Consider the following 56,467-nt stretch of genomic DNA (forward strand, 5'->3'; position numbering starts at 1 on the left):
TTCGGCGGCGGCCGCCGTGATGGGTTCGAGTTCGAGTGGCAGCTCCCAGACCAATTCCGGGGTTGCGACCGGGGCTTGTTCAAGGATGATTTCAGGCGATGCAGCGGGCTCGCTGGCAACCGGCTCGCCTGGTTCCGGTGCCTTGACGCCCGACACCTCCAGCAACGCCAGTCGCTGCTCGACTGCATGCAGCGCAACCTGCGCCTGATCGAGCAAACGCCGCTGCTCCGCCGATTGAGTGCTCAAGCGGCCAATGCGAATGGCCTGGCCGATACCCAGCCCGAGCAACGCGCCCAACAACGCGTCGCTGAACGACTCGTCAAGTATCCAGCCCAGCAGCAGCCCAATCAGCATGAACATCCATTGCATGGTCGATATCCCTAAGCGCAGTGGCCAATCCGAGAAGATTAGCGCAGCCCGTACAGCAAAGATCGCAGCCTTCGGCAGCTCCTGCAAAGGCCACGTTCACCACCATGTTAGGTGAACACTGACCGTAGGAACTGCCGAAGGCTGCGATCTTTTCCGGCGCGCCAGTATATCGATCCGAGCGAAGACTTACTCCAATGCCTTCCAGATATCCGTGGCGTACTCGCGAATGGTTCGGTCGGACGAGAACCAGCCCATCCGTGCGGTGTTCAATACCGCCGAACGCCACCACTCTTTCGAGTCATGCCAATGAGCTTCGACCCGCATCTGAGCGTTCCAGTAAGAGTCGAAATCGGCGCAGACCAGGAAGCGGTCGTAGTCCACCAGCGAATCGATCAGCGAGGTGTAACGGGACGGATCGTCCGGTGAGAACACCCCGCTGCGAATCGCTTGCAGCACGTCGTTGAGTCGATGGGAGGCGGCAATGTCCGGCGCTGCGTTAAATTCATGGTTACGCTTGCGCGCTTCCACTTGCTGGGCGCTGAGACCAAAAATGAACATGTGCTCGGCACCGATGCGCTCGCACATTTCCACGTTGGCCCCGTCCAGGGTGCCGATGGTCAGCGCGCCGTTGAGGCCGAACTTCATGTTGCTGGTGCCCGAGGCTTCGAAGCCGGCGGTGGAAATCTGCTCCGACAAGTCCGCCGCCGGAATGATGCTTTCGGCCAGGCTCACGTTGTAGTTGGGCAGGAACACCACTTTGAGCAAACCGCGCACCGTCGGGTCGTTGTTGACCACCCGTGCAATGTCGTTAGTCAGTTTGATGATCAGCTTGGCCTGGTGATAACTGGCCGCCGCCTTGCCGGCGAAGATTTTCACTCGCGGCACCCAGTCGATTTCCGGTTCGGCACGAATCGCCTGATACAGCGCGACGGTGTGCATCAAGTTGAGCAACTGACGTTTGTATTCGTGGATCCGCTTGACCTGCACATCGAACATCGCCGCCGGATTGACCGCGATCCCCAGCCGCTCATGAATCAGATACGCCAGGGCTTTCTTGCTGTGCAGCCGCTGTTCGGCGAATTGCTTGCGAAATGCAGTCTTCTCGGCAAACGGCTCCAGAGCGAGCAAGCGCTCTTCGGGGTTATCCAGCAGGCTCTGTCCGAGGGAGTCGACCAGCATGGAGGTGAGTTCGGGGTTGGCCTGATAGAGCCAGCGGCGGAAGGTAATGCCGTTGGTTTTGTTGTTGATCCGGTCCGGGTAAAGCTTGTGCAGTTCGGAGAACACCGTGCTGCGCATCAGCTGCGTGTGCAGGCCGGATACGCCGTTGACGCTGTGGGAACCGAGGAACGCCAGGTTACCCATGCGCACGCGGCGACCGTTGTCTTCCTCGATCAGTGAAATCGCACGCAACACGTCGAAGTCGTGGATGCCCTTGGCTCGTAACGAGTCGATGTGCTGGGCGTTGATCAAATAAATGATCTGCATGTGCCGTGGCAGCATCCGTTCCATCAAACCGACCGGCCAGGTTTCCAGTGCTTCCGGCAACAGCGTGTGGTTGGTGTATGACAGCGTGTCGACCGTGATCTGCCACGCCGCATCCCACGCCACGTCATAGACATCGACCAACTGACGCATCAGTTCGGCCACGGCGATCGAGGGGTGAGTGTCGTTGAGTTGAATGGCGGCGTGATCGCCCAGGGTCAGCACCGAGGTGTGCATGTTGCGATGGCGGCGCAACAAATCCTGCAAGGACGCGGCGACGAAGAAATACTCCTGACGCAGGCGCAATTCCTGGCCGGCTTCGTTGCTGTCAGCCGGATAGAGCACACGGGAGATACTTTCTGCCCAGGCTACTTCCGCCACCGCGCCCAAGTGGTCGCCCGCGTTGAAGCGCTCCAGATGCAATTCTTCCATGGCCCGGGCGCGCCACAGCCGCAGGGTGTTGACACTCGCGCCGCGCCAACCGACCACCGGGGTGTCGTAGGCGATGGCCCGCACGGTTTCCGCAGGGGACCAGACTTGCCTGGACTTGCCGGCCTCATCGGTCACGGTTTCGACGCTGCCGCCGAAACCGATCGGGTAGGCAACCTCTGGCCGTTCGAACTCCCACGGATTGCCGAAATCCAGCCAGTGTTCGGTCTGCTCCTGCTGCCAGCCGTCGACGATGGCCTGGCGGAACAAACCGTGTTCATAACGAATGCCGTAGCCATGGCCGGCGATGCCCAGGGTCGACATGCTTTCCATGAAGCACGCTGCCAGACGCCCGAGGCCACCGTTGCCCAGTGCGGCATCGGGCTCCAGCAGACGAATGCGTTCGATGTCGACGCCCAGTTCGGTCATGGCCTCGCGAGCGACATCGAGCAGGCCAAGGTTGCTCAGGCTGTCGTAGAGCAAGCGGCCGATAAGGAATTCCAGGGAGAGGTAATAAACCCGTTTCTGGCCTTTGCGGTAGATCTGCCGGGTGTGATCCATCCAGTGCTCGACCATGTGATCACGCGCCGCCAGGGCAATGGCTTCGAACCAGTCATGGTCGAAGGCGTGATCCGGGTCTTTACCCACCGCGTAAGTGAGCTTGGTCAAGACGGCGTCGCGGAATGCGGCCACCTCTGCTTCGCGAACAAGTGGTTCTTGAGTCATCGATAAGACCTCGAGCGAGCGTGGAATTGTCTGAGCCTAGTCGGTCTGACAGACCGTAGAGACTCTGGTTCGGCAGTTTTTCCTGTTAGTGCGATATAGATCGGCATTAGGTTATCGCGTGACTGAAACGATGCAGGGGTCGTGCCGGACACAGGATTATTTTGCGACACGCAAAAAAATCTGGCGAAAGGTTGTTCAAAAATCCACCAGTCCCGGTATGATCGCGCGCCCTGATGCACACGCTGGTAACAACCGATGATGAAGCCCAACCTGATCGCCGCCGCGGAAATCGATCGCCTCGATACCTGGGCCAAGTACTCTGCCCCAATGTGCGGCTCGTGCATGTCCAGCTGCTGCACGCTGCCGGTCGAAGTCAAGATCAAGGATCTGATCCGTATCGGCATCGTCGACGAATTCGAACTGGGCGATCCACCCAAGAACATCGCCAAGCGCTTGCAGAAGGAAGGGATTGTCGAGCGCTACAACCAGAAGTCCGAGATCTTCACCCTCCAGCGCATGAGCAACAACGATTGCCTGTACCTGGATCGTAAAAGCCGTTTGTGCACTATTTATGATAAGCGCCCGGACACCTGCCGCAACCACCCGAAGATCGGACCGCGGCCGGGATATTGCGCGTACAAGCCCAAAGAAGTGGTGCGCGAGAACAATTCGCGGACGCTGGACAAGTTCTGACCCAGGATTTCACCGCCTGACAAGACCTCATCGCGAGCAGGCTCGCGATGGCGGCGGCACAAACACCCCATAAACCCCAGACAAACAAAAACGCCCCCGGCCTTTCGACCGGGGGCGTTTTCATTCAGCCTGAGTTAACTCAGTTCTTGGCTTTCTTGGCAGCGCGGGTACGCTCGCCTTCGTCCAGGATCTTCTTACGCAGGCGGATCGACTTAGGTGTCACTTCGCACAATTCATCGTCCTGGATGAATTCCAGGGCCTGTTCCAGGGTGAAGCGAACAGGTGGAACCAGGGCGATGGTTTCGTCTTTACCCGAAGCACGCATGTTGTCGAGCTTCTTGCCTTTGGTTGGATTGACGCCCATGTCGTTGTCACGGCTGTTCAGACCAACGATCTGACCGTTGTAGATCTCTTGACCGTGCTCAACGAACAGCTTGCCACGCGCCTGCAGGGTTTCCAGGGAGTAGGTCAGTGCCTTGCCGGTCTCTACCGATACCAGAACACCGTTCTGACGGCCGGACATGTCGCCGGACTTCATGGTGTCGTAGCGATCGAAGATCGAGGTCAGGATGCCAGCACCGTTGGTCAGGGTCAGGAACTGGTTACGGAAACCGATCAGACCGCGAGCAGGGATGTTGTATTCCAGACGAACACGGCCTTTGCCATCCGGCACCATGTTGGTCAGGTCGCCTTTACGCAGGCCCATCTCTTCCATGACCTTGCCCTGGGATTCTTCAGGGGTGTCGATGGTTACGTTTTCGAACGGTTCCTGCTTCACACCGTCAACTTGACGGATGATCACTTCCGGACGACCAACGCCCATTTCGAAGCCTTCGCGACGCATGGTTTCGATCAGTACCGAGAGGTGCAGCTCACCACGGCCGGAAACCTTGAACTTGTCAGCCGAGTCGCCTTCTTCAACGCGCAGTGCAACGTTGTACAGCAGCTCTTTGTCCAGACGTTCCTTGATGTTACGGGAAGTCACGAACTTGCCTTCTTTACCGCAGAAAGGCGAGTCGTTTACCTGGAAGGTCATGGAAACGGTTGGCTCGTCGACGGTCAACGGCTTCATCGCTTCGACGGTGTCCGGGTGGCACAGGGTGTCGGAGATGAACAGCGACTCCATACCGCTGATGCACACGATGTCGCCTGCGGCAGCTTCTTCAACGTCGATACGGTGCAGACCGTGGTGACCCATCAGCTTCAGGATACGACCGTTACGCTTCTTGCCGTCGGCACCGATAGCCACGACCGGAGTGTTCGGCTTGACGCGACCACGAGCGATACGGCCAACACCGATAACACCCAGGAAGCTGTTGTAGTCCAGAGCGGAGATCTGCATCTGGAACGGACCGTCACGGTCAACAGCCGGCGCAGGTACGTTGTCGACGATCGACTGGTACAGCGGGGTCATGTCTTCAGCCATGTCGGTGTGGTCCAGACCGGCAATACCGTTCAGGGCCGAGGCGTAGACGACTTTGAAGTCCAGCTGTTCTTCGGTAGCGCCCAGGTTGTCGAACAGGTCGAAGATCTGGTCCAGAACCCAGTCCGGACGCGCGCCTGGACGGTCAATCTTGTTGATGCACACGATTGGACGCAGGCCGGCTTCGAACGCCTTCTTGGTCACGAAACGGGTTTGCGGCATAGGGCCGTCTTGAGCGTCAACCAGCAGCAGAACGGAGTCGACCATCGACATTACGCGTTCTACTTCGCCGCCGAAGTCGGCGTGGCCCGGGGTGTCCACGATGTTGATGTGGTAGCCGTTCCAGTTGATGGCGGTGTTTTTCGCCAGAATGGTAATACCGCGCTCTTTCTCCTGGTCGTTGGAGTCCATCACGCGCTCGTCGTTGAGCTCGTTGCGCTCCAGAGTGCCGGATTGACGCAGGAGTTTGTCTACCAGGGTGGTTTTACCATGGTCAACGTGGGCAATGATGGCGATGTTGCGTAGATTTTCGATCACTTGTGTATCTCGATCAGAGGATTCGGTGTGCTGACAAGTCTTGGCAGCGATTGACAGTAGTGTCCGGCATGGCCGTTACAGCTTGACGGCGGTGTCGGGGGGCCGGTGACGCAGGCCACAGGCAAACAGCCCCGGGCACTTAGCTCGGTCGATAAACGCGCACATTGGCATGCCCCTCACTGAGCAAATGGTGGGCATGCAGGCGACTCATCACGCCTTTGTCGCAATACAGCAGGTACTGGCGAGTAGGGTCCAGTTCCTTGAAACGAGCGTTCAGTGCATAAAACGGCATCGTTTGTACCTCAATGCCAGAAAGCTCCAGCGGGTCGTCTTCGGCGGCATCCGGGTGACGGATGTCGATGATGATCTGACCGGCCAGCGCTTCGCTGACTTCTTCAATCTGCAAGTCCTGGCCCAATTCGTCGATCACCCGATCGATCGGCACCAGTTTGGCGTTTTCGAGCGCACGCTCGAGCACCGCCATGTCGAATTCTTTCTCTTCGTGCTCAACGCGGTGGCGCTTGGCCGCGGTTTTCGGATTGACCGAGATGACCCCGCAGTACTCCGGCATGTGCCGGGCGAAATCGGCGGTGCCGATCTCGTTGGCCGTGTCGATGATGTCCTGCTTGTGGCTGGCGATCAGCGGGCGCAGCACCAGTTTATCGGTCACACAGTCGATCACCGACAGGTTCGGCAGGGTCTGGCTCGATACCTGGGAGATCGCTTCGCCGGTGACCAGCGCATCGATGTGCAGCCGGTCAGCGATGCTGGACGCGGCGCGTAACATCATACGCTTCAATACGACGCCCATATGACTGTTATCAACTTTGCCGAGAATCTCGCCCAGCACTTCCTCGAACGGCACACTGACAAATAACACGCGTTGGGAGCTGCCGTACTTCTTCCAGATGAAATGCGCGACTTCCATGACGCCCAATTCGTGGGCACGCCCGCCCAGGTTAAAGAAGCAGAAGTGGCTCATCAGGCCGCGGCGCATGATCTGGTAGGCCGCCACGGTCGAGTCGAAGCCGCCGGACATCAGCACCAGCGTCTGTTCCAGGGCACCGAGCGGATAACCACCGATGCCGTTGTGCTGGCTGTGGATCACGAACAACCGTTGGTCGCGAACTTCGATACGGACTTCGATTTCGGGCTTTTTCAGATCGATCCCGGCGGCACCGCACTGGCGGCGCAACTGGCTGCCGACATATTTCTCGATGTCTATCGAGCTGAATGGGTGCTTGCCGGCGCGCTTGCAGCGCACCGAGAAAATCTTCCCGGCCAGCGCATCGCCGTAGTGCTGCTTGCACTTCTCGACGATGTCGTCGAAGTCGCCCAGCGGGTATTCGTCGATCTGCAGAAAGTGCGCGATGCCCGGCGTGCAGGTCAGGCGTTCGCCCATCTCTTTCAGGACCTTGGGGTCACTGACGCGGGTTTCCAGCTCGAGATTGTCCCACACACCGTTCACCACCACGGCCGGATCCAGATCGCGGAGCACGGTGCGGATGTTTTTGGCCAATTGGCGGATGAAACGCATCCGTACCGGGCGGCTCTTGATGGTGATCTCGGGGAAGACTTTTACGATTAGTTTCATGAAAACAGCGCGCGCAGGGCCAGCCGAAAAAGGGGGGCGCGGATTATAGCGGAAATTGCTCAAGGTTTAACCAGTTAATGTGCAGAAGGTTTTGCGCGCACCAAAACAGGTCATTTATGGAATTCGACGCTACATTACAGGGCGTGATTTTGCGCTTTACGGTGCGTTGCCCCTCAATAAGCGTGATATTGGGGCAAAAAACCCATGGTGGGGCACTGGCATGCAATTTGCTCCCTTGTGAGGCAGGTTGCCTTGGCAGAGTATTCGCGCCGGCATCACCCACATTTAAGGGCATCCACTACTAGCCCGAAGCCACCCGGAGGACACTATGTCGAAGTCGGTTCAACTCATCAAAGATCATGACGTCAAGTGGATTGATCTGCGCTTCACGGACACCAAAGGCACTCAGCACCACGTGACCATGCCGGCTCGCGATGCGCTGGATGAAGACTTCTTCGAAGTCGGCAAAATGTTCGACGGCTCCTCCATCTCTGGCTGGAAAGGCATCGAAGCTTCCGACATGATCCTGATGCCGGACGATTCCACCGCCGTACTGGACCCGTTCACCGAAGACCCTACCCTGATCCTGGTTTGCGACATCATCGAACCTTCGAGCATGCAAGGCTATGACCGCGACCCACGCGCGATCGCCAAGCGTGCCGAAGAACACCTGAAAGCCACCGGCATTGGCGACACCGTATTCGCCGGTCCAGAGCCAGAGTTCTTCATCTTCGACCAAGTGAAGTTCAAGTCCGACATTTCCGGTTCGATGTTCAAAATCTACTCCGAACAAGGTTCGTGGATGTCCGACCAGGACATCGAAGGCGGTAACAAGGGCCACCGTCCAGGCGTCAAAGGCGGCTACTTCCCGGTTCCACCGTTCGACCACGACCACGAAATCCGTACCTCCATGTGCAACGCACTGGAAGAAATGGGCCTGACCGTCGAAGTTCACCACCACGAAGTGGCAACTGCCGGCCAGAACGAAATCGGCGTCAAGTTCAACACTCTGGTGAAGAAAGCCGACGAAACCCAAACCCTGAAGTACGTCGTGCACAACGTTGCCGATGCCTACGGCCGCACCGCGACCTTCATGCCTAAGCCTCTGTACGGCGACAACGGCTCGGGTATGCACGTGCACATGTCCATCTGGAAAGATGGCAAGAACACCTTCGCAGGTGAAGGCTATGCCGGCCTGTCCGATACTGCCCTGTACTTCATCGGCGGCATCATCAAGCACGGTAAGGCACTGAACGGCTTCACCAACCCGGCGACCAACTCCTACAAGCGTCTGGTTCCAGGCTTCGAAGCTCCAGTAATGCTGGCCTACTCGGCCCGTAACCGCTCCGCTTCGATCCGCATTCCTTACGTGTCGAGCCCGAAAGCCCGCCGTATCGAAGCTCGCTTCCCGGATCCGGCTGCCAACCCGTACCTGGCCTTCGCTGCACTGCTGATGGCCGGTCTGGACGGTATCCAGAACAAGATCCACCCAGGCGACGCAGCCGACAAAAACCTGTACGACCTGCCGCCTGAAGAGGCGAAAGAGATCCCACAAGTTTGCGGCAGCCTGAAAGAAGCCCTGGAAGAGCTGGACAAAGGTCGTGCGTTCCTGACCAAAGGCGGCGTTTTCAGCGACGACTTCATCGACGCTTACATCGCTCTGAAAAGCGAAGAAGAAATCAAGGTACGTACCTTCGTACACCCACTGGAATATGAGCTGTACTACAGCTGCTGATCCGGTAGCGCTGCGTCACGCGGCGTGACAAAAGAGAGGCCTCCTTCGGGAGGCCTTTTTTATGGGCGAACGTCTGTCATCGGATGCCCGGTTGCGTGCATCATGCCCTTCATCCGATAAAGCCGAGATCTCCCATGCGCCTACGCCCATGCCTTGCCTTGCTCACTGCCTTGCTGGCCAACAACGCCTTTGCCAGCCCGGCACCTGCCGCCCTCGCCCCGTTGCTTGGCACCATCGAGGAGCGCCTGGCCATTGCCGATCAAGTCGCGTTGAGCAAATGGGACAGCGGCAAACCCGTCGAGGATCGTCAGCGCGAGCGTGAGGTGATTGCTGGCGCCGTTGCCCTGGCACCCGCTTATAAATTGAGCAACGAATCCGTCGAACAGTTCTTCTCGGCGCAGATCGAGGCCAACAAACTGGTGCAATACGCGCATTTGTCTGACTGGCATGCACAAGGCAAGGCTCCCGACGACCCTCGCCCGGACCTCGTCGGGCAGATTCGCCCACAACTTGATCGGTTACAAAAACGCCTGCTGCAACAACTGGCCGATTTCAGCCCTTATCGCAACGACCCACAGTGCCCGTCCTGGCTGGCCAAGGCCAATAAAACCGGCGCCCAAGCGTCACTGCGCGAGCTCGCCAAGGTACGCGCCAGCGCTGAGCTGTGCAGCGCCAGTCGCTGAGCCGGCCTGCCGACATGCGCTGATGTGCTCTATGCTCAGCGCTTAGTCGCCACGAACGGAACAGGGTCGGACACTTGCCCGACGGCCAATGGAAGCCTGCAATGCGCTCATTGTTGTTATGCCTGCTCGTACTGATCGCCCTGCCCGCCGCCGCGCAGATCTACAAGTACACCGACGCCAACGGCAACACCGCCTACAGCAATCAACCGCCCGATGGTGTTAAAGCCCTGCCGGTCGAATTACCACCGCTCAACAGCGTCGAGCGTCAGTCGCCAAGCGAGCCGGTAACGCCTGCGCAAGCCAGTAGCCGTGACCAGCCCCACAGCGCGTATCAGGTGCTGGAGCTGACCGGCCTGCCCACCGAAGAAGCCTTGCGCGCCAACAACGGCACGTTCACCGTCAGCGTATTGATCAATCCACGCCTGCAAGGCTCTCATCGATTGAGGCTGCTACTGGACGGTCAATCCTACGGCCAGCCGAGTAACGTGCCGATTCTGCAACTGGTGAACATCGACCGTGGCGAGCACAACCTCGCGGTTCAGGTGATCGACGGGCAAAACGTCGTGCAACAGAGCCCCACGGTGACCTTCACTGTGCAACGGGTGCATAAGCCTTGAGGGCCTGGTTGTGGATCGCGTGCCTGGTCTGCCTGCCGGCTATGGCAGAAGTTTTTACCTACGTCGATGCCCAGGGCAATCGGGTCTTCACCGATCAACCGGGCACTCGCAACGCCAAGCGTGTGCCACTGGCGACAAGTAATCGAATGTCGGCCAACCCGAGCGGCACCCCCGTGACGGCAGCGAAAGAAACCAAAGCCAAACCACTGTTTCATTACGACATGCTCCGGGTGCTGGTGCCGGAACCGGATGCCACGATCCGTAGCAGTGCCGGTGAATTGATCGTCAGTGTTACCAGCGAACCCGGCCTGCAACAGGGTCATCGTTACCGTTTGCTGCTGGACGGCCAGCCCACCGCCGAGCCCGGCCCCAGCCCGGTGTTCGCCCTGAGTAACATCGACCGCGGCAGCCACAACCTGTCGGTGGAAATCCTCGACGAACAGGGCCGCACCGTCGAACGCACGGCCAATCAGCCGTTCCACATGCTGCGCATTTCCCTGGCCCAGAAGCGCCAGGTCAAACCGTGCACCCTCACCGACTACGGCCAACGGCCGGAATGCCCGCTCAAAGACAAGCCTGAAGAAGAAAGAAGTTCCTTCCTGCGCTTCTTCTAACTTCGTTCAGGCTGGCGCACTATATTGGTGCATTCATCTGCACCGCACTCACATTTCAACCCATTTTGGTTCGAAAGTACCCGTAAAAGCTGGCAGAACGCCACGCAAACGAGCGTAAAACGCCCGTTTCAGGCTCTAAACGCTTCTTTTCGGAGCCTTGGTTTGGTTTTTGCATTTTCCTCGCATCAGCGCTTGTTTCCTTTCGCGCGCCCTGCTCCAAAAGAGGTCCTGATGACCATTAGCGACGCACTGCACCGCTTGCTACTCGACAACCTGACCACCGCCACCATTCTGCTCGACGCCGAACTGCGCCTCGAGTACATGAACCCGGCGGCGGAGATGCTCCTGGCCATCAGCGGCCAGCGCAGCCATGGGCAGTTCATCAGTGAGTTGTTCACCGAATCCACCGAGGCGCTGAACTCCCTGCGCCAGGCGGTCGAGCAGGCGCACCCGTTCACCAAGCGCGAAGCGATGCTCACCGCCCTCACCGGCCAGAGCCTGACTGTCGACTACGCCGTGACACCGATCCTGAGCAATGGCGACACAATGCTGCTGCTGGAGGTTCACCCTCGCGACCGCTTGCTGCGGATCACCAAGGAAGAGGCGCAGCTGTCGAAGCAGGAAACCAGCAAGATGCTGGTGCGTGGCCTCGCCCACGAGATCAAGAATCCGCTGGGCGGGATTCGCGGCGCGGCGCAGTTGCTCGCCCGTGAGTTGCCGGAAGAAAGCCTGCGCGATTACACCAACGTCATCATTGAAGAGGCCGATCGCCTGCGCAATCTGGTGGATCGCATGCTCGGCTCCAACAAGCTGCCGTCGCTGGCCATGTGCAACGTCCACGAAGTGCTGGAGCGTGTGTGTCAGTTGGTGGAGGCCGAAAGTCAGGGCTGCATCACTTTGGTGCGCGACTACGACCCAAGCATTCCGGATGTCTTGATTGATCGCGAACAGATGATTCAAGCCGTGCTGAACATCGTCCGCAACGCGATGCAGGCCATCAGCAGCCAGAACGAGCTGCGCCTTGGCCGCATCAGCTTGCGTACCCGCGCCATGCGCCAGTTCACCATCGGCCACGTGCGCCATCGCCTGGTGACCAAGATCGAAATCATCGACAACGGCCCGGGGATCCCCGCCGAGCTGCAGGAAACCATCTTCTTCCCCATGGTCAGCGGCCGCCCGGACGGTACCGGGCTGGGCCTGGCCATTACCCAGAACATCATCAGCCAGCACCAGGGCCTGATCGAATGTGACAGCCATCCAGGCCACACCACGTTCTCGATCTTTCTGCCACTGGAACAAGGAGCCACATCGACATGAGCCGTAGTGAAACCGTGTGGATCGTCGATGACGACCGTTCAATCCGTTGGGTCCTGGAAAAAGCCTTGCAACAGGAAGGCATGACCACGCAAAGCTTCGACAGCGCCGATGGCGTGATGAGCCGCCTGGCGCGCCAGCAGCCGGATGTGATCATCTCCGACATTCGCATGCCGGGTGCCAGTGGCCTGGACCTTCTGGCGCGGATTCGCGAACAACACCCACGGCTGCCAGTCATCATCATGACTGCCCACTCCGACCTGGATAGCGCTGTCGCGTCCTATCAGGGTGGCGCGTTCGAATACCTGCCCAAGCCGTTCGACGTCGACGAAGCCGTTTCCCTGGTCAAGCGCGCCAATCAGCACGCTCAGGAACAACAAGGCCTGGAAGTCGTCCCGACGCTGACCCGCACCCCGGAAATCATCGGCGAAGCGCCGGCGATGCAGGAAGTGTTTCGCGCCATCGGGCGCTTGAGCCACTCTAACATCACAGTGCTGATCAACGGTGAATCCGGTACCGGTAAAGAATTGGTGGCCCACGCCCTGCACCGTCACAGCCCACGGGCGGCCTCGCCGTTCATTGCGCTGAACATGGCGGCGATCCCCAAGGATCTGATGGAGTCCGAACTGTTCGGCCACGAAAAAGGCGCGTTCACCGGCGCGGCCAATCTGCGTCGCGGGCGTTTTGAACAGGCCGATGGCGGCACGCTGTTCCTCGATGAAATCGGCGACATGCCGGCGGACACCCAGACTCGCTTGCTACGGGTACTGGCGGACGGCGAGTTTTACCGCGTTGGCGGTCATGTGCCGGTGAAAGTCGATGTGCGAATCATCGCCGCGACGCACCAGAATCTGGAAACCCTGGTGCACGCCGGGAAATTCCGTGAGGACTTGTTCCACCGCCTCAACGTGATCCGCATCCACATTCCACGGCTGTCGGATCGTCGCGAAGACATCCCGACCCTGGCCAAGCACTTCCTCAGCCGCGCCGCGCAGGAACTGGCGGTGGAACCGAAGCTGCTGAAAAGCGAAACCGAGGAATACCTGAAAAACCTGCCATGGCCGGGCAACGTGCGTCAGCTGGAGAACACCTGCCGCTGGATCACCGTGATGGCTTCGGGTCGCGAAGTGCACATCAGCGACCTGCCACCCGAGCTGCTGAGCCTGCCGCAGGATTCGGCACCGGTGACCAACTGGGAGCAGGCGCTGCGCCAGTGGGCCGACCAGGCGCTGGCACGCGGCCAATCGAGCCTGCTCGACAGCGCCGTGCCGAGCTTCGAGCGGATCATGATCGAAACCGCCCTCAAACACACCGCCGGCCGCCGCCGCGACGCCGCCGTGCTGCTGGGCTGGGGGCGCAATACCTTGACGCGCAAGATCAAGGAATTGGGGATGAAGGTAGATGGTGGGGATGATGATGAGGGGGATGAGGGTTAATCCCTTCACCTGATCATTCCCACGCTCCCGCGTGGGAATGCCTCAATGGACGCTCTGCGTCCGCTTCGGCAGGGACGCGGAGCGTCCCGGGCTGCATTCCCACGCAGAGCGTGGGAACGATCATCGTCCCTCCGTGCACCGCCGCAATGCACCGTGAACCGCAATCGCGCACAACAACCCGTCCCAAATCCCGCGCTTATCTGCAATAAAAACCTTATCGCAAAAACACAGAACCCCCGGAATACGGGGCGTTCAGCGCTACCAAGCGACTTTCTGCTTCAACTTGTTAAAAACTGGCACGCCCCCTGCAATAGTCCAATCAGTGATTCGATTCACTACCCAGTTTCGGGGACCTTGGTACAGGCAGGCCGGGGATTCCCCTCTTTACACCGGGCTCATACCGCAACAGCGACGAGCCCACCCCGTTTTGGGGTCCTTGGTACAGGCAGGCCGGGGATTCCCTCTTTACACCGGGCTCACGATGCAATGCGCGAGCCCTCCCGTTTTGGGAACCTTGGTACAGGCAGGCCGGGGATTCCCTCTTTTATTGCTCTCGGAGATGGATCTCCAGCCGCCAGCGGTCATCGACCTCGCTACCGGCCCACTCGCCCTGCAGTGGCCGGGCCGCCACCACCGTCAGCAACAATCCCCCATCACTCAATCGCGTTCGCCAGTTCACGTCCTTGCCGTTGAGCTTGAGCTGACCTTTCTGTGCACGGCCTTCAGCCTCAAACAACAGCGCAACACTGCCGTCGACCAGCTCGCCGTGGGTTTTGGGTTCGTTGTTGAACCACACCACCAGCCCATCGCTGGTCACCTCGACCTGCTGCAAAACGCTGGGGTCGGGTGCGGTCAGACGACCGATCATCAAGCCCACCATCACCCCGACAATCGCCAGCGAAGCCATCACCCGCGGGAATAGTTTCGAACGGGGATCCGCTTGCGGCGTAGAATGCTGCTCATCTTTACCTTCGGAGCCGTGCATGTTTCACGTCATCCTTTTCCAACCAGAAATTCCGCCGAATACCGGCAACGTTATCAGGCTGTGCGCCAACAGTGGCTGCCACCTGCATTTGATCGAACCGCTGGGCTTCGAGATGGACGACAAGCGCCTGCGCCGGGCGGGGCTCGATTACCATGAGTATGCCACCCTGCAACGCCATGCAGACCTCGCCAGCTGTCTGGAAAGCCTCGGCCACCCTCGACTGTTCGCCTTTACCACCAAGGGCTCGCGACCATTCCATGATGCCAGCTTCGCCGAGGGCGACGCGTTCCTGTTCGGCCCGGAAAGCCGTGGCTTGCCAGCCGAAGTGCTCGACGCCCTGCCCGGCGAACAACGCCTGCGCTTGCCCATGCGCGAAGGCTGTCGCAGCCTGAACCTGTCCAACACCGTGGCCATCGCGGTGTACGAAGCCTGGCGCCAGCTCGGGTTCAAGTAAGCCTGCGAGACACACCGTCATCTTGATCGTTCCCACGCTCTGCGTGGGAACGATCAAGGGACGCTCCGCGTTCCGGCAGCACCGCTGGTATCGAGCCTGGCACCGGTGTGACGCAGAGCGTCACGGGCTGCATTCCCACGCAGAGCGTGGGAACGATCATCGCCCCCCCTGCGAGTTCGTTTGCTCCATGAAAAAAGCGCCCGTTGAAGGCGCTTTTTTCATGGAGCAAACGAAGCTTTTTTATTGAACGGTCGGAGTCTCGCCAGCCGCCTGCATGCGTTGCAGCTCTTGTGCATACAGCGCGTCGAAGTTCACCGGGGCCAGCATCAGGGCCGGGAACGAACCGCGGGTCACCAGGCTGTCCAGGGTTTCGCGAGCGTACGGGAACAGGATGTTCGGGCAGAACGCGCCCAGGGTGTGGCTCATCGAAGCCGCGTCCAGGTTCTTGATCAGGAAGATCCCGGCCTGTTGCACTTCAGCAATGAACGCCACTTCTTCGCCGTTTTTCACGGTGACTGACAGGGTCAGCACGACTTCGTGGAAGTCGCCTTCCAGTGCCTTCTGACGGGTGTTCAGATCCAGACCGACGCTCGGTTCCCACTGCTGGCGGAAGATTGCCGGGCTTTTCGGGGCTTCGAAGGACAAGTCACGTACGTAGATGCGCTGCAAGGAGAATTGCGGTGCGTTTTCTTCTTCGCTAGCTGCAGTGTTCTGTTGGTCAGTCATCTCAGATCCTTTCTGATCTCGGGTCTTATAGGGTTAGCTATTTCTAAGTAACGCAGTCAGGCCTTGAGCATGGCGTCGAGCTTGCCGGCGCGCTCCAGGGCAAACAAATCATCACAGCCGCCAACGTGGGTACTGCCGATCCAGATCTGCGGCACGGACGTACGCCCGGCCTTCTGAGCCATCGCGGCACGCACCTGCGGCTTGCCATCGACCTTGATCTCTTCGAAGGCTACGCCTTTGTTCTCGAGCAAGTACTTGGCTCGAGAGCAATAAGGGCAGTAATCGCTGGAATAGACGACGACGTTGTTCATATCACTTCACCAGTGGCAGATTGTCGGCTTTCCAGCTGGAAATACCGCCAGACAGCTTGGCAGCGGTGAAGCCGGCTTTCACCAGTTCACGGGCATGAGTGCCGGCAGTCTGACCCAGGGCGTCGACCAGAATAATGGTCTTGGCCTTGTGCTTTTCCAGTTCGCCGACGCGAGCGGTCAGTTTGTCCTGAGGGATGTTCAACGCGCCAACGATGTGACCGGCGGCGAAATCCTTGGTCGGACGAATGTCGACCACCACGCCTGCGTCCTTGTTGACCAGCCCGGTCAGTTCACCGGTGCTCAGGCTGCGGCCGCCGCCTTGCATCTGATAGGCCATTAGCAGGGCCGCCAGTACAACGAAGATACCCACGAGAATGTAGTGGTTGGTGGCGAATTGAATCAGGTGATCAACCATCGAAGGAGGTTCCAGGGCGTTAAAATGTCGGCCAGTATACACAGCCACTATGGTGGGCCAAACCCCGTCCGGCGGTGACGGCGCCGGAACTTAGCTTTAAACTCCTACTCCCTTTTCCATCGCCCTCTTTTAATTCAGCCACGAGTGGAATCCATGACTACCACGCCTAAACCTTTGGTCCTGATTATTCTCGACGGCTTCGGTCACAGTGAGAGCCCTGAATCCAACGCCATCTATGCGGCGAAGAAGCCCGTACTGGACCGTCTGTGGGCCACCGTGCCGAACGGCCTGATCTCGGGCAGCGGCATGGACGTCGGCTTGCCGGACGGCCAGATGGGCAACTCTGAAGTTGGCCACATGAACCTCGGCGCTGGCCGGGTGGTGTATCAGGACTTCACGCGCGTGACCAAAGCGATCCGTGACGGCGAGTTCTTCGAGAACCCGACCATCTGCGCCGCGGTGGATAAAGCCGTTGCTGCCGGCAAGGCCGTGCACTTCATGGGTCTGCTGTCCGACGGCGGCGTTCACAGCCACCAGGACCACCTGATCGCCATGGCTGAACTGGCCTTCAAGCGCGGCGCCGAAAAAATCTACCTGCACGCCTTCCTCGACGGCCGCGACACGCCGCCGAAAAGCGCCCAGTCGTCGATCGAGTTGCTGGACGCGACCTTCCAGGCCCTCGGCAAAGGCCGGATCGCCAGCATTATTGGCCGTTACTACGCCATGGACCGCGACAACCGTTGGGATCGCGTGTCCCAGGCCTACAACCTGATTGTCGATGGCGCCAGCGAATTCAACGCCGCCACCGCCCAGGAAGGCCTGCAAGCCGCGTACGAGCGTGGCGAGAGCGACGAATTCGTCAAAGCCACCAGCATCGGTGAGCCCGTCAAGGTCGAAGACGGCGACGCCGTGGTCTTCATGAACTTCCGCGCCGACCGTGCCCGCGAACTGACCCGCGTATTCGTCGAAGACGATTTCAAGGAATTCGAACGCGCTCGTAAGCCTGCGCTTGCCGGTTTCGTCATGCTGACCCAATACGCCGCCAGCATCCCCGCGCCATCAGCCTTCGCCGCGGGCAGCCTGGAAAACGTGCTGGGCGACTATCTGGCGAAAAACGGCAAGACGCAGCTGCGCATCGCCGAAACCGAGAAATATGCCCACGTGACCTTCTTCTTCTCCGGCGGTCGCGAAGAACCGTTCCCGGGCGAAGAACGCATCCTGATCCCGTCGCCGAAAGTCGCCACCTATGACTTGCAGCCCGAGATGAGTGCCCCGGAAGTCACCGACCGCATCGTCGATGCCATTGAAAACCAGCGCTACGACGTGATCGTGGTCAACTACGCCAACGGCGACATGGTCGGCCACAGCGGTGTGTTCGAGGCGGCTGTCAAAGCGGTCGAGTGCCTGGACCTGTGCGTGGGCCGCATCGTCGATGCGCTGGAAAAAGTCGGCGGCGAAGCCCTGATTACCGCCGACCACGGCAACGTCGAGCAAATGTCCGACGCCTCCACCGGCCAGGCCCACACTGCCCACACCACCGAGCCGGTGCCGTTCATCTATGTCGGCAAGCGTGACTTGAAGGTTCGCGAAGGCGGCGTTCTGGCCGACGTGGCACCGACCATGCTGAAGTTGCTGGGGCTTGAGAAGCCTGTGGAAATGACCGGGACTTCGATTCTGGTGTAATCCGCCTCTTCAAACACCGCCAAACCCTGTGGGAGTGGGCTTGCTCGCTCCCACATTGGTTTGCGGTGTTTTTCCGTCCAGTTATCACACAGCCCTAATTGGGCATTTTTTTTGCTGCGCTTGGCGGGCATACTAGGCTCGTCCCTTTCCCTGGTGTCGCCCGCCTCTATGCTTCGCGTCCTGATAGCCCTCGCTCTGACATGCCTGCTCCAACCGGCCTTTGCCGACGAGCGCACGCAAACCCAACAACAGTTGGACGCCACGCGTCAGGACATTGCCGAACTGAAAAAGCTGCTGGGCAAGCTGCAGGAAGAAAAGTCCGGGGTGCAGAAAGACCTCAAAGGCACCGAAACCGAGATGGGCAAGCTCGAGAAGCAGGTCGAGGCGCTGCAAAAAGAGCTGAAGAAAAGCGAATCCGAGCTGCAGCGACTCGATGCCGAGAAAAAAAAACTCCAGAGCGCGCGCGTTGATCAGCAACGACTGATCGCCATCCAGGCCCGCGCGGCCTATCAGAATGGCCGCCAGGAGTACCTGAAACTGCTGCTCAACCAGCAGAATCCGGAAAAATTCGCCCGCACCCTCACCTATTACGACTACCTGAGCCAGGCCCGTCTGGAGCAGTTGAAGAACTTCAACGAAACCCTGCGCCAATTGGCCAATGTCGAAAAAGACATCTCCATGCAGCAAGCGCAATTGCTGGTGCAGAAAAGCAGCCTCGACAGCCAGCGCGACGAACTCGACAAGGTCCGCAAAGAGCGCCAGCAAGTCCTGGCCAAGCTCAACGACGACGTGAAGGCTCGAGACCAGAAACTGGCCGCCCGCGAGCAGGATCAGGCAGACCTGTCTAAAGTCCTTAAAACCATTGAAGAAACCTTGGCCCGTCAGGCCCGAGAGGCAGAAGAAGCGCGACAAAAAGCGCTGATCGCCCAGCAGGAAGCCGAAAAAAAGCGGTTACGTGAGGCTCAGGCTGCAGCAGACGCCACCGATGCCCCACGCAAACCTGTTAAATCGACACCCGGCGCCCTGGTTTCAAGTTCGGGCGAGACCTTTGGCGGCCCCTTTGCTTCCACCCGCGGCAAACTTCCATGGCCGGTTGATGGTCGACTGCTGGCGCGCTTCGGTGAAACCCGTGGCGACGATGCCCGAACCAAGTGGGACGGCGTGATGATCAGCGCCTCCGCCGGCAGCCAGGTGCATGCCGTTCACGGCGGCCGCGTGGTATTTGCTGACTGGCTGCGCGGCGCCGGGCTGCTGGTGATTCTCGACCACGGCAACGGTTTTTTGAGTCTTTACGGTCACAACCAGACGCTGCTCAAGTCTGCGGGTGACGTGGTAAAAGCCGGTGAGTCCATCTCCACTGTCGGTAACAGTGGCGGGCAGGACACACCAGCACTGTATTTCGCTATTCGTCAGCAGGGTCACCCGAGTGATCCAGCGCAATGGTGCCGTGCGCAAGGATAAGCACGCCATCTACTTCAGGAGTTCGTTCGACATGCTGCATTTGTCCCGCCTTACCTCGCTGGCCCTGACGATCGCCCTGGTGATCGGCGCGCCTCTGGCGTTTGCCGCTCAACCGGCCCCGGCGGTCGCGCCTGCCGGCACTGCTGCGACCACCAAGGCGCCATTGCCGCTGGACGAGTTGCGCACCTTTGCCGAAGTCATGGACCGGATCAAGGCAGCCTATGTAGAACCGGTAGATGACAAGACCCTGCTGGAAAACGCCATCAAAGGCATGCTCAGCAACCTCGACCCGCACTCCGCCTACCTGGGCCCGGAAGACTTCGCTGAGTTGCAGGAAAGCACCAGCGGCGAATTCGGCGGCCTGGGCATCGAAGTCGGCGCGGAAGACGGTTTCATCAAAGTGGTTTCGCCCATCGATGACACCCCGGCTTCCAAGGCCGGCATTCAGGCCGGCGACTTCATCGTCAAGATCAACGGCCAGCCGACTCGCGGCCAGAGCATGACCGAAGCCGTGGACAAGATGCGCGGCAAGATCGGCCAGAAGATCACCCTGACCCTGGTGCGCGACGGCGGCGCGCCATTCGATGTGACCCTGGTCCGCGCCATCATTCAAGTGAAGAGCGTGAAGAGCCAGTTGCTGGAGTCTGGCTACGGCTACATCCGCATCACCCAGTTCCAGGTCAAGACCGGCGAAGAGGTTTCCAAGGCCCTGGCCAAGCTGCGCAAGGACAACGGCAAGAAGCTCAGCGGCATCGTCCTCGACCTGCGTAACAACCCGGGCGGCGTGCTGCAATCGGCGGTGGAAGTGGTCGACCACTTCATCACCAAGGGCCTGATCGTCTACACCAAGGGCCGCATCGCCAACTCCGAACTGCGCTTCTCCGCCACCGGCAAGGACGAAAGCGAAGCCGTGCCAATGGTCGTGCTGATCAACGGCGGCAGCGCCTCAGCCTCGGAAATTGTTGCCGGCGCCCTGCAGGATCAGAAACGCGCGGTGGTCATGGGCACCACCAGTTTCGGCAAAGGTTCGGTCCAGACCGTGTTGCCGCTGAACAACGACCGCGCACTGAAAATCACCACGGCGCTGTACTACACGCCGAACGGCCGCTCGATCCAGGCTCAGGGCATCGTCCCGGACATCGAAGTGCGCAAGGCCAAGATCACCAACGAGCAGGACGGCGAGTACTTCAAGGAAGCCGATCTGCAAGGTCACTTGGGCAATGGCAACGGCGGCGCCGACAAACCAAGCGGTTCGGGCGGCAAAGCCAAGGCCATGCCGCAGGATGACGATTACCAGTTGGCCCAGGCCCTGAGCCTGCTCAAAGGGCTGAGCATCACCCGCGGCCACTGAGATGCGCTTGCGGTTGCTACTCGGTCTGCTGTGCAGTCTGGCGGGTGTTGCTCACGCGGCGCCCGCCACCACAGCGACCACACCTCACAAGGCTTATCTGAGCCTGATCATTGATGACCTGGGGCAGAACCTGCCCCGGGATCGTCGCGTGCTGGCCCTGCCCGGTCCGGTCACCACGGCGATCATGCCCGATACACCCCACGCCACCGAATTCGCCCGCGAAGCCCATCGCGCCGGCAAGACCGTCATCCTGCACATGCCCATGGACCCGGCCACCGGGCCGTTCGCCTGGCATCCCGAGTTGCCCATCGAAGAACTCGAGAAGCGCCTGAATGCGGCGTTCAACGCAGTGCCATACGCTGCCGGCATCAATAACCACATGGGCAGCCGCATGACCGCTCAGCAACCGGCCATGGCCTGGTTGATGGCGGACTTGCAGCGTCGGCACAAGTTCTTCGTCGACAGCCGCACCAGTGCACAAACCGTGGCCGCCGCCGAGGCGCAGAAGATTGGCTTGGCAAGTGTTTCGCGGGATGTGTTTCTGGATGACGAGCCCACCGAAGCGGCGATCTTCACGCAGCTACAGGCGGCGATCAGCCTGGCGCGCAAGCAGGGCTCGGCGGTGATGATCGGGCATCCGTATCCGCAAACGCTGGCGGTGCTGGAGCGTGAGTTGCCCAAGCTCAAGGCGCAGGGGATTGACTGGATCGACATCAAATTGATGATCAGCGTGCGTGGCAATCGCGCGACAGCTGCGCATGGCAAGGATGGCGTCTACCGCTAACTTCCCACAGTGGTATATGCATGACAGAAGGTTGGACGTTGAGCGCTACAAATACCGCGCCATGATGTCGTCCACCACGCCTTCCTTGCGCAACTGATCCAGCGCGGCCTGCAGCTTGACCACGGTCTCATCCGGCACGCCCTTGTTCAGCGCCAGGTACAACTCGGCGCTATTGAAGCGCAGCACGGTCTTGAGCCCGGTCACCCCGTCCTGCCGCGCCAGGTAACGCCCGGCCGGATCGCCGGTGGCCCACAGGTCAATCTGACCGTTAACCAGCTTCTTCGCGTTGTCCTGATCGCGCAGCACCACAATCGGCTTCAGCCCTTGCTTGGCCAGTGTCTCGGCAATCGCATCGCCCTTGTAGGCGCCGATTTTGTATTTGCGCGCCTGCTCCAGCGACTCGAGGGTGATCTTGCTATCGGCCTTGGCCAGCATGATCCAGTCGTCCGGACCGATCGGGCCGACCCACTTGAAGAGTTTCTCGCGGTCCGGCAACCGCGCCATCACAAACACGCCATAACCGGGCTTTTCCAGGGCGAGTTTGTAGATTCGCTCCCAAGGGAAACGCAGCGTCAGGCTGTAGGGGATGTCGGCGCGCTTGAACATCTCGCGGACGATGTCCACGGCGATGCCGTTGATATTCTCGTCCTGGGCGAAGTTCTTGCCGTTCTTCGCCATGTTGTACGGCGGGAAGTTTTCCGTCAGCAACACCAGGCCGGTGTCGGGACTTTCTTCGGCATGAACTCCGTTGATGAACAACAGAGAAACGCTGGCGAGGGCAAGAAGAAGTCGTTTAAGCATGTCGGGCTACCGGAATCCATGGCGTGCCCAAGAGTGCCTTGAGCCCGCCATACTGTCCACTGGCCTGTATGTTTAACGCATCACGATTCCGCGATGAGCCATGTAGGCCTTGGCTTCCTGAACGGTGTATTCGCCGAAGTGGAAAATACTCGCCGCCAATACCGCGCTGGCGTGGCCTTCGAGAATGCCATCAGCCAGGTGCTGCAAGTTGCCGACACCACCGGAGGCGATCACCGGAATCCCCAGCGCATCGCTGATGGCGCGGGTGACGCCCAGGTCGAAGCCGTTTTTCATGCCGTCCTGATCCATGCTGGTCAGCAGGATTTCACCGGCACCGAGGCCTTCCATCTTCTTCGCCCACTCAACGGCGTCAAGGCCGGTTGGCTTGCGACCACCATGAGTAAAGATTTCCCAGCGCGGGGTTTCGCCCGGGCCGGAAACTTTCTTGGCGTCGATGGCGACGACGATGCACTGCGAGCCGAAATGCTGCGCCGCTTCGCCGACGAATTCCGGGTTGAACACTGCAGCGGTGTTGATCGAGACCTTGTCCGCGCCGGCATTGAGCAGGTTGCGAATGTCCTGCACGGTGCGCACGCCGCCGCCCACGGTCAGCGGGATGAACACCTGGCTGGCCATGCGCTCGACGGTGTGCAGCGTGGTGTCGCGACCGTCGACGCTGGCGGTGATGTCGAGGAAGGTAATCTCGTCGGCACCCTGCTCGTCGTAGCGACGGGCGATTTCCACCGGGTCGCCGGCGTCGCGAATGTTCTCGAACTTGACGCCCTTGACCACCCGGCCGTTATCCACGTCCAGGCAAGGGATGATGCGTTTGGCCAGCGCCATGGTGAGTCCTCAGCCTTTGTACGAATCGCAGAAAGCTTGCGCTTCAGCGACATCGAGGGTGCCTTCGTAAATCGCCCGGCCGGTGATGGCGCCGATGATGCCCGGCGCCTTGGCGTCGAGCAGCGACTTGATGTCACCCAGATTGTGGATACCGCCGGATGCAATGACCGGGATCTTCGTCGCAGCAGCCAAAGCAGCGGTGTAAGAGACGTTGCAGCCCTGCATCATGCCGTCTTTGGCGATGTCGGTATAAACGATCGCGGACACACCGTCGGCTTCGAATTGCCTGGCCAGGTCGATGACCTGCACGGTGCTGATTTCAGCCCAGCCATCGGTGGCGACGAAACCGTCTTTGGCATCGAGGCCGACAATCACCTTGCCTGGGAACGCGCGGCAGGCTTCGGCGACGAAGGCCGGATCTTTCACGGCCTTGGTGCCGATGATCACGTAGCTCACACCCGCTTTCACGTAGTGTTCGATGGTTTCCAGGGAACGAATACCGCCGCCGATCTGAATCGGCAGGTTCGGGTAGCGCTTGGCGATGGCGGTGACCACTTCGCCGTTGACCGGCTGGCCTTCGAACGCACCGTTCAGGTCGACCAGATGCAGACGACGGCAACCGCCCTCCACCCACTTGGCAGCCATGCTCACCGGGTCATCGGAGAACACCGTGGAATCTTCCATGCGGCCCTGGCGCAGACGAACACAGGCACCGTCTTTGAGATCGATAGCGGGAATAATCAGCATCTGGCAAACCTTCAAATTCGAGTGTTCAGCTTCGCTCGGAAATCAGTTTTTCTCGAGCGCCCACAGGTCGCTTTCGATGCTTTCGAACCTCTCTTTGAGGTGCGTCTGCACATCGAAAATCGCCCTGTTGTAATAGTGCGGAGCAATTTCGCGGGTAAACAGCTCAAGGATTTCAGCCGCTTCGAATGAACCCAGGTCCAGTTCGAAGCGGTCCTCCATGAAGCGTTTGATCTTGTGATTGGCCTCGCTCTCCTGCTCGGGAGTGAGGGTCAGGATCGGCGGCTTGCTCTTCTTGACAGCCATTTACCAGCGACCGTCCCACGCAGCGAAGTTCTGCAGCAATTGCAAGCCATGGGTATGGCTCTTCTCCGGGTGGAACTGCACGGCGAAACGCGAGCCATCGGCCAGCGCGGCGGCGAAATCGACCCCGTAATGACCGCTACCGACCACCTGCCGTGCATTGTCGGCAGCGATGTAGTAGCTGTGCACGAAGTAGAAGCGCGCCAGGTCCGGAACGTTGTGCCACAGCGGGTGACTCACCGTCTGCTTCACTTCGTTCCAGCCCATGTGCGGCACTTTCAGGTGCTCGCCATCTTCGTGCAAATCTTTGCCGAAGAACTTCACCTGGCCCGGGAACATACCGATGCAGTCGACGCCGTCGTTCTCTTCGCTACTGTCGAGCAAGGCTTGCATGCCCACGCAAATGCCAAGGAACGGACGGTCCTGGCTGACTTCACGCACCAGCGAATCGAAGCCCAAGCGACGAATCTCCGCCATGCAATCGCGAATCGCGCCAACGCCGGGGAATACCACCCGGTCGGCTTCGCGAATCACGTCGGCATCGCTGGTGATCAAGACCTTGCCGGCACCAACGTGCTCGAGGGCCTTGGCCACCGAGTGCAGGTTGCCCATGCCGTAATCGATAACCGCGACCGTCTGCATTACAGAACGCCTTTGGTCGAAGGCATTTGCCCGGCCATGCGGTCATCCAGCTCCACGGCCATGCGCAGCGCGCGGCCGAAAGCCTTGAACACAGTCTCGATCTGGTGGTGGGTGTTGTGCCCACGCAGATTATCGATGTGCAGGGTGACGTTGGCGTGGTTGACGAAGCCCTGGAAAAATTCCTGGAACAGGTCAACGTCGAAGCCGCCGACGGTAGCGCGGGTATACGGAACATGCATCTGCAAGCCAGGACGGCCGGAGAAGTCGATCACCACACGCGACAGCGCTTCATCGAGCGGCACGTAGGCGTGGCCGTAGCGACGGATGCCTTTCTTGTCGCCGATGGCTTTGGTGAAGGCCTGACCCAGGGTGATACCGACGTCTTCCACCGTGTGGTGGTCGTCGATATGCAGGTCGCCCTTGCTGACAATATCCAGGTCGATCAGCCCGTGACGGGCGATCTGGTCCAGCATGTGCTCAAGAAAAGGCACACCGATATCAAATCGGGCCTTTCCGGTGCCATCCAGGTTGATCGAGGCTTTGATCTGGGTTTCCAGAGTGTCGCGCTCGACAGACGCCATACGTTCGGCCATCACCAGCTCCGCAAAAAATCATTGGGGCGAAAAAGGCAGCCATTATAGGGTCGCGGGCGCTAAACAGAAACACAGGAGGTGATATGACTGACGGAGTGAACCCCGTGCCGTCGGGGATAGACATGTCAGTACAAGCATCCCAGGACCACTGATCGCTCCCACGCTCTGCGTGGGAGTGCAGCCCTGGACGCTCCGCGTCCGCTCTGAAGGTGACGCGGAGCGTCACGGGAGGCATTCCCACGCGGAGCGTGGGAACGATCAGTTACAGGGGTAATGCGTTTACTTAGTGGAAGAGAACAGCCGTTTTCTGCAGGGTCACCCAAACACCCCACGCCAATGGAATCCCCACCACCAGCCACGCAGCCACCGCCAAAGGCTTGGTGCCCGCATCCGCTTTCCACTCCAGCACAGTGCTGGCGTCAGCACCTTTGTCGTGGCCCAGCGCCTGTTCGGCGGCCAGTTCAGCGTCGGTCATGAAGTACTTGTCGGCCACCGGGCGCACCAGCAGGTTGCAGATGAAACCCAGCACCAGCAGGCCCGCGAGAATGTACAGGGTGATGTCGTACGCTGCGGCACGTTCAACGCCGATGCTCAGCTGATATTCACGCAGATAGTTCACCAACACCGGCCCCAACACACCCGCCGCCGCCCAGGCCGTCAGCAGACGACCGTGGATCGCGCCGACCATTTGCGTACCGAACAGGTCCGCCAGGTAAGCCGGCACCGTCGCAAAACCACCGCCGTACATCGACAGGATGATGCAGAACGCCGCCACGAACAGCGCAACGCTGCCCAGGTGACCGAGGTTCGGGATCAGCGCGTAAAGGGCGAAACCCAAGGCGAAGAACACAAAATAGGTGTTTTTGCGGCCCAGGTAGTCCGAGAACGAAGCCCAGAAAAACCGGCCACCGATGTTGAACAGGCTCAGCAAACCGGTGAAACCGGCAGCAATGGCAGCGATCGAAGCCAGTTGCGAAGCGTCCAGCTGACCGAACGTCAGGTCGTTGCCAAGCAATTTACCGGCGAACACTTCCTGCAACAGCGGCGAAGCCATGCCGAGGATGCCGATACCCGCCGAAACGTTCAGGCACAGCACCAGCCACACCAGACGGAATTGCGGGGTCTTCCACGCCACATTCACGTGGACGTGGCGATGAGTGATCATCGCGTTCGAGGCTTTTTTCGCCGGGGCCGTCCAGCCTTCAGGCTTCCAGCCGGTTGGCGGAACGCGATAGGACAGCGCGCCACCGATCATGAACACGAAATAGATCGCGGCCATCACCAGGAAGCTCTGCCATACACCGACACTGGTTGGCGAAGCAAAGTGGCCCATCAGGGCTGCAGCCAGTGGAGCGCCGACCATCGCGCCGCCACCGAAACCCATGATCGCCATGCCGGTCGCCATGCCGCGCTTGTCCGGGAACCACTTGATCAGGGTCGAGACCGGCGAGATGTAGCCCAACCCCAGGCCGATACCGCCAATGACTCCGGAGCCGATCCACATCAGCCAGATCTGGTGGGTATAGACCCCCAACGCCGAAATCAGCAGACCGCCACACCAGCACAATGCCGACACAACGCCCGCCTTGCGAGGACCTGCGTGTTCGAGCCAGCCACCCCAGATCGCTGCCGAGCAGCCAAGGAAGATGAAGAACAGGGTGTAGATCCAGCCGAGCATCGAGATCGGCCAGTCGCATTGAGACGAAAAGACCTGGGCGATGAAGCTCATGTCCGGCGCGCAAGTCACGGCTTTGGTGACGCCCAGGGCTTTGGACAGTGGCAGCCAGAACACCGAAAAGCCGTAGGCCATGCCGATGCACAGGTGGATGGCCAGAGCGGCCGGTGGTACAAGCCAACGGTTAAAACCGGGCTTGGCGATGATGCGCTCCTTGGACAGGAACGCAGGCTGGTCGGCAAAGCCGTCCGCCGTGATGCTCGTAGTCATGGTGTTTCCCCCAATTATTAGTAGGGTTCGCCAGCGCTCCTCACCCCCAGCCTTTATGCACGCAGGCATGACTATTTTTAGGTGAAGCTTCATTTTGGTGCGACATCACGTCGCAGAAGGACGGACGAACGGGCAGAGGTTACCATTTGCACGTGACAGAAAAACCAAACTGATATCACCTTTTGTATGTCATCCGATCTCGTACCACTGGATGAACATTGTTTTCACGCGTACGGGGAATGGCTCCGTTTAACTTCACAGGAATCTCCATGCCGATCATCGTCGAGCTGCTGAACCAGGCCACTTATCAGGATCAGCAAGATCTGCAGAAGATCTACCGCGACGCCCCAGACTGGCTGTTTGCGCCATTTACAGGGGATGCCGGGCTGATCGAAAGCTGCTTGCGGGACGGCTCGCTGATCGCCGGACGCTTCAACGATCGCTTGCTGGGCGCAGCACGTCTGCAACGGCACCATGACACCTGGCATTTGTCCCATTTATGCGTGCGAAAAATCACCCGCCGCCGTGGTGTTGCCGAGCGCCTGGTGAGCGAAGCGCAGAAAATGGCGGCGCAATCGGGCGCGACATTGCACTTGCTGGCGCCTGCCGGGCACCTAGAAGCCCAGGCGCTGGCGGCTAAGCTGAAAGTGCCGCTGGATGTGCTCCCGACATGATCGCTGACCGGGCGGCCACTTCGGGGCGCTATACTCCCCGGCTAAATTTCGAATTCGACTAATACAAGGACTCGCCCATGAAAGCGTTCGGCAAAATCCTGGGTCTGGTACTTCTCGGGCTGTTGCTGATCATTGTGGCGCTGGGCTTTGCCCTGACCCACCTCTTCGATCCCAACGACTATAAAGACGAGATTCGCCAGATTGCCCGCGACAAGGCCCACATCGAGCTGACGCTCAATGGCGATATCGGCTGGAGCCTGTTCCCTTGGCTGGGCCTGGAGTTGCACGAAGCCAGTGTGGCGACCCTGGCCAAGCCCACCGAGCCGTTTGCTGACCTGCAGATGCTCGGCCTGTCGGTCCGCGTGATTCCGCTGCTGCGCCGCGAAGTGCAGATGAGCGATGTGCGCGTCGAAGGCCTGAACCTGCGCCTGAACCGCGACAAGGACGGCCACGGCAACTGGGAAGACATCGGCAAGGTGCCGGCGCCTGCCGCTCCGACGACCCCGGCCATGCCGTCCGCCGCCACCGGCGAACCCGCGCCAACGACCACCGCCCAGGCAGAAAAACCGGCTCAGCCGATCCGCTTGGACATCGACAGCCTGACCGTCAACAACGCCCGCGTTGAGTACAGCGATGAGAAAACCGGCAAGCAGTTCAGCGCCGAAAGCATCCAGCTGAGTACCGGCCCGGTACATGACTCGACCAACATCCCGGTCAAACTCACGGCGTTCCTGGGTACCAACCAACCGGTTCTGCGAGTGCGGACCGAGCTGGCCGGCGAGCTGCGTTTCGAGCGTGCGCTGCAGCGCTACAAATTCGAAGACATGAAACTCTCCGGCGAAGTCTCTGGCGATCCGCTGCAAGGCAAGACCATGACCTTCGCCGCTCAAGGTCAGTTGCTGCTGGACAAGGCCGCCAACGTCGCCGAATGGACCGGAATCAAGATCTCCGCCAACCAGTTGCGCGCCTTGGGTGAACTGAAGGCCAACGACCTCGACAAGACTCCGCAAATCAGCGGTGGCCTGTCGATTGCCCAATTCGATCTGGCGAAATTCGTCGACAGCATCGGCCAGAAACTTCCGGCGATGGCCGAAGGCAGCCTGAGCAAAGTCGAACTGGTCAGCCAGGTGGCCGGCACGCCGACCAGCCTGTCGCTCGACAACCTCAACCTGAAACTCGACGACAGCAACTTCAGCGGCCGCATCGCTATCGAAGACTTCGCCAAACAATCACTGCGGGCAACCCTCAAGGCTGACACCTTTAACGTCGACCGTTACCTGCCGCCGAAATCCGCCGAAGCCAATAGCGCAACTCAGGTGCGCAAGGCCGAAGTCGCCAGCACCGAGGCCGAGGCCATGGCCGGCGCGGGCAGCACGCCGCTGCCACCTTCACCAACCAAAGGCCCTTGGAGCACTGAACATCTGTTGCCGGTGGAGCGCTTGAGCAAACTCGACGTGGACGCCGACCTGACCTTCGGCCAACTGACCCTCGACAAACTGCCGATTCAGAACGCGGCGCTCAAGGCTAACGGCCAGGGCGGCTTGCTGACTCTGGAGAACTTGCGCGGCGATCTGTACGACGGTGACTTCGAAGCCAAGGGCACCCTGGATGTACGCCAGCAAGTGCCGGCGCTGAACATGCAGACACGCATCAGCAAAGTGCCTGTGGAAAAAATCCTCGAAAGCCAGGGGAAAAATCCGCCGGTCAAAGGCCTGGTCACGCTCAACAGCGCCCTGACAGGCAGCGGCAATAGCCAGAGCGCGCTGATCGACAGCCTCAACGGCAACGCCAGTTTCGTCATCAACAACGGCATGTTGCTCAATGCCAACCTTGAGCAACAGCTGTGCAAAGGCATCGCCACCCTGAATCGCAAAACCCTCAGTGGCGAACCGCGGGGCAAGGACACGCCGTTCGAGGAGCTCAAGGGCAACCTGATTTTGCGCAACGGCGTGGCCAATAACCCGGACCTGAAAGTGCGAGTCCCGGGGATGACCGTCAACGGTAGCGGCGACATCGACCTGCGGGTACTGGGCATGGATTACCGCCTCGGCATCATCGTCGAAGGCGACAAGAGCGACATGCCAGACCCGGCTTGTCAGGTCGGCGAGAAATTCGTCGGCATCGAATGGCCGCTGCGCTGCCGTGGTCCGCTAGAGCTGGGCGCCAAGGCTTGCCGCCTCGACAACGAACGCATGAGCCAAGTCGCCAGCAAACTGGCCGGTGAGCGGATCAGCGAAAAAATCGACGAGAAGCTCGGCGACAAAGTCAGCCCGGAACTGAAAAACGCGCTCAAGGGGCTGTTCAAGCGATGAGAGCCGAGCAGTTTTCAACAGCCGTGCTGGATTGGTACGACCGCCACGGCCGCCACGATTTGCCGTGGCAACAGGGCATCACCCCTTACCGGGTGTGGGTCTCGGAAATAATGCTGCAACAGACCCAGGTCAGTACGGTGCTGAACTACTTCGACCGGTTCATGGCCTCGCTGCCCACCGTCGAAGCCCTGGCCGCAGCACCGGAAGACGAAGTGCTGCACCTGTGGACCGGCCTCGGTTACTACACCCGCGCGCGCAATCTGCAAAAGACCGCGAAGATTGTGGTCGCCGAATACGGCGGCGAGTTTCCCCGTGATGTGGAAAAACTCACCGAGCTGCCGGGTATCGGTCTGTCCACGGCCGGGGCGATTGCCAGCCTGAGCATGGGCATCCGCGCCCCGATCCTCGACGGCAACGTCAAACGGGTGCTGGCGCGCTTTACCGCGCAAGAGGGTTATCCGGGCGAGCCGAAGGTCGCCAAACAGCTGTGGGCCAACGCTGAGCGCTTCACGCCATACGATCGGGTCAACGCCTACACCCAGGCGATGATGGATCTGGGCGCGACGCTCTGCACCCGCAGCAAGCCGAGCTGCCTGCTCTGCCCGCTGGAAAAGGGCTGCGAAGCACACATGCTCGGCCTGGAAACCCGCTACCCGATCCCCAAGCCACGCAAAGCCGTGCCACAGAAGCGCACGCTGATGCCGATGCTCGCCAACGGCGACGGCGCGATTCTGCTTTACCGTCGCCCTTCCACGGGCCTGTGGGGCGGTCTCTGGAGCCTGCCGGAACTCGATGACCTCGACGACCTGCAACATCTGGCCTCGCAGCACTCGCTGGAACTGGGCAGCCAGCAGGCACTGCCGAGCCTGGTGCACACCTTCAGCCACTTTCAATTATCCATCGAACCCTGGCTGGTGCAGGTCCAGGAGGCCGGCCATCACGTGGCCGAGGCCGACTGGCTCTGGTATAACCTCGCCACCCCGCCGCGCCTGGGCCTTGCCGCCCCGGTCAAAACCTTGCTCGAACGCGCGGCCGCCGTATTGAACGCAGGAGAGTCGTCATGACCCGCACCATCATGTGCCGCAAGTACAAAGAAGAACTGCCCGCCCTGGAGCGCGCTCCATTCCCGGGCGCAAAAGGTCAGGACATTTTTGACCACGTCTCGGCCAAGGCCTGGGCCGACTGGCAGAAACACCAGACCCTGCTGATCAACGAAAAACGCCTGAACATGATGAACGCCGAAGACCGCAAATACCTTCAGGGCGAAATGGACAAGTTCTTTTCCGGCGAGGAATACGCCAAGGCCGAAGGCTACGTTCCACCTGCTCAATAATTGATCAAAATCCGGGGTCGGCACGTAAGCGACGGTAATAATTAAATATTTTTTGAAAACTTGCTTGACGACCCCCTGAAAAACCCGTTTAATGCGCCCCGTTGCCCAGATAGCTCAGTCGGTAGAGCAGGGGATTGAAAATCCCCGTGTCGGCGGTTCGATTCCGTCTCTGGGCACCAAATACCGAAAACCCTGAATCGCAAGATTCAGGGTTTTTTTATGCCTGCGATTTAATCGGGCATCACGCAAGCCACCTCTCCTGACTAGTTTTGACCGCCCCAGTGGAAAACCAGATTGCGAGCGGCACCACTGCCGACATCCGCTGTATCACGCCGCACCTCACCTTTATGCGTGGCGACAACGGTGTACTTGCCGGCCGGCAGCTGAACGTAAACCAACGGTCCAGCCTCACTCAGTGTCAGCACGGTCTGCCCTGCGGCTTTCTGAATAACCAGATCCACATCGGGAACGTATTCGTCCTGAGGCCCGGTAGAGAAGGTCATGTGCAGGTTGTAGCCCTTGGTTTGTTGAATGGCTTTAGCCTCGTCCTCTCCAATCCCCCCGGACAGGTAGGTAATCCCGTTTTGCTGTTGCTGCTGGACTTGCACGGCTGAGCTGTCGATCGGCTCAAGGCTGGCGGCGTTAAGCACGAATGGCAACATCAGTACGCCGACAGCGGCAATGGGCAGCATGAATGAATGGACGTACTTCATGATGGCGACTCCCGGGTTACACAGAACCCAATCGTTACTCCTTTTAGATTTATCGCCGGATACTCAAGTTTTAGAACGATTCGGAATTGGGTTAACTACGAATCGGACTACGCAATCCGCTCCTCAAATACAGGGAGCAATCGGTTTGGTCCTGCATAACGAATCCGGCATTTCCTTCCGGTTTACCAGCAGCGCCCGGCATCGCCGACTATCGCTCTCTTGCCATCCTCTTGCGCCTGTCTCCTTCAGCCGCGGAAGATGTCATGAGCACCCTCAAACCCGATAACACTCAAGATCCACAAATGGCTTCACTGCTCGGCAGTCTTGGCGAACTGATCCGTGAAGCGCGTCAGAAGGTGCTGCGAGCGGTCGATACCGTTCAGGTGCAAACCTGTTGGCAGATCGGCCGGCATATTGTGGAATTCGAGCAGGAAGGGGCTCGGCGGGCGGCTTATGGCAAGCAGCTGCTGTCGACACTGGCGCATGCACTGACAGCGGAGTTTGGAAAAGGCTTCGACACCTCTAATCTCCGTTACATGCGCCAGTTCTATCAAGCATTCCCAATTCGTGACGCACTGCGTCACGAATTGAGCTGGACCCACTACCGCAGGCTGCTGCGAGTCGACAACGACAACGCTCGCCACTGGTACATGAACGAATCAGCGCTCCAGAACTGGTCAAGTCGCGCCCTTGAGCGCCAGATCAACACCCTCTACTACGAACGCCTGCTGGCGAGCCGCGACCGGTCTGCCGTCAAACAGGAAGCCGCCACCAACATCCAACAAATCAACGCCAGCCCTCGGGATTTCATCCGGGACCCCGTGCTACTGGAGTTTCTCGGCCTGCCCAATGCGGGCCTGGTTCAGGAAAGCGAACTTGAACAAGCACTGATCAATCAACTTCAGGGTTTTCTGCTCGAACTGGGCAAAGGCTTCGCCTTCATCGCTCGCCAGCAACGCATCAGTACCGACAGCAGAGATTTCTACATCGACCTGGTGTTCTACAACTACCTGCTCAAATGCTTCGTCATCTTTGATCTCAAGCGCGGTGAACTGACCCACCAGGATGTCGGCCAGATGGACATGTATGTGCGCATGTACGACGACCTCAAGCGCGGTCAGGAGGATGGCCCCACCGTCGGCATCATTCTCTGCGCGCAGAAAGATGAATCGGTGGTGCGCTATTCGGTGCTGCAAGGCAACGAACAGCTGTTCGCCAGCAAGTACAGACTGGTACTGCCCAGTGAGGAGGAACTTCGTGCAGAACTGGATAGGGAGCGAGCGATGCTTGAAGAGCGATTACTCAAGCGCCCCGATAAGCGCGGGTAGATTGTTCATAAACGGCGTGAAGACTATGGTGAGTGACTCGTCGCAAAGGTTCAAAGCCGATGAACTTGCAGGACATGCCCTCACTGGCCCCGACTCAACTCGAGTTGCCGTTGCCCACCCGCACACCCGGCGAATCCTTCAAGGAGCCCGCCGCCGACGGCTTCCTCCTTGGCGGCTTCAGCTGGCGGCACGCCCTTCAAGACCCATCACGCCCGGTGGTGATCATCAACGCCGCCACCTCAGTCCGTTGCCGGCACTACTCGCGCTTCGCCGATTACCTGTTCGCCAATGGCTTCGACGTGATCACTTATGACTACCGCGGCATCGGCGAGTCGCGCCCCGAATCATTGAAAGGGCTTGAGGCCTCATGGTCTGACTGGGGCGCGCTGGATTTCGAGGCGATGCTGCAAAGGGCGCAACGCGAGTTTGCAGGACAACCCATCAATGTCGTCGGCCACAGCTTTGGCGGCTGTGCTGCGGGACTGGGCGCTTCCGGGCATGTGATCCAACGCCTGGTGACGGTGGGCGCGCAGTTCGCTTACTGGCGCGACTACGCCCCTGCCCATCGTTGGCGGATGCTTGCCAAATGGCACGTGGTGATGCCGTTGATGACGATGCTTTGCGGCTACTTCCCGGGTAAACGTCTGGGCTGGCTCGAAGACACCCCCGCCGGCGTGGTTCGCGATTGGAGCATGCCCAGCGCCCGATATGAGCAACGCCCCAGCGGTCGCCTCATCCACGCCAAAACCGGCCAGCTGCCCTTCGCCAACGTCAGCGCACAAACCCTGGCCATCAGCCTCAGCGACGACCCCTATGGCACGATTCCAGCCATCGAGCGCCTGCTCGGCTACTTCACCAACAGTACAAATACCCACCTGAGAATCGAGCCACAGGACATCGACGAAGAAGAAGTCGGACATTTCGCCTTTTTTCGCAGCGCATACCAAGCCACACTATGGCCCATTGCATTGTCCTGGCTGCGGACCGGCGAGCTGGCCCCCGATACACCCGGGCGGCGAGTGCCACGCAGTTGATTGATGCGCCCTCTCAACGAATTACGGAACGACGCCCATGGCCTCCGCCAACAAGCAGAACAAACGCGCCTCCCGCGCCAAAGCAAAGGCCAAGCAGAACCGCACCCAGCGGGCCGCCGCGCCGGTCGAGCTGGACCCGAACGACGATCGCATCGATTTCGAATCGGTGGACCTGACCGAACTGTTCAAAAAAATGATCGACGCCGAAAAGACCAGCCAGCAGGCAATGTGCACAGCCTTCCTTGAAGACCCGCTGCTGGAGCTGGTGTACGAACAGGAAGGCGAAGAAGGTGCGATGGACTTCATCCTCGCGGCGCTGATCGAGTACCGCCAATGGTCCACCGAGACCGACGAAGCCGGCGCCCTGGCGTGGATCGAATCCCCGGCCTTCCAGGCTGATTACGTGGCGGCGTCCGACGCCATCGCGGCCCAAACCCAACAGAAAACCCACTGAGTTCCCATGGCATCCCTGAACAAGCAACACAAACGCGCCAAACGCGCAAAGGCCAAAGCCAAGCAAATCCGCATGGTCGGCAGAAAACCCGCCGATCTGAACGATGACCTGGGTGAGATCGGCGAACCGATCCCGGAATACACCCTGGCGATGTTCAGCAAAATGCGTGACGCCGAGGCCACCAGCCGCAACGACATGCTGCTGACCCTGCTGTCGAACCTCGCCGGGATCATCAGCGACCATCCGGAACTGCTGGACATGGAAAACGCCGACAACGAAGCCATGGCCGCCACGCACCTGGCCGCCGACATGCTGATTGACTACCGCATGTGGGCCGATGGCATGGACCGCGATGCCGCCCAGGCCTGGCTGACCGATCCGCAATTCATCACCGACTTTGGCGATGCGCTGGACAGTTATCGTCAGTCGCTGGAGCTGCCGGTCGAAAAGGCCGAGTAAGGTCACCCCGGAAGTAAAAACGGCCGCTTGTCATCACTGACAGCGGCCGTTTTGCGTTACGCGGTACGAATCAGTTCAGCACCACCGCGCCTACTTTCTGCAACTTGCGACGACGAGCCACAAACAACCCGGCCGCTACGACCAACGCGCTCAGCAAACCAGTAGCCAGGATTTCCACGCGATGGGCGTCCTGGAACAGCATGATGGTCAGGGCCGCGACAATGAATACGATCACCGCGTAGGTCAGGCCTGGGAACAGCCACATGCTGAAGACGATTTTTTCGCCGCGAGCCATGCGCTGTTTGCGCATACGCAGTTGCGAAATCGCGATCACCAGATACACCAGCAGCGCGATGGCGCCGGAGCTGGCCAGCAGGAATTCGAACACAGCGGCCGGGGCCACGTAGTTGGCGAATGTGGCCAGGAATGCCGCGCCGGTGGACAGCATCACCGCCCAGTAAGGCGTGCCGCTGTTATTGGTGCGTGTCGACATGGCCGGTGCATCACCGCGTTTGCCCAAGGAAAACAGCATGCGCGACGAGGTATAGAGCGCCGAGTTCAGGCAGCTGGTAACAGCGACCAGTACCACGATGTCGACGATCATCTTGGCGTTCGGAATGCCCATGCGCTCAAGCACTGTCTGGTACGAGCCCAGGTTGGCCAGCGTTGGATCGTTCCACGGCACCAGCGCCACAACGATGAAGATCGAGACAAGATAGAACAAACCGATCCGCCAGATGACCGAGTTGGTGGCCTTGGAAATCTGCTTGCCCGGGTTCTTCGACTCCGCGGCCGCGATGGTCACGATCTCGGTACCCATGAAGGAGAACATGGTGGTCAGGATGGCACCCAACACCGCGCCCATACCGTTCGGCAGGAAGCCCTGGGTGTCGAACAAGTGCGAAACGCCGCTGACCTGGCTGGTTGGCAGAAAGCCGAATATCGCCAGAACACCGAGGATGATGAAACCGATGATCGCCACTACCTTGAGCAGGGCGAACCAGAATTCGAACTCACCGTAGTTTTTTACGCTGAACAGGTTGGTCACGGTCAGCAGCATTGTGATGATCAAGGCAAAAGCCCAGATATCCACGCCGGGGAACCAGGCATGCAGGATGGTTGCGGCGGCGTTGGCTTCCAGCGGAATCACCAGCACCCAGAACCACCAATACAGCCAGCCGATGGTGAAGCCGGCCCAATGGCCGATGGCACGGTCAGCGTAAGTCGAGAACGAGCCGGTATCAGGCGATGCAACCGCCATTTCGCCGAGCATGCGCATCACCAACACGACCAACATGCCGGCAGCGGCATAGGCCAGCAACACAGCAGGGCCAGCGGCGGCAATGGCGTGACCGGAGCCTACGAACAGACCTGCACCGATCACCCCGGCGATCGACAGCATGGTCACATGACGCGGTTTGAGCCCCTGTTCAAGGCCATTGGAGCTTGGGGAACTGCTCATTAAAACTACCTTTGTAAGGAAAAGCGGAAGCGTGCATCCCGTTTGGCGTTCCTTCTCGTAAAAAGAAACCAACAGGGCGTTCCGTATTCTGCACGCAATAATTGCGCCAAAATGTTGCAAACTCCTCAACCTCGGGGCTCTCAGCCTGATCGGGTAGTTATCGCAAGTCATTGAGATTAATGGCAATTTGCCAGAGCGTTACCCGGCGACCCACTTTGATAACGAAACAGCGCACCAGAAACACACCCCGTAATCGCCCCACGCACAATAAAAGTGCGGATCAGGAACGTTTGGCCGGTTAACGCTTCCAACACCCCGCCAAAGCTGGCAACATCGCGCCTTTTTTTACGGGACAGCCGCACCCCATCGGGTTCAAACGGCTGTTCGGTTGATAGCACCGCGACAGTCTGCTGTACCGATGCGACAACCTGCCACACGCCATCCGTTTACCGTCCCTAGCGCTGTTGGCTGCCATTCGAACGCTATGCTAGCTTGGCCGCCTCGCCAGGAAGGCGACCAACAGCAGGAGCGCAACACACTATGAGGAACGCACATGGCTGAGGCCACGCCCGCGCTTGAAATCCGCAACTTGCATAAACGCTACGGACAGCTTGAGGTGCTCAAAGGCATCTCGCTGACCGCCCGCGACGGCGACGTGATCTCGATCCTGGGCTCCTCCGGTTCCGGCAAGTCCACGTTCCTGCGTTGCATCAACCTGCTGGAAAACCCGCACCAGGGCCAGATCCTGGTGGCCGGCGAAGAACTCAAGCTCAAGCCCGCCAAAAACGGCGAACTGGTCGCTGCCGACGGCAAGCAGATCAATCGCCTGCGCAGCGAGATCGGTTTTGTGTTTCAAAACTTTAATCTCTGGCCGCACATGAGCGTGCTCGACAACATCATCGAAGCCCCGCGCCGCGTGCTCGGCCAGAGCAAGGCCGAGGCCATCGAAGTCGCCGAAGCCCTGCTGGCCAAGGTCGGCATCGCTGACAAGCGCCACGCCTACCCCGCGCAACTCTCCGGCGGCCAGCAGCAACGCGCGGCCATCGCCCGTACCCTGGCGATGCAGCCCAAGGTGATCCTGTTCGACGAACCCACCTCCGCCCTTGACCCGGAAATGGTCCAGGAAGTACTTAATGTCATCCGCGCACTGGCCGAAGAAGGCCGTACCATGCTGCTCGTGACCCATGAAATGGGCTTCGCCCGTCAGGTTTCCAGCGAAGTGGTGTTCCTCCACCAGGGCCTGGTAGAGGAGCAAGGATCGCCACAGCAGGTGTTCGAAAACCCGCTTTCGGCGCGCTGCAAACAATTCATGTCCAGCAACCGCTAACGGAGCTACCCGCATGCAGAACTACAAAAAGATCTTCCTGGCTGCGGCCGTCACCCTGGCCTTCAGCGCCGGTGCCGCCGCCGAGACCTTGAAGATGGGCATCGAAGCGGCCTACCCGCCGTTCAACAACAAAGATGCCAGTGGCAATGTCGTCGGCTTCGACAAAGACATCGGCGACGCCTTGTGCGCCAAGATGAAAGTCGAGTGCACCGTGGTCACCTCCGACTGGGACGGCATCATCCCGGCCCTGAACGCCAAGAAGTTCGACTTCCTGATCTCCTCGATGTCGATCACCGCCGAGCGCAAGCAAGCGGTGGACTTCACCGAACCGTACTACTCCAACAAGCTGCAGTTCATCGCCAAGAAAGACGTCGACTTCAAAACCGACAAGGCTTCGCTGCAGGGCAAGGTAATCGGCGCCCAACGCGCGACCCTGGCCGGTACCTGGCTGGAAGACAACATGGAAGGCGTCGAAGTCAAACTCTACGACACCCAGGAAAACGCCTACCTGGACCTGACCTCCGGTCGTCTGGACGGCATCCTGGCCGACAAGTACGTCAACTATGAGTGGCTGAAAAGCGACGCCGGCCGTGCTTACGAATTCAAGGGCGACCCGGTGGAAGAAAGCGACAAGATCGGTATCGCTGTTCGCAAGAACGACCCGATCCGCGAAAAGCTGAACGCTGCGCTGAAAGAAATCGTCGCTGACGGCACCTATAAGAAGATCAACGACAAGTACTTCCCGTTCAGCATCTATTGATTCTGACCTGCCTGACCGGCGCCGTTCGCTGACGGCGCCAGTCCCCGGCATTGCCTGCCGCGATTTGAAAAGAAATCCATGATTATCGACCTCTACGGATTCGGCCCGGCGCTCGCCGCTGGCGCGCTGATGACTGTGAAACTGGCACTCTCGGCCTTGTGCCTGGGGCTGGTACTCGGTCTGCTCGGCGCCTTGGCCAAGACTTCCCCGTACAAGCCGCTGCAATGGCTTGGCGGCACTTATTCAACGCTGGTTCGCGGCATCCCGGAATTGCTCTGGGTGCTGTTGATCTACTTCGGCACAGTCAACCTGATGCGTGCGCTGGGTGAGTTCTTCGGCAATCCCGAGCTCGAACTCAACGCCTTCGCCGCCGGCGTGATTGCACTGGGGCTATGCTTCGGCGCTTACGCTACGGAAGTGTTTCGCGGTGCAATTCTGGCGATCCCCAAAGGTCACCGTGAGGCCGGCGTGGCCCTGGGTCTGTCGAAATTCCGCATCTTCACCAAGCTGATCATGCCGCAGATGTGGCGCATCGCCCTGCCGGGCCTGGGCAATCTGTTCATGATTCTGATGAAGGATACTGCGCTGGTGTCGGTCATCGGCCTGGAAGAAATCATGCGTCACGCACAAATCGGCGTGACCGTGTCCAAGCAACCGTTCACCTTCTATATGGTGGCCGCCTTCATGTACCTGGGCCTGACCATTCTGGCCATGACCGGCATGCACTTCATGGAACGACGCGCCGCTCGCGGCTTTGCGAGGAGCACCCAATGAATTGGGAAGTCATCATCAAGTGGCTGCCGAAACTGGCTCAGGGCGCGACGCTGACCCTGGAACTGGTGGCCATCGCCGTGATCGCCGGGTTGCTGCTGGCGATTCCACTGGGCATCGCTCGCTCGTCTCGACTCTGGTATGTGCGGGCATTCCCCTACGGCTACATCTTCTTTTTCCGTGGCACGCCGTTGCTGGTTCAGCTGTTCCTGGTCTACTACGGCCTGGCGCAGTTCGACGCGGTGCGTAACAGCTCGATGTGGCCGTACCTGCGCGATCCGTTCTGGTGCGCCACCGCGACCATGACCCTGCACACCGCCGCCTACATCGCCGAGATCCTGCGTGGCGCGATCCAGGCGATTCCACCGGGCGAGATCGAAGCGGCGCGGGCGCTGGGCATGTCCCGGGCCAAGGCGCTGTTCTTCATCATGCTGCCGCGTGCTGCGCGCATCGGCCTGCCGGCGTACAGCAACGAAGTGATCCTGATGCTCAAGGCCAGCGCCCTGGCCAGTACCGTGACCCTGCTGGAACTGACCGGCATGGCCCGCACCATCATTGCCCGCACCTACCTGCCGGTGGAGATCTTCTTCGCCGCGGGCATGTTCTATCTGCTGATGGCCTACGTGCTGGTTCGCGGCTTCAAGCTGCTGGAGCGCTGGCTGCGCGTCGATGCCTGCCAAGGGCGTTGATGCCTGCGTGCTGACGGGCGAGACCCTGCTCGCCCGCTTCGCTGCGCTGGATGCTTTTCTGATCGAACATCAGGCGCTGTGGAAGCCCCGACCGTTTACCCATCTGCAACTGCCCTGGGAAGCGTCTTACCCGGAGTTGGCGTTGTGGTTGCGCGGGCGGTCGCTGGAAGATGCGGAAAACAGTCATAACCAGCCTTGCTGGCTCGATGCGCCGGAGCCGTTTGCTTCATTGGCGGCGATGTCTCTTGAGCTGAGTGCGGTGGGTGAATTGCCGGCTCGTGCACTTGAAGCGGCGGGCCATCGGTTGAATGTGGATGTGCCGGGGCGCAAGTGGCAGCAGATTGAAGCGTTCGCCGGTTGTTTGCAGTTTGCCCATGCACCGACGCATTGGCTGGACTGGTGTTCGGGCAAGGGCCATTTGGGGCGACGCCTGCTGCAAACCGGTCAACAATTGACCTGCCTGGAATACGACCCGGCGCTGGTCGAAAGCGGCCAGGCACTCAGCCAGCGCCATCAAATGCATGCGCTGCATGTCGAACAGGATGTACTCGCGCCTGGCGCAGCCTCTTTATTGAACGCCGATCACACGCCCGTAGCGCTGCACGCCTGCGGGGATCTGCATGTGCGACTGATCCAGCTCGCCAACGCCGCCGGTTGCAAACAACTGGCCATCGCACCGTGCTGCTACAACCGGATCAGTCTGAACACCTACCAGCCGCTTTCCTGTGCGGCCGAGCGCTCCGACCTACACCTTTCCCTCGATGATCTTGCGCTGCCGATGAGCGAAACCGTCACCGCCGGCGCTCGCGTCCGACGCCAACGCGACACCTCCATGGCCCGGCGCCTGGGGTTCGACCTGCTGCAACGGCAACTGCGCGGTGTCGACGAATACCTGCCCACCCCTTCCCTGCCCAGCGCCTGGCTGGACAAACCCTTCGCCGATTACTGCCGCGATCTAGCCGCACTCAAAGACTTATCCACAGTCGGCACGCCAGATTGGGCCACACTGGAAGCCGCCGGTTGGCAGCGATTGGCCAAAGTGCGCAACCTGGAGCTGCTGCGAGGCCTTTTCCGACGACCGCTGGAATTGTGGCTGGTACTCGATCGGGCACTTTTCCTCATTGAGCAGGGTTATGTCGTTCGTCTCGGCACCTTCTGCGAATCTCCGCTCACTCCGCGCAATTTCCTGCTCCTGGCAGAGCGCCCTTAAACAGCCGAAACCTGTGGATAACTCTGTTGATGGAATTCTCGTGGATCCAATATCCACGCTATTTTACGCCTAAAACACTACTGGTCATTTTTTGTTCACAAAAATAAAAAACCCGTAAAACAGGCATTTGCGGACAAATGAGAACGAGTCCACAAAAGCGCAATGAACAAGCAGATTCCGCCAGCCCGTTGTGCATAAGCATTCAATCAAAACGACATAACCGCCGAATTTCGGACATCACGGGCGGAAAATTGCGCTCATAACGTCCCTCGCCTAGACCAGCATGCAAGGATGTCGGGCTGGACGCGCTCCAGCTCTGTAAAGGCCACAAATTCAGCCACCCCGTCACCGACGCCGAAACCTCCTCGCCACCGCCCCGCAACGCGCCGAACAGGCCAAAGCCCAACTGCGCGCCCTGCAAAACAGCCGAGCCTGACGCCCCCTGCAGAAACTCAAGAAAGTACTGCTTCGCGCCTGACCGAAAGCCTGCGCAAAAATAGTCTGAATTCAGGGGTTTACAGAACTAACCCAATCGCTATAATCGTCGCCCTGACACGCCGGTATAGCTCAGATGGTAGAGCAACTGACTTGTAATCAGTAGGTCCCGGGTTCGATTCCTGGTGCCGGCACCATACAAGGTTCCAGAGAAGGCTTTCAAAATCTCTGGAACCCCCGAAAAACCCGCCTTCTGGCGGGTTTTTTCGTTTTGGCGTTCCATCGGTTTCCGTCAGAAACTGGTGGGTTCCAACCGTTTTAGGGGTAGTGTTAGGGGTAAGGTAATTCGATAAAGGGGGAGTACCCTTATGTCGCGCACCACTGCTCCACTCTCCGATTCGGCTTGCCGCTCAGCCAGGCCCACCGACCACGCTTACAAGCTTTTCGACGGCGACGGCCTCTACCTTCTAGTCCAACCCAATGGCCGTAAAGGCTGGCGTCTCAGGTATGTAAAACCTGATGGCCGCGAAGGACTGACCTCGTTCGGCAGTTACCCCGTGGTTGGCCTCGCCGATGCGCGCAACAAGCGCCTGGAGGTCAAGCGGATGCTGGCGAAAGGCATCGACCCCATAGAGACCAAACACCAAGCCAAGACGCAGGCCGCAATCAAAGGCCGAACCTTTGAAAACGCCGCACTGGACTGGCACAAAGCGATGTCTGCCAAATGGGCTCCGGGCCATGCCAAAACCGTCCTAAGCCGCCTCAAAACCCATGTCTTCCCGCTGATCGGCGCTCGCTCTATTGTCGATCTGGACACCCATGACCTGATGCAACCTCTGGAAGCGATCCAGAAACGCGGCACGATTGACGTCGCTTTAAGGGTACAAAACTACCTACAAAGCATCATGCGCGAGGCGAAACGTGCTCGACAGATCGCGGCAAACCCTGCCTCCGACCTTGAAGGTTTGATCAAAGCCCCGAGGGTGATTCACCGCCCTGCTTTACCCTTATCGCATCTGCCTGAATTGCAGGAGCGTATCGACACCTACAGAGGCCGCGCACTTACCCGGCTGACGGTCATGCTCTCGCTGCATGTGTTCGTCCGCTCCAGCGAACTTCGCTTCGCCCGCTGGAGCGAGTTCGACCTCAAGCGCGGCACTTGGGAGATACCGGACACTCGACCCGCACTGGACGGCGTCCCCTTTTCAACAAGGGGTACGAAGATGGCCGGGGATATCCACCTTGTACCCTTATCGCCGCAAGCCGTGACCCTGCTTGAACAGATCCACGCCCTCACCGGCAAATTCGATCTGGTGTTCGCAGGCGATGCCAAGCCTTGGAAGCCCATGTCTGAAAACACGGTGAACAGCGCACTCAGAAAAATGGGCTATGACACCAAAACCGAAATCTGCGGGCATGGATTTCGTTCGATGGCCTGTAGCGCACTGATCGAGTCAGGATTGTGGTCCGAGACAGCCATTGAAAGGCAGATGAGCCACAAGGAACGCAACAACATCCGCGCCGCCTACATTCACAAGGCTGAGTTCATCGAGGAGCGCAGGCTGATCATGAACTGGTGGAGCCGGTACCTAGAGGTCAACCGGCAGGAGCATGTCACTCCACACGAGTTCGCGAACCAGACCGGGGCGAGCGTCACGCGGCTCAAGGCGAAAAGCCGCTTGAGGGAGTAGGCCGTTGACCTACTCCTCGTCCTGTCCACCCATGTGCGCTTTGTACGCCTGCCTTTCATGAGTCGGCTTGGACGGAAATGCCAACTGAATCTGCCTACTTTTCACCATTCCATTCAGGTACTGCTGACGGAGGGCATCTGGACTGCGCTTTACCAAATTAGCCAAAACATTGAGCGTCAGGTAGTGCTCCTTGCATAGGGTGAGAATCACCTGTTGCATACGATCCTTTTGCATGCGCTCTCGATTGCGCGGCTCCTCAGCCAGTATTTCGAGCCTTTCTCGAAACCCTGCATCAAGCCTGTCCAAAGCATCGATCAGCGGCGCGTCAATATGATCGCTCAACAAGCAACCATCATCGTTTCGCTGCATATCCAGCTCGACCTTATGTTCGGAGCTACCTGCGTTATGTTCGGAGCTAGCCCCGTTATGTTCGGAGCTGCCGGCGTAATGTTCGGAGCTCTGTAGCGGACCTGCGAACACTTGCTCCGGCGTAGGCAGTTGCTCACCCGGCAGGTGATAAATCATGCCCCGTGAGCGCCCGTCGGGCACAAGGAACCCCTCGCGTACCAACCGTGCAAGCAGTTGGCTCAAGTCATGAGCATGAGTATCACAAATCTCAAGGAGACGATTATGGCTGACCACCCGCTCAATCGCGGCTGTGGCCAAAATCAACCTAGCAGTATGTTCCAAGCTCTCGAAACGAACCCCAAATCGCTCTCGTAACTGCTCCACCACCCCTTCTGGAAGCAAGTCCAACATGCGAAGCTCAAGAAGGGTTTGCTCGGGCTCGGGCTTTTCATAAAGGGCTGGCGGTCGCCAATGCTGGCTGCGCCACCCGCTGTAGATTTTTGGAACCCCAGAACCACCACGCTCGCCAAGGCCGATAAGAAGAAACATTTGGTGCATTAGCCTGTTCCGGCAATCGCTGGTACCACCTTGCAACACCTGCTCAAGGGGTAAACGTAAGCCGCCAGGATTGCGAAAACCAAACAAGTCAGGACGCTTCACGACTAACACAGAAACCCGCCCGGTATAGTCGGCATGGACCAAGGTATTAACCAAAGCCTCGCGCAGAGCTTCATGTACCGGTGTGTCATCCTGGCGCTGATCACCTTTGAGAGCGAACGGTACCTTTAAGTCCTCAACCAACTTGCGATAAACCCGCCGGTAGAAATCAAACAGATTTCCTGACCAGGTTCCATCAGGGACGAGCCTATCCACCCAACGTAGTTCTGTTTTGGCGTACGGCCGCTCCTGATAGTCCACAAAGTAATGCGGCACACTCTCTTGGATCGAAAGCCAGCGTCCGAACATGAGTAAACCTGCCAGAGTCAGCCCTTCGACTCCGTTCGCGCGGTCCTTACGCCAACCTCCTATCTGTCGGAGAAACTCAATCCCTTGGTGCTCCAGCGCTGGATGGCTTGGTTTTATGTCGCTTAGCATCTGGCGGTAGATACGCAGACTGTCCGGATCAATGTCCGCGAAGTCGTAATTCGGCAAAATCCGCTCGTCCCGACAGTCCTCCACTTGCTCTGCGAACATGCGGCGAACATCTTCCTCAGAGCAACGCCGATCACCCTCATGTAATCGACGATAAGTGTTACCTAGCGGCTGACCATTGAGAAATACCGGCTTCTGCTTACGCGAAGCCGCCGGGATTTTCACTTCAAGTACCTGCTTGCCCTCCAGCTCTCTGACGACCACCTCCCGGTCAGTCAGCAGATTGACACTGACCTTGGCCGGATTGTTGAGGGTATTGAACAGGTCAGTACGTACTTTCTCGATATTTGATAGGCCTGCGACGCTGAACTGCCCATCCTTCTCGCGCACGCCAAGCAGTACTACCCCACCCTGAGTGTTAGCAAAAGCGGAGTAGGTTAACCAGAAATCCTTAGGCAACTCTCCCTTCCCATCCTGCCCCTGAGCGAGCTTGCATTCGAGCTCGACAGATTCAACCAGCGAGGGCAGGTCTTCAAGGGTGTGGGGATTGAGTGACATCAAAGACTTCCTAAATGATCAGCCGGCTTCACGTAGCTGCAAAAGGTCGAAGAAAAGACATACGTGCGGGGATTGTACTCAGTCTTCCATAGTCGCACGCAACTCGACGAGCGGAGACTGATCATGAACTGGTGGAGCCGATTCCCAGTCACTCATCAGCAGGAGGATGTCACTCCTCACGACTCTGCACGAATGTCACACGGCCAAAAGCCAATCGCGGCGCAGCAAAGTAAGCGTACGTTCTCGAAATCTCGATGATCCGCTTGTCCACGCGGGTCCATCCAAGCGGGGCTGCAAAGCCGCCCTGCTTGGATGGACCTCACTTAAAAAATCTAAAGCCCACGCAACTGCCTGTGGAAAACCACTGATTTCCACCGGTGGATAATTTCATCCACAGCCGCAGAACTCCCGAAAATTCGAGCCTTGACCCGAATTATCCACAGGCGTAGAAAAGATCGGGCAAAGCGCTGTCGTTGACAGCAACCCAGGTAGCCAGAACCTTTGAGGCTACGCCACACCGTGGTGGTTCTCCCAAAGTGCGATTAGCGTCCGGCGGCTCGCACGGTCACAGCGATGTGATGGATGCCTACTTTTATCAGTGTGCCCACTGCGGCAACTTATCCCCTTTCATAGCTGCCCTGCAGCAACCTATCCGCTTGGCCATTTCCTTGCGCCAACCTGCGCCCGTCTCTTTCTCCCGGAAAGAGACGGGCGCTCCTACCGCTGCTGCCGCCCAACTCGTACAAGGCTTTGCGGCATTTCCCCTCGTGACAATCGGCGTGACAAACACCGAAGTCACCAGCAACAGCGATGCAGATGATGGTGCCGCCGCCCACGGAATGGACTGCACCTGACTGACAGTCAGGCATGCCCCGGTCACCGCATCACTACCTTCACTCGACTCAGGATCTCGCGGCATTGGTCTCGTCAGCCAGTGCAGCCTCCACCCGCCCACTTCTTTGGAAGTGATCAGGAGGTCAGATCATGAGATGCCCAAGCTCCCGGCCGTAAAGAGCCGCCAGTCCTGCGTTAGAGGACAACCCTCACAGGTCGCAGGGGCCTTGATCCCTGATAACACTCAACATTCGTGGCGGGATGACGTGAGGAAGGTTTGAAACTTTTTGGCTTCGAGAGGAGTTCGATCATGGCACTGGTAGGTAAACGTGGCGGGCGCAATTTTGGCTATGGCCGGCAACTGAGTTATGCCGGGCCGCAGGCGTTAAAAGACATGTTCGGCGGAGGGCATTACGGGACCGTCAAAGCGCACAGTGATCGTTGGCTGGCATTTGTACGATGGTGTCGGTCTGAGGATGGGCCCGGGTTTAACGATGCGAGGTAAATTGATTGGCGGACCTTGCTGGACTACGCCGGTCATCTGCGTCACCAAGTTGAACAAGGCGCTATCAGCATCGCCACCGCGCAAAACCGGTTGTCCAGCGTAAACCGAACCATGGCCGCACTTCGCGGTGATCAGTATGTGAAAGTGCCGAGTCCGAGCAAGACGCTGGGAATGCGGCGGAACAGTGTTCGTCGCTCGGTGCCGCCAGGCCAAGACCGCGAACACGTGAAGCGGATCGTCGACGTGCTCTGCGAACACCAAATGCCGCGTGCGGCGGCCATCGCCCAGTTGGCGCGAGCCACCGGCATACGCTTGCGCGAGGCCATCTTGGCCGACCTTCCGCGCCTGCGAAGAGAAGCCGAACACTACGACAAGATCAACATCCAGGATGGCACCAAAGGTGGCCGCGGCGGCGCAACCGCGCCTCGTTGGATCAGGGTGGATGACCATATTCGCGAAGCGCTCAGGTACGCCGAACAGGTCTCTCCCGACGGTAGCCGCAACCTGCTGGCACCGAACGAGAGCTACCTCGATTTCCAACCGAGTGTCATACGCCCCGCCCGAGACATCCTCCATACGCACAACCTCAAAGGCTTCCACGAATTGCGCGCGGCTTATGCATGCGAACGCTATGAGCAGATCACCCATCACCTAGCGCCCATCAACGGTGGCAGGGGCAGGCGCCTCGATCCATGCCTTGATCGAGAGGCACGCTTACAAATCAGCTATGAGCTGGGACACGGTCGAATCGACGTGGTATCGGCGTACATCGGTGGTCGGGTATGAATAAACCATTCGATATGGAGATCTTCTTGGCTGGGGCACTGACTGGAGCACATGCCACACGAGAACGTCACATCCGCCAGGCCAAGACTATTCAAGCAGCCATTTCTGAACGCTGGAACCGAGATAATCCATGGACATGGCAAAGAAAGCATCTCGTTTGGTTTTTGAACCACCACATGAACTCAAACTCGAAATCGACGCGCTACTACTACCTGCTGACCACAAGCCTGATCACTCTGCGCCTAGGAAAATCCTGGAATTTTCAACGTTAGCCGAATGCCAGCAACTGCGCGCTCTGTATCCCTAACTGGCAGATTGAGCCAGCCAACAATTTGATTGGGATTAGGGCGGACCTCTTGAGCCCCTGAACCTAACCTCTGTTGTTTGATAACCTCTATGTTTTACTGATGGACTGAGGGTTGTGGCTCGAGGCTACAGGCTTCACCTGAGACGTAGAGGCTGAAGGCGGTGATAGACACTAGTCTGGTGGCGAAGCTAAGGGCTGAGAATGCAAGATTGGTTGCCTTGCTGGATGCTCATGGCATCGAATGGCGCCCGCCTGCTGAGCCAGTCAAGATAGCGATTGTCCAAGCAGAACAATCACAGCAACTCGATACTGATGGAAAGCTTGCCCTATTCCGAAGCTTGTTTCGTGGTAGGACGGACGTTTATCCCATCCGCTGGGAAAGCAAGGCAGGCAAATCAGGATACGCACCCGCTTGCGCAAACGAATGGAAGCCTGGTGTTTGTGAGAAGCCCCGAATTAAATGTGGCGACTGCGGTAACCGCCAGCTGCTTCCGCTGACCGATGAGGTGGTCTATCGCCATCTGGCGGGCGAAGTGGTCGTTGGTATCTACCCCCTACTCTCTGATGACACTTGTTATTTTTTGGCAGTCGACTTCGATGAGGCCGAATGGCGTGATGATTCCAAAGCTTTTGTACAGTCATGCCATGAGCTGAACGTCCCGGTGGCGCTGGAAATATCGCGCTCAGGCCAAGGGGCTCATGGCTGGATTTTCTTTAAGCGTAATGTTCCTGCCTGCGATGCGCGCCGCCTCGGTGCCGCAATCATCAGTCATGCCTGTGAGCGCACCCGCCAGTTGGCGCTCAGCTCCTATGATCGACTGTTTCCAAACCAGGACTATATGCCCAAAGGCGGCTTTGGAAATCTCATCGCGCTCCCTTTACAAAAGCGGGCCAGGGCCCAAAACAATAGCGTTTTTGTAGACGACTCGCTTGAGCCTCATCCTGATCAATGGGCCTTCCTGGCATCGATTCAGCGCATGAGTCCAGAAGATATCCAGCCCGTTATTATCCAGGCGATGGATAATCGGGACCCTCTAGGGGTCGCCTATGTCGATGACGAAGGTGATGCAGAACCTTGGAAAGATCGTGAATCGAGATCACGTAAATTGACATGCCCGTTGCCTGTTGCTGTCAACATCACGCTGGCTAACTTAATTTACTTTGAAAAGTCGGAATTGCCACAGCCATTGGCAAACCAGCTTGTCCGGCTCGCTGCCTTTCAAAATCCTGAGTTCTACAAAGCTCAGGCCATGCGCATGTCAGTGTGGAACAAGCCAAGGATTATCGGCTGTGCCCAGAACTTCCCCAAACATATTGCGTTACCACGTGGCTGTTTGGATGCTGCGCTGGAGCTTTTAGAGGAAAACGGGGTTACCCCTATTCTTAAAGACGAACGCTTCGCGGGCGACCCCATCGACGTGAGCTTTCTCGGGACCCTGCGTTCTGACCAAGAGGCTGCTGTCAGCGCAATGCTAAGTCATGACACCGGTATCCTCTGCGCACCGACAGCTTTCGGTAAAACAGTGAGTGCTGCTGCGTTGATTGCCGCACGTGGCATTAACACGTTGGTGCTTGTGCATCGGACAGAACTATTAAGGCAGTGGCAAGAGCGCTTGCAGGCGTTCTTGAGAGTCGGGAATGGTGTCGTTGGTACTCTTGGGGGCGGAAAAGCGAAACTTACAGGCATCATCGACATTGCCGTAATGCAGTCGTTATCGCGAAAAGGCGAGATCAGCGATCAGGTAAAAAATTACGGCCAGATCATCGTTGATGAGTGTCATCACCTATCAGCAGTGTCATTCGAGGCACTACTGAGGAGCGCTACAGCGCAGTACGTACTGGGACTCACTGCAACCCCAGTGCGCCGAGATGGACAGCAGCCCATTATTTTCATGCAGTGCGGACCGATCCGACATTCTGCTGCTCGACCTGCGAGTGCGCCCCATGACCTATCTGTCGTGCCTCGATTGCTGCCCAAACCAATAGTGGTCCCCGACGGCTTTGGGATTCAGGACGTTTTTCGGCGTCTAGCCGACGACTCTGAGCGGACAGCCAAAATCGTCTCGGAGATTGAGCTGGCGTACAACGAGGGTAGAAAAATTCTAGTGTTAACGGAGCGGACGGAACATGTGGATGCCCTTGAATTAGAATTGAAGCAGCGCGTGCATAACCTTTTCACGCTTCATGGGCGAGTGCCTAAGAAACAGCGAACTTCCCGTATGAATGAGCTTGAGTCCCTTCCCCCTGATGCTCCACGAGTGCTGCTGGCAACAGGAAAACTAGTAGGTGAAGGCTTCGATCATCCGCCGTTGGACACGCTGGTGCTGGCAATGCCCATCTCATGGAAGGGTATCCTTCAGCAATATGCGGGACGATTGCATCGATCGCATGCCGAAAAGGCCGACGTGAGAGTGATCGACTTCGTTGACGAGGGTAATGTCGCGCTGATGAGGATGTGGGATAAGCGCCAGGCGGGTTACAAAGCGATGGGCTACCGCATGGCTGATTCCATGACCACCATGGACCTACTCTAACTCTAACGTGGTTGACAGTTGACACATCAACGGCCCAACTCTCATAGACGAATGACCGGCCGCTGTGGGGGCAACTCCGGCCCTTCGCCATTAGTCACGTCAAGCAAGATCCTCAGGCGCGCGAGGTCCTTGAGGTAGTTTTAGAGGTAGAATCGCACAGGTCTTTAAGTATTAATCAGCTAACTCAATAACTTATTAGATCGTTCGACTCCTGGTGCCGCACCATACAAAACGAAGCCCTCGCAGCAATGCGAGGGCTTTGTTGTTTCTGGGGTTGTAGAATCTGCTTCCACCCGACCTTGATAGCCCCAACCTAAAACGCACGCCAATACACCCGCCAAGCCTAGGTTGACGTAGTCAGCATGCTCAAATCGTGCGGGTCTTTTTTGCTGCCCCTTTGCCAAGCAAGGAAGCAGTTTCCACTTCCAGCATCAGCAACACCATTTCCGTCAACTCGGCGTCGGATTTCTGTCCGGCATAGAGATCATGGAGTGCTTTGGCGAAGGGGATGCGCAGGTCTTGGTTTTCTTCGCGGGCGGTATCGCTGTATTGCATTAGTTCGCTGATGGCTCGCAGCACAGCCGCTTGCCACCGAGCGGTGGTCCTGGGACCATCGCTGGTGATTGCAATCAACTTATCCTTCGTCAGCTGGCGAAGGGCAGGTTCTCGCAACGGCTTAAGCGGCTTTGGGTTGCGAGTGATCTTTGACATACCGGACGATACTCAGCGTTTCCTGCCGGAACTGCTCGTAGTCGATCTGCTGGGCGTTAATAAAGGTGCTGCCCATCATGGTCAGCGAGCCCATAAAGCTGGCTTCGGAAATTTCCTCGTCGCTCGCGCCAAACAAGCGCGCGGCTTCGGTATGGAACAGGGCGCAATACTTGCAACGGGTCGCCCCGGATACCGCCAGACCTATCAACTCCTTGTACTTATTAGGAATCTTGGTATCTGCCAGCCAGAAATCCCGGGCTACGCCCCAGAATCCGATCGCGCCGCCTTCCGGCATCTGCTTGATCCACTCCGGAACCAGACCCAGGGTCTGTTCAATTTCCTGATAGGTATCACGAATGGCCATTTGACACCTCCTTACCTCTGTAGAGACATCTTCTATAGAGATATAACTAGTTTAGTTCGCTGGCGGCCATGCCAGAGCCGGCTGCAGCACGACTTCAGCAAATGAACTCTTAACCATCGTAGAAACAACAGGATGGATTTAGACTTTTCGGGAGCAATGACGTACCGCTCAGTACCTGGAGTTATCAGACTTGGCGGGTTGGCTAAGAGACGATCTTCGGATGATGCACGTGCTGGTAAAGCGTGCGCCATACAAAACAAAGCCCTCGCAAAAAACGCGAGGGCTTTGTTGTTTCTGAAGTTTGAAAAAACAGGTCTTAGTGACCCGCACTCTGCCCGCCATCAACGTGCAGAATTTCCCCGGTGACAAAGTTGGCGCTATCCAGATACACCACAGCCTGAGCAATATCACTGATCTCGCCCATATGCCCGATCGGGTGCAAATTCCCCAGCGCTTCATGGGTTTCCTCATCATGCATCGGCGTTTTGATGATGCCGGGGCTAACCGCATTCACTCGAATCCCGCGCTTGGCGTACTCGATGGCCAGGGATTTGGTCGCCGCGTTCAAGCCACCTTTGGTCAACGAAGCCAGTACCGATGGCACACCGTCAATGGCGTGGTCCACCAGGCTGGTGGTGATGTTGACGACGTGGCCTTTACCCTGTTTTTCCATCTCGGCAATCGCAAGCTGAGTGATGTAGAAGAAACCATTCAGGTTCACCGATAGCACCGCGGCATAGTCTTCAGGGGTGTAGGCAGTGAACGGCTTGGCGACGAAGATCCCGGCGTTGTTGACCAGGGTGTCGATGTGGCCAAAACGTGCGATCGCTTCACGAATGACTTGCTGAGCGACTGCCGGGTCGCCGATGTCGCCCGCCACGGTGAGGATGTCCGGGTCGGTGGACGGTTTGATCGAACGCGAGGTGGCGACAACCTTGTAATCGAGATCACGGAAAGCCTTGACCATGCCTGCGCCGAGACCTTGGGATGCGCCAGTAATAACGATGACTTTTTTCGAATTGCTCATGATGAACCTCTACTCATAAATGATGGTTTGAAAAAGTGATTAATCAGGCTTCAACAGGCGCCTGCGCCATTTGTCTCAACATCTGTTCGTAGTACTCGACCGATTGCGAACCGGACACCAGGTGACGACCGTTCAGCACCATGGCCGGTACCGAATTAATCCCGCGCTCGCGGTAAAACACTTCAAGCTCACGCACTTCCTGGGCAAACGCTCCGGATACCAACACTTCACGCGCACTCGCCGCATCCAATCCCACTTGCGTCGCTAGTCGAACCAGCGTTTCGCGATCGTTCGGATTCTGGCCGTCGGTGAAATAAGCACGCAACAAGGCTTTCTTGAGTGCGACCTGCCGCCCTTCCTGCAACGCCCACAACAGCAATCGGTGAGCATCGAAGGTGTTATGGAAGTGGGTGCGCTTCTCCAGATCGAACTTGAACCCGATGGCCTCACCACGAGCGATCTGCATCGCTTTACCGGCGGCGACGTCCTCGGCGCTGCGCCCGTACTTGCGCATCAAGTGTGCAACCGCGTTCTCGCCTTCCGCCGGCATGTCGGGGTTCAGTTCGAAAGGCTTGAAAGTCAGCTCGACCGAGACCTCACCCGCCACGTTCTCGATCGCTTGCTCCAGCGCCGTCGCACCCAAGGCACACCACGGGCACACCACATCGGAAACGAAATCAATGGTGACGGAGGCGGTCATGACTGCCCCTCCGCCTCAGCCAGTTGCTTGCGGTACTGGGTGGTGGTGATACCGGCATAGCCCCAGTTATCGGTGTCGACTTCCTCGATCACGATGTGGGTCAGGTCCGGGCGTTTGTTGAGGACGCGTTCCAGGGTTTCAGTGATTTCGGCGATCACCTGAGCTTTCTGCTCTGAGGTAACACCATCGCGGGTAATGCGTACGCTGACAAAAGGCATGATGAGTCTCCAGTGACCTGCCCTTCGGGATGAATGGGTAGGTGGGTGGAGTTCAATGTAGGGGGTTGGTTTGGGGGGATAAAGGTGGGGGCGGGAACATCATTAGTGACGTGATGTAATGAGTTCAGTTGTAACGTGTCGCTATTTTTCGGTTTTAGCGACACGTCTTGATTACATGTCGCTGCCGACGACATGTCAGTGAGCCTTCCCATCCGCCCTGAACGCTCAAAATAATGTGGATCTGAGCCCCCTCAGATCAGAGCCCAACCTTTATGCTAAATTATGTATGGCCAATAATTATGGCGTATCCATAAAAAGAGGTAATTGCATGAGCAGCATTTTTCAGCGCCCTGAACTGGCTGAACAGATGGCAAATCAGCTTCTCAATCCGGGTGTTCTCGATGAAGGTCTGCGCTCAGGTCTGTTTCTGTCCGGCCTGCGCAGGACCGGTAAAACGACATTCCTGAGAAATGACCTCATCCCTGCCCTGGAGAAAGCGGGTGCTCTGGTCATTTACGTCGACTTATGGAGCGACACACTGGCCAATCCTGCGACGCTCGTGCATGACGCGATCCGTCAACGCCTGGAAGAACTCCAAACGCCCGGCTCCAGCCTGCTCGAAATGCTCAAACGGGTTAGCGGCGCAGATATTGGCGCAGGCGGATTCAAGTTTGGTTTCAAGCTCGACAGCATTGGCAATACAGGTGGGCCAACGTTGGCACAGGCGCTGACTGAGGTGGTCGACCAAGCGAAAACAGATTTGGTGCTGATCATCGACGAAGTGCAACATGCCATTTCCTCCGACGATGGCAATCAACTGCTCCTGGCACTCAAGGCTGCACGTGATGCAATCAATCCGCGCCCGAATACACCGGGCTACTTTCTGTTCATCGGAACGGGATCGCACCGGGCGCAAGTCAGCGAATTGACTGCAAAGCGAAACCAGGCGTTTTCCGGCGCAACGTCGGCGGCGTATCCGGTGTTGAAAGGGGATTACGTTGAGTACCTGCTCAACCGCCTTGCAATGACGGTGAAGAAGGAAAAGTTACCGTCTCTCGAGGTCGCCATTGAAGCGTTCAACACCTTGGGGAATCGGCCAGAGGAAATGCTCAAGGCGCTGCGACAGTTGATGCAGCAAGAAGGTGATCCCGATCTATTTCTGCCGGTAATTGCCAGTACTTTACGCTCTGCTGCGGCCAGTATTGAGCTTGAAAAGGTTGAGCAGTTGGGAAGTCTGGCTCAAGCTATTTTCAACAAAATCGCATCCACAGAGGGCGATGCACGGGGGATTTTCTCCACCGATGCGGCGGCTGAGTATTCGAAGACGGTCGGGCGCGAGGTACGTGTTGAAGAGATTCAACCGGTGGTGATTGCGCTGGTTGCCGAGAACATCATCATGCGGCGTGGGCATGGGATCTATGCGATTACGGATCAGTTTGTTCAGGAGATTTGGCTGGAAGAACGAGCGTTGATTGACGCCAGTTAGGAATTTGGCTGGGGTGGATGACGAGGACCCGAGCTGATCATCACCAGCCACAGCCTTCGGTCGCATGCTGTGGGTCGTAGGACTTGGTGTCATGAGGAACAATCGTCTGTCCCCACTCAGTACAAAGTATCCTGGGCTCAGCCATGTTCTCGAGCCAAAGTTAGTTCATAAACAGCTTGGCTCAATTTTTCCGCCACTATTTGCTCGAAGCTTTGGATATTGTTAATTCCACAATGAGAAAGGTCGACGATAGCTTCTGAGCCATCAAGTGGCTCGTGAGTAAAACTGATAAGTGGATTATCTCCAACAATCTGTGTTGCACCACCCACGTTAAGTAATGCTAAACGAGCCGCTTTCCCTACTTTCATTTTCCCAGCTAATACACGTCGAATTTCTGACAATCTGTCTTCATGGCTATACTGTTCGAAATACTCTAGCCAGTTTACGGAGAGATAAGACTCGTCCGCACGAAGCATAAAAGCGCCTGGACTAGGCTTTCCCGTATCGGGATCTACATGAGATCCACCGCATAGGCGCGTTACATTATCGCAATCAGGGAGAAAATTCCCCTTCATTCCGAAATCCACCCTTGAATTCCCAATGTGTTTGCGATTTCAAAAAAAGAATCAACCATAGTTTGACCAGACAAACT

Annotated in this window: 53 protein-coding genes, 2 tRNA genes and 2 pseudogenes (1 of these 57 cut by a window edge); 32 read left to right on the top strand and 25 right to left on the bottom strand. The window is 58.4% G+C overall.

Features of this window, described 5'->3' with window-relative positions:
* Both PMI21_RS11160 and PMI21_RS11155 read right to left on the bottom strand, forming a co-directional pair.
* Positions 1-369, bottom strand: a pseudogene (locus PMI21_RS11160) (DUF2339 domain-containing protein); the annotation flags it as partial.
* 186 nt (positions 370-555) lie between these two features.
* Entirely contained in the window at positions 556-3,006 is a 2,451-nt protein-coding gene (locus PMI21_RS11155) for a glycogen/starch/alpha-glucan phosphorylase (protein ID WP_007939424.1), read from the bottom strand.
* A 255-nt stretch (positions 3,007-3,261) separates the two neighbouring features.
* On the opposite strand from PMI21_RS11155, the gene PMI21_RS11150 reads away from it, so the two are divergent.
* Positions 3,262-3,699 (top strand): YkgJ family cysteine cluster protein, encoded by a 438-nt coding sequence (locus PMI21_RS11150; protein WP_007939425.1) that lies wholly within the window; start codon positions 3,262-3,264, stop codon positions 3,697-3,699.
* A gap of 139 nt (positions 3,700-3,838) precedes the next feature.
* Here the strand turns inward: PMI21_RS11150 and typA are convergent, their stop codons facing one another.
* On the bottom strand, positions 3,839-5,659 hold the full coding sequence (gene typA / locus PMI21_RS11145) for a translational GTPase TypA (protein ID WP_007939427.1): 1,821 nt from the start codon (positions 5,657-5,659) through the stop codon (positions 3,839-3,841).
* Between the two features lie 139 nt (positions 5,660-5,798).
* Positions 5,799-7,253 (bottom strand): tRNA uracil 4-sulfurtransferase ThiI, encoded by a 1,455-nt coding sequence (gene thiI / locus PMI21_RS11140; RefSeq protein WP_007939428.1) that lies wholly within the window; start codon positions 7,251-7,253, stop codon positions 5,799-5,801.
* A 328-nt stretch (positions 7,254-7,581) separates the two neighbouring features.
* Here thiI and glnA point away from each other — a divergent pair, with 328 nt between their 5' ends.
* From glnA to ntrC, 6 genes are all read left to right on the top strand, one after another.
* On the top strand, positions 7,582-8,988 hold the full coding sequence (gene glnA, locus PMI21_RS11135) for a glutamate--ammonia ligase (RefSeq protein WP_007939429.1): 1,407 nt from the start codon (positions 7,582-7,584) through the stop codon (positions 8,986-8,988).
* Between the two features lie 134 nt (positions 8,989-9,122).
* On the top strand, positions 9,123-9,671 hold the full coding sequence (locus tag PMI21_RS11130) for a chorismate mutase (RefSeq protein ID WP_007939430.1): 549 nt from the start codon (positions 9,123-9,125) through the stop codon (positions 9,669-9,671).
* Positions 9,672-9,772: 101 nt separating this feature from the next.
* Entirely contained in the window at positions 9,773-10,288 is a 516-nt protein-coding gene (locus tag PMI21_RS11125) for a DUF4124 domain-containing protein (RefSeq protein ID WP_007939431.1), read from the top strand.
* Complete coding sequence (locus PMI21_RS11120) at positions 10,285-10,902, top strand: DUF4124 domain-containing protein (protein ID WP_033064075.1); 618 nt, start codon at positions 10,285-10,287, stop codon at positions 10,900-10,902. The genes PMI21_RS11125 and PMI21_RS11120 overlap by 4 nt, the downstream gene beginning before the upstream one ends.
* Positions 10,903-11,133: 231 nt before the next feature.
* Entirely contained in the window at positions 11,134-12,219 is a 1,086-nt protein-coding gene (gene glnL, locus PMI21_RS11115; protein WP_007939433.1) for a nitrogen regulation protein NR(II), read from the top strand.
* Complete coding sequence (gene ntrC / locus PMI21_RS11110) at positions 12,216-13,652, top strand: nitrogen regulation protein NR(I) (protein WP_007939435.1); 1,437 nt, start codon at positions 12,216-12,218, stop codon at positions 13,650-13,652. Before glnL ends, ntrC begins: the two co-directional genes overlap by 4 nt.
* Before the next feature lie 544 nt (positions 13,653-14,196).
* Here the strand turns inward: ntrC and PMI21_RS11105 are convergent.
* Entirely contained in the window at positions 14,197-14,637 is a 441-nt protein-coding gene (locus PMI21_RS11105) for a hypothetical protein (protein ID WP_033064077.1), read from the bottom strand.
* On the opposite strand from PMI21_RS11105, the gene trmL reads away from it, so the two are divergent.
* The gene (trmL, locus tag PMI21_RS11100; protein ID WP_007939438.1) at positions 14,636-15,091 is read left to right on the top strand and encodes a tRNA (uridine(34)/cytosine(34)/5-carboxymethylaminomethyluridine(34)-2'-O)-methyltransferase TrmL; all 456 of its coding nucleotides are present in this window, start codon (positions 14,636-14,638) and stop codon (positions 15,089-15,091) included. The genes PMI21_RS11105 and trmL overlap by 2 nt on opposite strands.
* 240 nt (positions 15,092-15,331) lie before the next feature.
* Here trmL and secB read toward each other — a convergent pair whose 3' ends face one another.
* Genes secB through PMI21_RS11085 form a run of 3 tightly spaced genes read right to left on the bottom strand, consistent with a single transcriptional unit; the run spans position 15,332 to position 16,543 of the window.
* The gene (gene secB / locus PMI21_RS11095; protein WP_007939439.1) at positions 15,332-15,817 is read right to left on the bottom strand and encodes a protein-export chaperone SecB; all 486 of its coding nucleotides are present in this window, start codon (positions 15,815-15,817) and stop codon (positions 15,332-15,334) included.
* 56 nt (positions 15,818-15,873) lie between these two features.
* Positions 15,874-16,128, bottom strand: coding sequence for a glutaredoxin 3 (gene grxC, locus PMI21_RS11090; protein ID WP_007939440.1), 255 nt, complete (start codon positions 16,126-16,128; stop codon positions 15,874-15,876).
* 1 nt (position 16,129) lies between these two features.
* Positions 16,130-16,543 (bottom strand): rhodanese-like domain-containing protein, encoded by a 414-nt coding sequence (locus PMI21_RS11085; protein WP_007939441.1) that lies wholly within the window; start codon positions 16,541-16,543, stop codon positions 16,130-16,132.
* Between the two features lie 153 nt (positions 16,544-16,696).
* On the opposite strand from PMI21_RS11085, the gene gpmI reads away from it, so the two are divergent.
* The 4 genes from gpmI (at position 16,697) to PMI21_RS11065 (ending at position 21,822) form a co-directional block, all read left to right on the top strand.
* On the top strand, positions 16,697-18,226 hold the full coding sequence (gpmI, locus tag PMI21_RS11080) for a 2,3-bisphosphoglycerate-independent phosphoglycerate mutase (protein WP_007939442.1): 1,530 nt from the start codon (positions 16,697-16,699) through the stop codon (positions 18,224-18,226).
* A 168-nt stretch (positions 18,227-18,394) separates the two neighbouring features.
* The gene (locus PMI21_RS11075) at positions 18,395-19,687 is read left to right on the top strand and encodes a murein hydrolase activator EnvC family protein (protein WP_007939444.1); all 1,293 of its coding nucleotides are present in this window, start codon (positions 18,395-18,397) and stop codon (positions 19,685-19,687) included.
* A 31-nt stretch (positions 19,688-19,718) separates the two neighbouring features.
* Entirely contained in the window at positions 19,719-21,038 is a 1,320-nt protein-coding gene (locus PMI21_RS11070; protein WP_007939446.1) for a S41 family peptidase, read from the top strand.
* 1 nt (position 21,039) lies between these two features.
* Positions 21,040-21,822 (top strand): divergent polysaccharide deacetylase family protein, encoded by a 783-nt coding sequence (locus PMI21_RS11065; protein ID WP_007939447.1) that lies wholly within the window; start codon positions 21,040-21,042, stop codon positions 21,820-21,822.
* Between the two features lie 45 nt (positions 21,823-21,867).
* Here the strand turns inward: PMI21_RS11065 and PMI21_RS11060 are convergent, their stop codons facing one another.
* From PMI21_RS11060 to PMI21_RS11030, 7 genes are all read right to left on the bottom strand, one after another.
* The gene (locus PMI21_RS11060) at positions 21,868-22,623 is read right to left on the bottom strand and encodes a substrate-binding periplasmic protein (RefSeq protein ID WP_007939448.1); all 756 of its coding nucleotides are present in this window, start codon (positions 22,621-22,623) and stop codon (positions 21,868-21,870) included.
* 72 nt (positions 22,624-22,695) lie between these two features.
* Positions 22,696-23,466 (bottom strand): imidazole glycerol phosphate synthase subunit HisF, encoded by a 771-nt coding sequence (gene hisF / locus PMI21_RS11055; protein ID WP_007897430.1) that lies wholly within the window; start codon positions 23,464-23,466, stop codon positions 22,696-22,698.
* 9 nt (positions 23,467-23,475) lie between these two features.
* Complete coding sequence (gene hisA, locus PMI21_RS11050; protein WP_007939449.1) at positions 23,476-24,213, bottom strand: 1-(5-phosphoribosyl)-5-[(5-phosphoribosylamino)methylideneamino]imidazole-4-carboxamide isomerase; 738 nt, start codon at positions 24,211-24,213, stop codon at positions 23,476-23,478.
* Between the two features lie 42 nt (positions 24,214-24,255).
* Positions 24,256-24,516, bottom strand: a complete 261-nt coding sequence (locus tag PMI21_RS11045) for a DUF2164 domain-containing protein (RefSeq protein WP_007939450.1) — start codon at positions 24,514-24,516, stop codon at positions 24,256-24,258.
* Positions 24,517-25,155, bottom strand: a complete 639-nt coding sequence (gene hisH / locus PMI21_RS11040; RefSeq protein WP_007939451.1) for an imidazole glycerol phosphate synthase subunit HisH — start codon at positions 25,153-25,155, stop codon at positions 24,517-24,519.
* A complete protein-coding gene (gene hisB / locus PMI21_RS11035; RefSeq protein ID WP_007939452.1) occupies positions 25,155-25,748 on the bottom strand; it encodes an imidazoleglycerol-phosphate dehydratase HisB in 594 nt (197 codons plus the stop codon). Before hisB ends, hisH begins: the two co-directional genes overlap by 1 nt.
* A 283-nt stretch (positions 25,749-26,031) precedes the next feature.
* Positions 26,032-27,693: an OFA family MFS transporter gene (locus tag PMI21_RS11030; protein WP_007939453.1), complete on the bottom strand. Its 1,662-nt coding sequence runs from the start codon at positions 27,691-27,693 to the stop codon at positions 26,032-26,034.
* Positions 27,694-27,962: 269 nt separating this feature from the next.
* Here PMI21_RS11030 and PMI21_RS11025 point away from each other — a divergent pair, with 269 nt between their 5' ends.
* The 5 genes from PMI21_RS11025 (at position 27,963) to PMI21_RS11005 (ending at position 32,191) form a co-directional block, all read left to right on the top strand.
* Positions 27,963-28,367: an acetyl-CoA sensor PanZ family protein gene (locus PMI21_RS11025; RefSeq protein ID WP_007939454.1), complete on the top strand. Its 405-nt coding sequence runs from the start codon at positions 27,963-27,965 to the stop codon at positions 28,365-28,367.
* 77 nt (positions 28,368-28,444) lie between these two features.
* Positions 28,445-30,679, top strand: a complete 2,235-nt coding sequence (locus tag PMI21_RS11020; RefSeq protein ID WP_007939455.1) for an AsmA family protein — start codon at positions 28,445-28,447, stop codon at positions 30,677-30,679.
* Complete coding sequence (mutY, locus tag PMI21_RS11015) at positions 30,676-31,743, top strand: A/G-specific adenine glycosylase (protein WP_007939457.1); 1,068 nt, start codon at positions 30,676-30,678, stop codon at positions 31,741-31,743. The genes PMI21_RS11020 and mutY overlap by 4 nt, the downstream gene beginning before the upstream one ends.
* A complete protein-coding gene (locus tag PMI21_RS11010) occupies positions 31,740-32,012 on the top strand; it encodes an oxidative damage protection protein (RefSeq protein ID WP_007939458.1) in 273 nt (90 codons plus the stop codon). Before mutY ends, PMI21_RS11010 begins: the two co-directional genes overlap by 4 nt.
* A gap of 103 nt (positions 32,013-32,115) precedes the next feature.
* Positions 32,116-32,191, top strand: a tRNA-Phe gene (locus PMI21_RS11005).
* 84 nt (positions 32,192-32,275) lie between these two features.
* Here PMI21_RS11005 and PMI21_RS11000 read toward each other — a convergent pair.
* On the bottom strand, positions 32,276-32,725 hold the full coding sequence (locus tag PMI21_RS11000) for a hypothetical protein (RefSeq protein WP_007939459.1): 450 nt from the start codon (positions 32,723-32,725) through the stop codon (positions 32,276-32,278).
* Between the two features lie 263 nt (positions 32,726-32,988).
* Between PMI21_RS11000 and PMI21_RS10995 the strand changes: the two genes are divergently transcribed.
* Genes PMI21_RS10995 through PMI21_RS10980 form a run of 4 tightly spaced genes read left to right on the top strand, consistent with a single transcriptional unit; the run spans position 32,989 to position 36,000 of the window.
* Positions 32,989-34,053: a PDDEXK nuclease domain-containing protein gene (locus tag PMI21_RS10995; RefSeq protein ID WP_007939460.1), complete on the top strand. Its 1,065-nt coding sequence runs from the start codon at positions 32,989-32,991 to the stop codon at positions 34,051-34,053.
* Between the two features lie 59 nt (positions 34,054-34,112).
* Positions 34,113-35,087 carry an alpha/beta hydrolase family protein gene (locus PMI21_RS10990; protein WP_007939461.1) on the top strand — a complete coding sequence of 325 codons (975 nt, stop codon included), beginning with the start codon at positions 34,113-34,115 and terminating at the stop codon, positions 35,085-35,087.
* A 37-nt stretch (positions 35,088-35,124) separates the two neighbouring features.
* Positions 35,125-35,541 carry a hypothetical protein gene (locus PMI21_RS10985; protein ID WP_007939462.1) on the top strand — a complete coding sequence of 139 codons (417 nt, stop codon included), beginning with the start codon at positions 35,125-35,127 and terminating at the stop codon, positions 35,539-35,541.
* 6 nt (positions 35,542-35,547) lie between these two features.
* Positions 35,548-36,000: a hypothetical protein gene (locus tag PMI21_RS10980; protein WP_007939463.1), complete on the top strand. Its 453-nt coding sequence runs from the start codon at positions 35,548-35,550 to the stop codon at positions 35,998-36,000.
* A gap of 70 nt (positions 36,001-36,070) precedes the next feature.
* Here the strand turns inward: PMI21_RS10980 and gabP are convergent, their stop codons facing one another.
* Positions 36,071-37,462: a GABA permease gene (gabP, locus tag PMI21_RS10975; RefSeq protein WP_007939464.1), complete on the bottom strand. Its 1,392-nt coding sequence runs from the start codon at positions 37,460-37,462 to the stop codon at positions 36,071-36,073.
* Between the two features lie 553 nt (positions 37,463-38,015).
* On the opposite strand from gabP, the gene PMI21_RS10970 reads away from it, so the two are divergent.
* The 7 genes from PMI21_RS10970 (at position 38,016) to PMI21_RS10940 (ending at position 44,345) form a co-directional block, all read left to right on the top strand.
* Positions 38,016-38,789: an ABC transporter ATP-binding protein gene (locus PMI21_RS10970; protein ID WP_007939465.1), complete on the top strand. Its 774-nt coding sequence runs from the start codon at positions 38,016-38,018 to the stop codon at positions 38,787-38,789.
* A 13-nt stretch (positions 38,790-38,802) separates the two neighbouring features.
* Entirely contained in the window at positions 38,803-39,549 is a 747-nt protein-coding gene (locus PMI21_RS10965; RefSeq protein ID WP_007939467.1) for an ABC transporter substrate-binding protein, read from the top strand.
* Between the two features lie 78 nt (positions 39,550-39,627).
* Complete coding sequence (locus PMI21_RS10960; RefSeq protein WP_007939468.1) at positions 39,628-40,323, top strand: ABC transporter permease; 696 nt, start codon at positions 39,628-39,630, stop codon at positions 40,321-40,323.
* On the top strand, positions 40,320-41,009 hold the full coding sequence (locus PMI21_RS10955) for an ABC transporter permease (protein ID WP_007939469.1): 690 nt from the start codon (positions 40,320-40,322) through the stop codon (positions 41,007-41,009). The genes PMI21_RS10960 and PMI21_RS10955 overlap by 4 nt, the downstream gene beginning before the upstream one ends.
* Positions 40,990-42,219, top strand: coding sequence for a methyltransferase (locus tag PMI21_RS10950; protein WP_007939470.1), 1,230 nt, complete (start codon positions 40,990-40,992; stop codon positions 42,217-42,219). Before PMI21_RS10955 ends, PMI21_RS10950 begins: the two co-directional genes overlap by 20 nt.
* A gap of 556 nt (positions 42,220-42,775) precedes the next feature.
* Positions 42,776-42,851 (top strand) — tRNA-Thr (locus PMI21_RS10945).
* Between the two features lie 171 nt (positions 42,852-43,022).
* Complete coding sequence (locus PMI21_RS10940) at positions 43,023-44,345, top strand: tyrosine-type recombinase/integrase (protein WP_007939471.1); 1,323 nt, start codon at positions 43,023-43,025, stop codon at positions 44,343-44,345.
* 9 nt (positions 44,346-44,354) lie between these two features.
* On the opposite strand, the gene PMI21_RS10935 is transcribed toward PMI21_RS10940, so the two are convergent.
* Positions 44,355-46,343, bottom strand: a complete 1,989-nt coding sequence (locus tag PMI21_RS10935; protein ID WP_007939472.1) for an RNA-binding domain-containing protein — start codon at positions 46,341-46,343, stop codon at positions 44,355-44,357.
* Between the two features lie 1,144 nt (positions 46,344-47,487).
* On the opposite strand from PMI21_RS10935, the pseudogene PMI21_RS0128200 reads away from it, so the two are divergent.
* From PMI21_RS0128200 to PMI21_RS10930, 3 genes and pseudogenes are all read left to right on the top strand, one after another.
* Positions 47,488-48,468 (top strand): annotated as a pseudogene (locus PMI21_RS0128200) (integrase domain-containing protein).
* Positions 48,465-48,740, top strand: coding sequence for a hypothetical protein (locus PMI21_RS29015; protein ID WP_080932528.1), 276 nt, complete (start codon positions 48,465-48,467; stop codon positions 48,738-48,740). The pseudogene PMI21_RS0128200 and the gene PMI21_RS29015 overlap by 4 nt, the downstream one beginning before the upstream one ends.
* A gap of 196 nt (positions 48,741-48,936) precedes the next feature.
* Positions 48,937-51,309 (top strand): TOTE conflict system archaeo-eukaryotic primase domain-containing protein, encoded by a 2,373-nt coding sequence (locus tag PMI21_RS10930; RefSeq protein WP_007939477.1) that lies wholly within the window; start codon positions 48,937-48,939, stop codon positions 51,307-51,309.
* A 366-nt stretch (positions 51,310-51,675) separates the two neighbouring features.
* Here the strand turns inward: PMI21_RS10930 and PMI21_RS10925 are convergent, their stop codons facing one another.
* From PMI21_RS10925 to PMI21_RS10905, 5 genes are all read right to left on the bottom strand, one after another.
* Positions 51,676-52,020, bottom strand: coding sequence for a hypothetical protein (locus PMI21_RS10925; protein WP_238541224.1), 345 nt, complete (start codon positions 52,018-52,020; stop codon positions 51,676-51,678).
* On the bottom strand, positions 51,986-52,384 hold the full coding sequence (locus tag PMI21_RS10920; protein WP_007939479.1) for a carboxymuconolactone decarboxylase family protein: 399 nt from the start codon (positions 52,382-52,384) through the stop codon (positions 51,986-51,988). Before PMI21_RS10920 ends, PMI21_RS10925 begins: the two co-directional genes overlap by 35 nt.
* A gap of 316 nt (positions 52,385-52,700) precedes the next feature.
* Positions 52,701-53,411, bottom strand: coding sequence for an SDR family NAD(P)-dependent oxidoreductase (locus PMI21_RS10915; protein WP_007939480.1), 711 nt, complete (start codon positions 53,409-53,411; stop codon positions 52,701-52,703).
* A gap of 43 nt (positions 53,412-53,454) precedes the next feature.
* A complete protein-coding gene (locus PMI21_RS10910; protein WP_007939482.1) occupies positions 53,455-54,111 on the bottom strand; it encodes a DsbA family oxidoreductase in 657 nt (218 codons plus the stop codon).
* Positions 54,108-54,329 carry a tautomerase family protein gene (locus PMI21_RS10905; protein WP_007939483.1) on the bottom strand — a complete coding sequence of 74 codons (222 nt, stop codon included), beginning with the start codon at positions 54,327-54,329 and terminating at the stop codon, positions 54,108-54,110. The genes PMI21_RS10910 and PMI21_RS10905 overlap by 4 nt, the downstream gene beginning before the upstream one ends.
* Positions 54,330-54,657: 328 nt before the next feature.
* On the opposite strand from PMI21_RS10905, the gene PMI21_RS10900 reads away from it, so the two are divergent.
* Positions 54,658-55,815, top strand: coding sequence for an AAA family ATPase (locus PMI21_RS10900; RefSeq protein ID WP_007939484.1), 1,158 nt, complete (start codon positions 54,658-54,660; stop codon positions 55,813-55,815).
* A gap of 137 nt (positions 55,816-55,952) precedes the next feature.
* Here PMI21_RS10900 and PMI21_RS29550 read toward each other — a convergent pair whose 3' ends face one another.
* Positions 55,953-56,291 (bottom strand): hypothetical protein, encoded by a 339-nt coding sequence (locus PMI21_RS29550; RefSeq protein WP_157214316.1) that lies wholly within the window; start codon positions 56,289-56,291, stop codon positions 55,953-55,955.
* A gap of 95 nt (positions 56,292-56,386) precedes the next feature.
* Positions 56,387-56,467, bottom strand: partial view of a hypothetical protein gene (locus tag PMI21_RS0128205; protein ID WP_007939485.1) — the final stretch only. It continues 573 nt past the right edge of the window; only the last 81 of its 654 coding nucleotides appear in the window; its start codon lies beyond the right edge, outside the window — the gene reads right to left on this strand; it ends in the stop codon at positions 56,387-56,389.

The organism is Pseudomonas sp. GM18 (assembly GCF_000282195.1).
Lineage (GTDB): Bacteria > Pseudomonadota > Gammaproteobacteria > Pseudomonadales > Pseudomonadaceae > Aquipseudomonas.

Bases quoted from the DNA above. Each gene is read 5' to 3' on its own strand.
- PMI21_RS10980 (WP_007939463.1), top strand. From the start codon at position 35,548: ATGGCATCCCTGAACAAGCAACACAAACGCGCCAAACGCGCAAAGGCC.
- PMI21_RS10965 (WP_007939467.1), top strand. From the start codon at position 38,803: ATGCAGAACTACAAAAAGATCTTCCTGGCTGCGGCCGTCACCCTGGCC.
- PMI21_RS10985 (WP_007939462.1), top strand. From the start codon at position 35,125: ATGGCCTCCGCCAACAAGCAGAACAAACGCGCCTCCCGCGCCAAAGCA.
- hisA (WP_007939449.1), bottom strand. From the start codon at position 24,213: ATGCTGATTATTCCCGCTATCGATCTCAAAGACGGTGCCTGTGTTCGT.
- ntrC (WP_007939435.1), top strand. From the start codon at position 12,216: ATGAGCCGTAGTGAAACCGTGTGGATCGTCGATGACGACCGTTCAATC.
- PMI21_RS11030 (WP_007939453.1), bottom strand. From the start codon at position 27,693: ATGACTACGAGCATCACGGCGGACGGCTTTGCCGACCAGCCTGCGTTC.
- PMI21_RS11065 (WP_007939447.1), top strand. From the start codon at position 21,040: ATGCGCTTGCGGTTGCTACTCGGTCTGCTGTGCAGTCTGGCGGGTGTT.
- PMI21_RS10900 (WP_007939484.1), top strand. From the start codon at position 54,658: ATGAGCAGCATTTTTCAGCGCCCTGAACTGGCTGAACAGATGGCAAAT.
- PMI21_RS29015 (WP_080932528.1), top strand. From the start codon at position 48,465: ATGAATAAACCATTCGATATGGAGATCTTCTTGGCTGGGGCACTGACT.
- PMI21_RS11025 (WP_007939454.1), top strand. From the start codon at position 27,963: ATGCCGATCATCGTCGAGCTGCTGAACCAGGCCACTTATCAGGATCAG.
- PMI21_RS11000 (WP_007939459.1), bottom strand. From the start codon at position 32,725: ATGAAGTACGTCCATTCATTCATGCTGCCCATTGCCGCTGTCGGCGTA.
- PMI21_RS11105 (WP_033064077.1), bottom strand. From the start codon at position 14,637: ATGCACGGCTCCGAAGGTAAAGATGAGCAGCATTCTACGCCGCAAGCG.
- PMI21_RS10910 (WP_007939482.1), bottom strand. From the start codon at position 54,111: ATGACCGCCTCCGTCACCATTGATTTCGTTTCCGATGTGGTGTGCCCG.
- glnA (WP_007939429.1), top strand. From the start codon at position 7,582: ATGTCGAAGTCGGTTCAACTCATCAAAGATCATGACGTCAAGTGGATT.
- PMI21_RS10940 (WP_007939471.1), top strand. From the start codon at position 43,023: ATGTCGCGCACCACTGCTCCACTCTCCGATTCGGCTTGCCGCTCAGCC.
- PMI21_RS11010 (WP_007939458.1), top strand. From the start codon at position 31,740: ATGACCCGCACCATCATGTGCCGCAAGTACAAAGAAGAACTGCCCGCC.
- PMI21_RS10920 (WP_007939479.1), bottom strand. From the start codon at position 52,384: ATGGCCATTCGTGATACCTATCAGGAAATTGAACAGACCCTGGGTCTG.
- PMI21_RS10955 (WP_007939469.1), top strand. From the start codon at position 40,320: ATGAATTGGGAAGTCATCATCAAGTGGCTGCCGAAACTGGCTCAGGGC.
- PMI21_RS11075 (WP_007939444.1), top strand. From the start codon at position 18,395: ATGCTTCGCGTCCTGATAGCCCTCGCTCTGACATGCCTGCTCCAACCG.
- gpmI (WP_007939442.1), top strand. From the start codon at position 16,697: ATGACTACCACGCCTAAACCTTTGGTCCTGATTATTCTCGACGGCTTC.
- grxC (WP_007939440.1), bottom strand. From the start codon at position 16,128: ATGAACAACGTCGTCGTCTATTCCAGCGATTACTGCCCTTATTGCTCT.
- PMI21_RS10925 (WP_238541224.1), bottom strand. From the start codon at position 52,020: ATGTCAAAGATCACTCGCAACCCAAAGCCGCTTAAGCCGTTGCGAGAA.
- PMI21_RS10970 (WP_007939465.1), top strand. From the start codon at position 38,016: ATGGCTGAGGCCACGCCCGCGCTTGAAATCCGCAACTTGCATAAACGC.
- PMI21_RS10950 (WP_007939470.1), top strand. From the start codon at position 40,990: ATGCCTGCCAAGGGCGTTGATGCCTGCGTGCTGACGGGCGAGACCCTG.
- glnL (WP_007939433.1), top strand. From the start codon at position 11,134: ATGACCATTAGCGACGCACTGCACCGCTTGCTACTCGACAACCTGACC.
- secB (WP_007939439.1), bottom strand. From the start codon at position 15,817: ATGACTGACCAACAGAACACTGCAGCTAGCGAAGAAGAAAACGCACCG.
- PMI21_RS11085 (WP_007939441.1), bottom strand. From the start codon at position 16,543: ATGGTTGATCACCTGATTCAATTCGCCACCAACCACTACATTCTCGTG.
- PMI21_RS10960 (WP_007939468.1), top strand. From the start codon at position 39,628: ATGATTATCGACCTCTACGGATTCGGCCCGGCGCTCGCCGCTGGCGCG.
- hisH (WP_007939451.1), bottom strand. From the start codon at position 25,155: ATGCAGACGGTCGCGGTTATCGATTACGGCATGGGCAACCTGCACTCG.
- PMI21_RS11155 (WP_007939424.1), bottom strand. From the start codon at position 3,006: ATGACTCAAGAACCACTTGTTCGCGAAGCAGAGGTGGCCGCATTCCGC.
- PMI21_RS29550 (WP_157214316.1), bottom strand. From the start codon at position 56,291: ATGCTTCGTGCGGACGAGTCTTATCTCTCCGTAAACTGGCTAGAGTAT.
- PMI21_RS10990 (WP_007939461.1), top strand. From the start codon at position 34,113: ATGAACTTGCAGGACATGCCCTCACTGGCCCCGACTCAACTCGAGTTG.
- PMI21_RS10915 (WP_007939480.1), bottom strand. From the start codon at position 53,411: ATGAGCAATTCGAAAAAAGTCATCGTTATTACTGGCGCATCCCAAGGT.
- PMI21_RS11060 (WP_007939448.1), bottom strand. From the start codon at position 22,623: ATGCTTAAACGACTTCTTCTTGCCCTCGCCAGCGTTTCTCTGTTGTTC.
- hisB (WP_007939452.1), bottom strand. From the start codon at position 25,748: ATGGCCGAACGTATGGCGTCTGTCGAGCGCGACACTCTGGAAACCCAG.
- hisF (WP_007897430.1), bottom strand. From the start codon at position 23,466: ATGGCGCTGGCCAAACGCATCATCCCTTGCCTGGACGTGGATAACGGC.
- PMI21_RS11130 (WP_007939430.1), top strand. From the start codon at position 9,123: ATGCGCCTACGCCCATGCCTTGCCTTGCTCACTGCCTTGCTGGCCAAC.
- thiI (WP_007939428.1), bottom strand. From the start codon at position 7,253: ATGAAACTAATCGTAAAAGTCTTCCCCGAGATCACCATCAAGAGCCGC.
- trmL (WP_007939438.1), top strand. From the start codon at position 14,636: ATGTTTCACGTCATCCTTTTCCAACCAGAAATTCCGCCGAATACCGGC.
- PMI21_RS11070 (WP_007939446.1), top strand. From the start codon at position 19,719: ATGCTGCATTTGTCCCGCCTTACCTCGCTGGCCCTGACGATCGCCCTG.
- PMI21_RS10905 (WP_007939483.1), bottom strand. From the start codon at position 54,329: ATGCCTTTTGTCAGCGTACGCATTACCCGCGATGGTGTTACCTCAGAG.
- PMI21_RS11150 (WP_007939425.1), top strand. From the start codon at position 3,262: ATGATGAAGCCCAACCTGATCGCCGCCGCGGAAATCGATCGCCTCGAT.
- PMI21_RS11020 (WP_007939455.1), top strand. From the start codon at position 28,445: ATGAAAGCGTTCGGCAAAATCCTGGGTCTGGTACTTCTCGGGCTGTTG.
- PMI21_RS11125 (WP_007939431.1), top strand. From the start codon at position 9,773: ATGCGCTCATTGTTGTTATGCCTGCTCGTACTGATCGCCCTGCCCGCC.
- mutY (WP_007939457.1), top strand. From the start codon at position 30,676: ATGAGAGCCGAGCAGTTTTCAACAGCCGTGCTGGATTGGTACGACCGC.
- gabP (WP_007939464.1), bottom strand. From the start codon at position 37,462: ATGAGCAGTTCCCCAAGCTCCAATGGCCTTGAACAGGGGCTCAAACCG.
- PMI21_RS11045 (WP_007939450.1), bottom strand. From the start codon at position 24,516: ATGGCTGTCAAGAAGAGCAAGCCGCCGATCCTGACCCTCACTCCCGAG.
- PMI21_RS10995 (WP_007939460.1), top strand. From the start codon at position 32,989: ATGAGCACCCTCAAACCCGATAACACTCAAGATCCACAAATGGCTTCA.
- PMI21_RS10935 (WP_007939472.1), bottom strand. From the start codon at position 46,343: ATGTCACTCAATCCCCACACCCTTGAAGACCTGCCCTCGCTGGTTGAA.